The 56,758-nt window shown below is 71.9% G+C and carries 49 protein-coding genes, 1 tRNA gene and 1 pseudogene (1 of these 51 cut by a window edge); 21 read left to right on the top strand and 30 right to left on the bottom strand.

Annotated elements, in window-relative coordinates; genetic code table 11:
* Positions 1–255: the 3' end of a hypothetical protein gene (locus AC1DE0_RS20305; protein WP_478104956.1), read on the top strand. It extends 270 nt beyond the left edge of the window; 255 of the gene's 525 nt are visible here — the last part of the coding sequence; its start codon lies off the left edge, out of view; the stop codon is at positions 253–255.
* On the top strand, positions 242–718 hold the full coding sequence (locus tag AC1DE0_RS20300) for a MarR family winged helix-turn-helix transcriptional regulator (RefSeq protein ID WP_478104952.1): 477 nt from the start codon (positions 242–244) through the stop codon (positions 716–718). Before AC1DE0_RS20305 ends, AC1DE0_RS20300 begins: the two co-directional genes overlap by 14 nt.
* Here the strand turns inward: AC1DE0_RS20300 and AC1DE0_RS20295 are convergent.
* From AC1DE0_RS20295 to AC1DE0_RS20285, 3 genes are read right to left on the bottom strand one after another with little or no spacing between them, the layout of a single operon-like run.
* Positions 711–1,622 (bottom strand): ABC transporter permease subunit, encoded by a 912-nt coding sequence (locus AC1DE0_RS20295; protein ID WP_478104950.1) that lies wholly within the window; start codon positions 1,620–1,622, stop codon positions 711–713. The two genes, AC1DE0_RS20300 and AC1DE0_RS20295, sit on opposite strands and share 8 nt — an antisense overlap.
* Positions 1,619–4,489: an alpha/beta fold hydrolase gene (locus AC1DE0_RS20290; RefSeq protein WP_478104947.1), complete on the bottom strand. Its 2,871-nt coding sequence runs from the start codon at positions 4,487–4,489 to the stop codon at positions 1,619–1,621. Before AC1DE0_RS20290 ends, AC1DE0_RS20295 begins: the two co-directional genes overlap by 4 nt.
* A 53-nt stretch (positions 4,490–4,542) precedes the next feature.
* Positions 4,543–4,779: a hypothetical protein gene (locus AC1DE0_RS20285; RefSeq protein ID WP_478104945.1), complete on the bottom strand. Its 237-nt coding sequence runs from the start codon at positions 4,777–4,779 to the stop codon at positions 4,543–4,545.
* 31 nt (positions 4,780–4,810) lie between these two features.
* Between AC1DE0_RS20285 and tpx the strand changes: the two genes are divergently transcribed.
* On the top strand, positions 4,811–5,305 hold the full coding sequence (gene tpx / locus AC1DE0_RS20280) for a thiol peroxidase (RefSeq protein ID WP_478104943.1): 495 nt from the start codon (positions 4,811–4,813) through the stop codon (positions 5,303–5,305).
* Here the strand turns inward: tpx and AC1DE0_RS20275 are convergent.
* Complete coding sequence (locus AC1DE0_RS20275; protein WP_478104940.1) at positions 5,275–6,519, bottom strand: MFS transporter; 1,245 nt, start codon at positions 6,517–6,519, stop codon at positions 5,275–5,277. The genes tpx and AC1DE0_RS20275 overlap by 31 nt on opposite strands.
* A gap of 91 nt (positions 6,520–6,610) precedes the next feature.
* On the opposite strand from AC1DE0_RS20275, the gene AC1DE0_RS20270 reads away from it, so the two are divergent.
* The gene (locus tag AC1DE0_RS20270) at positions 6,611–7,123 is read left to right on the top strand and encodes a MarR family winged helix-turn-helix transcriptional regulator (RefSeq protein ID WP_478104937.1); all 513 of its coding nucleotides are present in this window, start codon (positions 6,611–6,613) and stop codon (positions 7,121–7,123) included.
* A gap of 28 nt (positions 7,124–7,151) precedes the next feature.
* Here AC1DE0_RS20270 and glpK read toward each other — a convergent pair whose 3' ends face one another.
* The gene (gene glpK / locus AC1DE0_RS20265; RefSeq protein WP_478104934.1) at positions 7,152–8,678 is read right to left on the bottom strand and encodes a glycerol kinase GlpK; all 1,527 of its coding nucleotides are present in this window, start codon (positions 8,676–8,678) and stop codon (positions 7,152–7,154) included.
* Between the two features lie 119 nt (positions 8,679–8,797).
* Between glpK and AC1DE0_RS20260 the strand changes: the two genes are divergently transcribed.
* Positions 8,798–10,165 carry an HNH endonuclease signature motif containing protein gene (locus AC1DE0_RS20260; protein WP_478104931.1) on the top strand — a complete coding sequence of 456 codons (1,368 nt, stop codon included), beginning with the start codon at positions 8,798–8,800 and terminating at the stop codon, positions 10,163–10,165.
* Positions 10,166–10,171: 6 nt separating this feature from the next.
* On the opposite strand, the gene AC1DE0_RS20255 is transcribed toward AC1DE0_RS20260, so the two are convergent.
* Both AC1DE0_RS20255 and AC1DE0_RS20250 read right to left on the bottom strand, forming a co-directional pair.
* Complete coding sequence (locus AC1DE0_RS20255; RefSeq protein ID WP_478104927.1) at positions 10,172–10,603, bottom strand: DUF309 domain-containing protein; 432 nt, start codon at positions 10,601–10,603, stop codon at positions 10,172–10,174.
* Positions 10,604–10,675: 72 nt separating this feature from the next.
* A pseudogene (locus AC1DE0_RS20250) lies at positions 10,676–10,831 on the bottom strand (DUF1877 family protein); the annotation flags it as partial.
* 245 nt (positions 10,832–11,076) lie between these two features.
* On the opposite strand from AC1DE0_RS20250, the gene AC1DE0_RS20245 reads away from it, so the two are divergent.
* The 3 genes from AC1DE0_RS20245 to AC1DE0_RS20235 are packed head-to-tail and all read left to right on the top strand — an operon-like array spanning position 11,077 to position 14,996.
* On the top strand, positions 11,077–12,801 hold the full coding sequence (locus AC1DE0_RS20245; RefSeq protein ID WP_478104924.1) for a glycerol-3-phosphate dehydrogenase/oxidase: 1,725 nt from the start codon (positions 11,077–11,079) through the stop codon (positions 12,799–12,801).
* A 57-nt stretch (positions 12,802–12,858) separates the two neighbouring features.
* A complete protein-coding gene (locus AC1DE0_RS20240) occupies positions 12,859–14,070 on the top strand; it encodes a hypothetical protein (RefSeq protein ID WP_478104921.1) in 1,212 nt (403 codons plus the stop codon).
* Entirely contained in the window at positions 14,067–14,996 is a 930-nt protein-coding gene (locus tag AC1DE0_RS20235) for a carbohydrate kinase family protein (RefSeq protein WP_478104919.1), read from the top strand. The genes AC1DE0_RS20240 and AC1DE0_RS20235 overlap by 4 nt, the downstream gene beginning before the upstream one ends.
* Positions 14,997–15,025: 29 nt before the next feature.
* Here AC1DE0_RS20235 and AC1DE0_RS20230 read toward each other — a convergent pair whose 3' ends face one another.
* Entirely contained in the window at positions 15,026–15,454 is a 429-nt protein-coding gene (locus tag AC1DE0_RS20230; protein ID WP_478104917.1) for a VOC family protein, read from the bottom strand.
* Between the two features lie 90 nt (positions 15,455–15,544).
* Entirely contained in the window at positions 15,545–16,417 is an 873-nt protein-coding gene (locus AC1DE0_RS20225) for a DNA-formamidopyrimidine glycosylase family protein (protein ID WP_478104915.1), read from the bottom strand.
* Positions 16,418–16,597: 180 nt separating this feature from the next.
* Between AC1DE0_RS20225 and AC1DE0_RS20220 the strand changes: the two genes are divergently transcribed.
* Positions 16,598–17,875, top strand: a complete 1,278-nt coding sequence (locus AC1DE0_RS20220) for an extracellular catalytic domain type 1 short-chain-length polyhydroxyalkanoate depolymerase (protein WP_478104913.1) — start codon at positions 16,598–16,600, stop codon at positions 17,873–17,875.
* 218 nt (positions 17,876–18,093) lie between these two features.
* Here AC1DE0_RS20220 and AC1DE0_RS20215 read toward each other — a convergent pair whose 3' ends face one another.
* From AC1DE0_RS20215 to AC1DE0_RS20190, 6 genes are all read right to left on the bottom strand, one after another.
* On the bottom strand, positions 18,094–23,019 hold the full coding sequence (locus AC1DE0_RS20215; protein WP_478104908.1) for an ATP-dependent helicase: 4,926 nt from the start codon (positions 23,017–23,019) through the stop codon (positions 18,094–18,096).
* A gap of 67 nt (positions 23,020–23,086) precedes the next feature.
* Positions 23,087–24,373, bottom strand: a complete 1,287-nt coding sequence (locus AC1DE0_RS20210; protein ID WP_478104904.1) for an FAD-dependent monooxygenase — start codon at positions 24,371–24,373, stop codon at positions 23,087–23,089.
* Between the two features lie 57 nt (positions 24,374–24,430).
* Positions 24,431–25,171: a maleylpyruvate isomerase family mycothiol-dependent enzyme gene (locus tag AC1DE0_RS20205; protein ID WP_478104900.1), complete on the bottom strand. Its 741-nt coding sequence runs from the start codon at positions 25,169–25,171 to the stop codon at positions 24,431–24,433.
* Positions 25,171–26,025 carry a fumarylacetoacetate hydrolase family protein gene (locus tag AC1DE0_RS20200; protein ID WP_478104897.1) on the bottom strand — a complete coding sequence of 285 codons (855 nt, stop codon included), beginning with the start codon at positions 26,023–26,025 and terminating at the stop codon, positions 25,171–25,173. The genes AC1DE0_RS20205 and AC1DE0_RS20200 overlap by 1 nt, the downstream gene beginning before the upstream one ends.
* Entirely contained in the window at positions 26,025–27,191 is a 1,167-nt protein-coding gene (locus AC1DE0_RS20195) for a cupin domain-containing protein (RefSeq protein ID WP_478104894.1), read from the bottom strand. Before AC1DE0_RS20195 ends, AC1DE0_RS20200 begins: the two co-directional genes overlap by 1 nt.
* 11 nt (positions 27,192–27,202) lie before the next feature.
* The gene (locus AC1DE0_RS20190) at positions 27,203–28,555 is read right to left on the bottom strand and encodes an MFS transporter (protein ID WP_478104889.1); all 1,353 of its coding nucleotides are present in this window, start codon (positions 28,553–28,555) and stop codon (positions 27,203–27,205) included.
* Positions 28,556–28,654: 99 nt separating this feature from the next.
* On the opposite strand from AC1DE0_RS20190, the gene AC1DE0_RS20185 reads away from it, so the two are divergent.
* Positions 28,655–29,467 (top strand): IclR family transcriptional regulator, encoded by an 813-nt coding sequence (locus tag AC1DE0_RS20185; protein WP_478104885.1) that lies wholly within the window; start codon positions 28,655–28,657, stop codon positions 29,465–29,467.
* A 5-nt stretch (positions 29,468–29,472) separates the two neighbouring features.
* On the opposite strand, the gene AC1DE0_RS20180 is transcribed toward AC1DE0_RS20185, so the two are convergent.
* From AC1DE0_RS20180 to AC1DE0_RS20165, 4 genes are all read right to left on the bottom strand, one after another.
* A complete protein-coding gene (locus AC1DE0_RS20180; protein ID WP_478104883.1) occupies positions 29,473–29,913 on the bottom strand; it encodes a nuclear transport factor 2 family protein in 441 nt (146 codons plus the stop codon).
* Between the two features lie 4 nt (positions 29,914–29,917).
* Positions 29,918–31,717 carry a selenocysteine-specific translation elongation factor gene (gene selB, locus AC1DE0_RS20175; RefSeq protein WP_478104880.1) on the bottom strand — a complete coding sequence of 600 codons (1,800 nt, stop codon included), beginning with the start codon at positions 31,715–31,717 and terminating at the stop codon, positions 29,918–29,920.
* A 1-nt stretch (position 31,718) separates the two neighbouring features.
* Positions 31,719–33,029 carry an L-seryl-tRNA(Sec) selenium transferase gene (selA, locus tag AC1DE0_RS20170; protein ID WP_478104878.1) on the bottom strand — a complete coding sequence of 437 codons (1,311 nt, stop codon included), beginning with the start codon at positions 33,027–33,029 and terminating at the stop codon, positions 31,719–31,721.
* Positions 33,030–33,049: 20 nt separating this feature from the next.
* A tRNA-Sec gene (locus AC1DE0_RS20165) sits at positions 33,050–33,145 on the bottom strand.
* A gap of 55 nt (positions 33,146–33,200) precedes the next feature.
* Between AC1DE0_RS20165 and selD the strand changes: the two genes are divergently transcribed.
* Positions 33,201–34,202, top strand: coding sequence for a selenide, water dikinase SelD (gene selD / locus AC1DE0_RS20160; RefSeq protein ID WP_478104875.1), 1,002 nt, complete (start codon positions 33,201–33,203; stop codon positions 34,200–34,202).
* 7 nt (positions 34,203–34,209) lie between these two features.
* Positions 34,210–34,608 carry a rhodanese-like domain-containing protein gene (locus AC1DE0_RS20155; protein WP_478104872.1) on the top strand — a complete coding sequence of 133 codons (399 nt, stop codon included), beginning with the start codon at positions 34,210–34,212 and terminating at the stop codon, positions 34,606–34,608.
* An 18-nt stretch (positions 34,609–34,626) separates the two neighbouring features.
* On the opposite strand, the gene AC1DE0_RS20150 is transcribed toward AC1DE0_RS20155, so the two are convergent.
* The 5 genes from AC1DE0_RS20150 to AC1DE0_RS20130 form a co-directional block, all read right to left on the bottom strand.
* Entirely contained in the window at positions 34,627–35,910 is a 1,284-nt protein-coding gene (locus tag AC1DE0_RS20150) for an L-lactate MFS transporter (RefSeq protein ID WP_478104871.1), read from the bottom strand.
* 135 nt (positions 35,911–36,045) lie between these two features.
* Positions 36,046–37,179: an NrfD/PsrC family molybdoenzyme membrane anchor subunit gene (gene nrfD / locus AC1DE0_RS20145; protein ID WP_478104869.1), complete on the bottom strand. Its 1,134-nt coding sequence runs from the start codon at positions 37,177–37,179 to the stop codon at positions 36,046–36,048.
* Entirely contained in the window at positions 37,176–38,246 is a 1,071-nt protein-coding gene (locus AC1DE0_RS20140) for a 4Fe-4S dicluster domain-containing protein (protein ID WP_478104867.1), read from the bottom strand. The genes nrfD and AC1DE0_RS20140 overlap by 4 nt, the downstream gene beginning before the upstream one ends.
* 3 nt (positions 38,247–38,249) lie before the next feature.
* Positions 38,250–41,615, bottom strand: coding sequence for a formate dehydrogenase (gene fdh / locus AC1DE0_RS20135; RefSeq protein WP_478104865.1), 3,366 nt, complete (start codon positions 41,613–41,615; stop codon positions 38,250–38,252).
* 174 nt (positions 41,616–41,789) lie between these two features.
* The gene (locus AC1DE0_RS20130) at positions 41,790–42,803 is read right to left on the bottom strand and encodes a family 43 glycosylhydrolase (RefSeq protein WP_478104864.1); all 1,014 of its coding nucleotides are present in this window, start codon (positions 42,801–42,803) and stop codon (positions 41,790–41,792) included.
* Positions 42,804–42,923: 120 nt separating this feature from the next.
* Here AC1DE0_RS20130 and AC1DE0_RS20125 point away from each other — a divergent pair, with 120 nt between their 5' ends.
* Both AC1DE0_RS20125 and AC1DE0_RS20120 read left to right on the top strand, forming a co-directional pair.
* Positions 42,924–43,988, top strand: a complete 1,065-nt coding sequence (locus tag AC1DE0_RS20125; protein ID WP_478104862.1) for an FUSC family protein — start codon at positions 42,924–42,926, stop codon at positions 43,986–43,988.
* A gap of 34 nt (positions 43,989–44,022) precedes the next feature.
* Positions 44,023–46,572 (top strand): DEAD/DEAH box helicase, encoded by a 2,550-nt coding sequence (locus AC1DE0_RS20120; protein WP_478104859.1) that lies wholly within the window; start codon positions 44,023–44,025, stop codon positions 46,570–46,572.
* 30 nt (positions 46,573–46,602) lie between these two features.
* Here AC1DE0_RS20120 and AC1DE0_RS20115 read toward each other — a convergent pair whose 3' ends face one another.
* Positions 46,603–47,046 carry an SRPBCC family protein gene (locus tag AC1DE0_RS20115; RefSeq protein WP_478104856.1) on the bottom strand — a complete coding sequence of 148 codons (444 nt, stop codon included), beginning with the start codon at positions 47,044–47,046 and terminating at the stop codon, positions 46,603–46,605.
* Between the two features lie 34 nt (positions 47,047–47,080).
* Here AC1DE0_RS20115 and AC1DE0_RS20110 point away from each other — a divergent pair, with 34 nt between their 5' ends.
* The 4 genes from AC1DE0_RS20110 to AC1DE0_RS20095 all read left to right on the top strand — a co-directional run bounded on the left by AC1DE0_RS20110 (position 47,081) and on the right by AC1DE0_RS20095 (position 49,449).
* Positions 47,081–47,935, top strand: a complete 855-nt coding sequence (locus AC1DE0_RS20110; RefSeq protein WP_478104851.1) for an acyl-CoA thioester hydrolase/BAAT C-terminal domain-containing protein — start codon at positions 47,081–47,083, stop codon at positions 47,933–47,935.
* A gap of 125 nt (positions 47,936–48,060) precedes the next feature.
* A complete protein-coding gene (locus AC1DE0_RS20105) occupies positions 48,061–48,255 on the top strand; it encodes a hypothetical protein (RefSeq protein WP_478104847.1) in 195 nt (64 codons plus the stop codon).
* 89 nt (positions 48,256–48,344) lie between these two features.
* Positions 48,345–49,130, top strand: coding sequence for a DUF1206 domain-containing protein (locus AC1DE0_RS20100; protein WP_478104845.1), 786 nt, complete (start codon positions 48,345–48,347; stop codon positions 49,128–49,130).
* Between the two features lie 139 nt (positions 49,131–49,269).
* Positions 49,270–49,449, top strand: coding sequence for a hypothetical protein (locus AC1DE0_RS20095; RefSeq protein ID WP_478104842.1), 180 nt, complete (start codon positions 49,270–49,272; stop codon positions 49,447–49,449).
* A gap of 77 nt (positions 49,450–49,526) precedes the next feature.
* On the opposite strand, the gene AC1DE0_RS20090 is transcribed toward AC1DE0_RS20095, so the two are convergent.
* The 3 genes from AC1DE0_RS20090 to AC1DE0_RS20080 are packed head-to-tail and all read right to left on the bottom strand — an operon-like array spanning position 49,527 to position 51,989.
* Entirely contained in the window at positions 49,527–50,258 is a 732-nt protein-coding gene (locus AC1DE0_RS20090) for a phosphatase PAP2 family protein (protein WP_478104839.1), read from the bottom strand.
* Positions 50,255–50,998 (bottom strand): phosphatase PAP2 family protein, encoded by a 744-nt coding sequence (locus AC1DE0_RS20085; RefSeq protein WP_478104836.1) that lies wholly within the window; start codon positions 50,996–50,998, stop codon positions 50,255–50,257. The genes AC1DE0_RS20090 and AC1DE0_RS20085 overlap by 4 nt, the downstream gene beginning before the upstream one ends.
* Positions 50,991–51,989: a diacylglycerol/lipid kinase family protein gene (locus AC1DE0_RS20080; RefSeq protein WP_478104832.1), complete on the bottom strand. Its 999-nt coding sequence runs from the start codon at positions 51,987–51,989 to the stop codon at positions 50,991–50,993. The genes AC1DE0_RS20085 and AC1DE0_RS20080 overlap by 8 nt, the downstream gene beginning before the upstream one ends.
* A gap of 138 nt (positions 51,990–52,127) precedes the next feature.
* Between AC1DE0_RS20080 and AC1DE0_RS20075 the strand changes: the two genes are divergently transcribed.
* Together AC1DE0_RS20075 and AC1DE0_RS20070 are read left to right on the top strand one after the other, a co-directional pair.
* On the top strand, positions 52,128–52,790 hold the full coding sequence (locus AC1DE0_RS20075) for a DUF1345 domain-containing protein (protein WP_478104828.1): 663 nt from the start codon (positions 52,128–52,130) through the stop codon (positions 52,788–52,790).
* A gap of 109 nt (positions 52,791–52,899) precedes the next feature.
* Entirely contained in the window at positions 52,900–53,292 is a 393-nt protein-coding gene (locus tag AC1DE0_RS20070) for a nuclear transport factor 2 family protein (RefSeq protein ID WP_478104824.1), read from the top strand.
* 16 nt (positions 53,293–53,308) lie between these two features.
* Here AC1DE0_RS20070 and AC1DE0_RS20065 read toward each other — a convergent pair whose 3' ends face one another.
* A complete protein-coding gene (locus AC1DE0_RS20065; protein ID WP_478104820.1) occupies positions 53,309–54,562 on the bottom strand; it encodes an ATP-grasp domain-containing protein in 1,254 nt (417 codons plus the stop codon).
* Positions 54,546–55,292 (bottom strand): alpha/beta hydrolase, encoded by a 747-nt coding sequence (locus AC1DE0_RS20060; RefSeq protein WP_478104816.1) that lies wholly within the window; start codon positions 55,290–55,292, stop codon positions 54,546–54,548. Before AC1DE0_RS20060 ends, AC1DE0_RS20065 begins: the two co-directional genes overlap by 17 nt.
* A 186-nt stretch (positions 55,293–55,478) precedes the next feature.
* Here AC1DE0_RS20060 and AC1DE0_RS20055 point away from each other — a divergent pair.
* On the top strand, positions 55,479–56,758 hold a 1,280-nt coding region (locus tag AC1DE0_RS20055; protein WP_478104812.1), incomplete at its 3' end, for a 13E12 repeat family protein.

Below are 56,758 nucleotides of genomic sequence, written 5' to 3'. Positions count from 1 at the left end.
CGGCTGCAGACGCGCAACCAGCGCCTCCTCGCGCTGGCGGCCCTGCCTCTCCTCGGAAGCGCCTTCGACTACCTCGAGAACCTCTGCGCCTGGCTGGCACTGGCCGCGTTCCCCGGCCAGCCCCCGACGAGCCACCTGCTCGGGCTGGCGTCGGCCGCAAAGAACCTCACCTTCTGGGTTTCGGGCGCCGTCCTCCTCGGCGCGATCGCCGTGCTCGCGGCCAAAAGGGTCAAGGCCACTCATGCCGCCGTCTGAGGGCTCGACCTCCCCCGACCTCCATGCCGGCCTGTCCAACGTCCTCTTCGACGTCTGGCTCGTCTCGCGGGCGGCGACCGCCCTGATCGACGAGGCGGTGAAGCCCGCAGGTCTCGATGCCGACGAGTTCGCCGTCTACTCGGTCCTGTCGTCCACGACGGGGATGACACCCACCGAGCTGGCCCACTGGATGGCCGCGCCGGCGACGACCGTCTCGAGCTACGTCAAGCGCTTCGAGCGTCGTGGCCACGTGCGCAAGGTCGCCCACCCGGATGACCGTCGCTCCTACCGCGTGGAGCTGACGGAGGCCGGTCGGCGCGCACACCAGGCCGCCGGCGAGCTGTTCCTGCCCACGCTGCAGGAGGTGACGCGCCGGGTGGGCGGTGGGGCGCCGGACACCCACCGTCGGCTGCGGGCCCTGCACGAGGTCCTCGCTGCCTTGAGCGACGAGTCGCTCAGCTGAGGATGTCGGTCCTCCGGAACCGGCGGTAGGCGAGCATCGTGAAAGCGACGGCCCACACCAGCGACCAGAGCACGCCGTGCGCCATGTCGTTCCAGTCGGGCGAGACCGCGAGCGCGTCCTGCCACTCGCGTGAGTAGTGGCCGGGGAAGGCGTTGCGGTAGGGGTCGAGGGCGTCGAGCTGGTCGAGGATGTTGAGCAGGATGCTGAAGAGCACCGCACCACCGACCGCGGCGAGGGGCGCGTCGGACCGCGTGCCCAGCCAGAAGGCGATCGCGCCGATGGGCAGCAGGGTCACGAAGATGTAGCCCATCGCCAGCGCGAGCCGCGGCAGGAACTGGCCCCAGTCGAGGTTCTCGCCGATGGGGTTGGTCAGCGGGTCCCAGCCGTAGGCGATACCGCCGACGAGCAGCCCCCACGCCGGCAGCAGGATCGTGGCGGCCAGCGTCGACGCGACGCCGATGACGAGCTTGCTCGTGAGCAGGCGGGCGCGCTGGACGGGCGCGATGAGCAGGTAGCGCAGGGACGACCACGACGCCTCGGACGGCACGGCGTCGCCGCAGAAGAGCGCGGCCAGCAGCACGAGCAGCAGCTCCGACGCGAGGAAGACGAGCACGAGGCTGAAGTTGGCGGCCCCACCCTGCGCGAGATCGAAGATGCGCGTCGTCGAGCTGCCGCGGTTGTTGCTGCTGCGCTGCCCGAAGGCGAACGACGCGACGAGCACGAGGGGCAGGGCCAGCAGGAGCCCGAACGCCCAGATCGTACGCCGGCGCCCCCACTGGCGGCGCAGCTCGGACCGCCACGAGAGCGGGTCGCGCACGAAGGTGGTCTGGGCGCTCGGTGCGGCGCCGGGCTCGATCGCGTCGAGCAGCGCCTCACCCGGGGTGTGGGGGTGGTCCTGGGTCATCGTGCCCTCACCTGCCTCAGTCGCTCGATGAGGGAGGCCCCCTCGTCGCCCGGTTCGCCGGTGGCGCCCGACCCGTTGGCGGAGGCCGAGGAGATGACCCCGAGGAAGACCTCCTCGAGGTGGCGCCGGCTGCTCACCCCGACCACGGGGAGCCCCGCCGCGACGGCCTCGGCGACGACCTCGGCGCGACCCCGGTCGGCGACGACCACGAGACGTGTCGGTGTGTCGACGCGCACCTCGGTGATGCCGCCGGAGGCCTCCAGCGCGTGCACGCCGGCGTTCACGACGTCGTGCGCGACGTGCTCGGGCAGGTCGAGGATCGTCGTGTCGTCGCTGTCGACGAGGTCGGCCACCGGGCCCTGGGTCACCACGCGCCCGGCGTGCATGACGACGACGTGGGTGCAGGTCATCTCGACCTCGGCGAGCAGGTGGCTGGAGACGACGACGGTGCGACCGGTCTCGGCGTAGCGGCGCAGGATCGGCCGCATCGCTGCGATCTGCGGCGGGTCGAGGCCGTTGGTCGGCTCGTCGAGGATGAGCAGCTCGGGCAGGCCAAGCATCGCCTGGGCGATGCCGAGGCGCTGCTTCATGCCGTGGCTGTAGGACTTCACCGGCCGGTCGACCGCGCCGCCGAGGGCGGCGACCTCGAGGGCCTCGTCGAAGTGCGCGTCGGCGCGGTCGCGGCCCGTGGCGGACCAGTACGCCTCGAGGTTCTGGCGCCCGGTGAGGTGCGGCAGGAAGCCGGGCCCCTCGATGAGCGCCCCGACCCGGCCGAGCACGGTCGAGCCGGCGGTGACCGGCTCGCCGAGCACGTGCACGCTGCCCGCGTCGGACGAGATGAGACCCATGACCATGCGCATCGTCGTCGTCTTGCCGGCGCCGTTCGGCCCGAGCAGGCCGACGACCTGGCCCTTCTCGGCGCGCCACGACACGTCGTCGACGGCTCGGTGCCCGTCGGAGTAGGTCTTGACGAGCCCTTCGACGACGAGCGGCACGTCGGCGAGGTCGGGACGCGACGGCAGCAGCCGGCGCCTGCGACGCCGCACGAGCCAGCCGACGAGAGCCGCCAGGAGCAGCAGCACGAGGAAGAGGCTCGCGAGGAACGTCTCCGTGTCGACCCCGACCGCGACGGTGCCGCCGACCTCGGCCCCGGACGCGACGGGCAGCGTGAGCGCGGAGGCGTCGCTGATGAGGAGGCGGCCCGGCGTGCGCGAGTTGGAGAACGTCGACTCGGTGCTCGTCAGGAGCACGCGCCAGCGGGTGCCCGCCGGCATCACGTACGTCGCCGCAGGCAGCGAGATCGTCACGGGCGTGGGCTTGCCCGGGATCACCCTCAGACGGACCGGGGCCACGAGCGGGTTGGTCAGCGTGACGGACCCCCCGGTGACACGCCAGACCGAGGCGAAGAGGGTCGCGTCGGTGCTGCCGGAGGTCACCGTGAAACGCATCGTCGGGGAGCCCACCACCGTGGCCGCCTCGGCGATCGGCTGGGAGTCGAGCGCCGTGGACTGCCCCGGCAGCGCGGCGATCTGGTAGGTCGAGACGGTGATGCCGAGGGCGGCGAGCCCCGGCACGGCGATGAGCGAGGCCGGCTGGCCCCCGGGCGGGTGGAGCAGTGCCCCGGACGTCGTCGTCAGCGGGAGCTGGCGGGTCTCGATCTTCGAGCCGGAGAGCCCCGGGTATGCAGGCAGCGTGTGCAGCGTCGTCGGCGCACCGGCGCGCGCCCCCCGGGTGCCGTAGGTGAACGCCGCCGTCGGTAGGGCCGAGCCGCGGGCCGCCTTGTCACGCACGTAGTGGTCGAGCCACGTGTAGGAGGCCTCGACCTCCTCCGCCTCGTGCGAGCTGGGACCGTCGTGTCCGCCGTCGCTCCACCGGACGGCATACGGCGTGCCCGTGGCCGCGAGGGCCGACGCGGTGGCGTCGGCCTGGTCGAGGCCGAAGAGGGAGTCGCCGATGCCCTGGACGAGGAAGGTGGGCGCAGTGACGGCGTTCATCGTCGGCTTGGGGCTGTGGGCGCGCAGCAGCGCGGTGAGCTGCGGCGGCGGCGTGCCGGTCTCGGACGTCTGGACGAAGAGCCGGCAGATCGTCGGGTCGAAGCGCCCGCAGTCCGCAGCTGAGGTCGCCAGTCCGGACCCGGCCGCAGACACCCCGCCACCCCGCAGCGCCGACAGGAAGAAGTTCGTGGCCCAGACCTGCTTGAACGGACCGGGCACGTCGACCGGGCTGCGGCCGGCGGCGGTCGTGGCCGGCGTGGTGACGGCCGACTGCGGGAAGAACGCGTCGGCGAGGTCGTTCCACGTGATCGCCGAGACGACGCCGTCGACGCGGCGGTCGGTGCCGGCGAGCATCAGCCCGAGCGCCCCGCCGTAGGAGGCGCCCATGACGCCGGCTCGCGGGTCGCCGGGCGCGTCGAGCTCGACGTCTGCGCGCTTCGCCGCGAGGTCGAGGAGCACCTTGGCGTCGGCGATCTCGTAGGCGGGGTCGTTGAGGTGGATGCGCCCGCCTGAGCGCCCGTGCCCTCGGGCGCTCCACGCGACGACGACGTAGCCGCGGGCGTTGAGCTCGTCGGCCTGGGCAGCCACGGAGTCCTTGGTGCCGCCGAAACCGTGGGCGAGCAGGACCACCGGGTGCCGTCCCGCAGCCTGGGGCCAGATCGAGACGTCGAGGCTGACGGCCGTGCCGTCCGGCTCGGCACCGACCGGGACGCGCGAGACCTCCGGCGTCACCGCGTCAGCGGTGACGGCGGCCGGCGCGGCCGGTGCGGAGGGGGCCGCCTGGGCGGGCGCCACGGCAACGCCCGACGCGAGGCTCGTCGCGAGGCTCGTCGCGAGGACGAGCGCGGCGAGGAGGGGTGCCCGGGGCGACATGCCCACATCACATCACGCGTACTTGTCGATGCAGCCAGGTCGTCGAAGGTTGGTCAGCCGTCCTGCGCCCGGCGCTCCAGCGCATAGGCCGCGATGATGCACACGACGAGCACCATGAGCGGCGGGACGAACCGCATGAAACCCCCGAGCCCCAGCCAGTCGTAGGGCGCGGTGGTGAAACCGAAGAACGGCACGTCGAGCAGGTAGCGCACGATCGGCAGCGCGCCGAAGAGCAGGCCGACCAGCCCGACCACGTTGATGACGAAGCGCGAGCCGGCACCGGATTCCATGCTCCCAACCTAAGGGTGTTAGAAACGACCCATGGCCACCACCTTGCTGGGAGACACCACCGTCCACACCGTCGGCGAGCTGCCGGAGGTGGGCACGACCGCCCCGAAGTTCACGCTCACGAGCGCGAAGCTGACCGACGACGTGACCCTCCCCTTCGACTCGCGGGTCGTGCTCAACATCTTCCCGAGCATCGACACCAAGACGTGCGCGACGAGCGTCCGCCGGTTCAACGAGCTGGCCGCGGGTCTCGAGAACACCACGGTGATCTGCGTGTCGGCCGACCTGCCCTTCGCCCTCAACCGGTTCTGCGGAGCCGAGGGCATCGAGAACGTCGTCACGGCGTCGTCGTTCCGGTCGAGCTTCGGCTACGACTACGGGGTGCGCATGGAGAACGGTGGCTTCGCCGGCCTGCTCGCCCGCTCCGTCGTCGTCATCGGCACCGACGGCACGGTGCTCCACTCGGAGCTGGTGCCCTCGATCGGCCAGGAGCCCGACTACGACGCCGCCATCGCCGCGCTGGGCTGAGCCACCTCGTCGGCACGGCCCGCCCGCGTGAAGTCGCGGACCCCGCGGGCCAGCATCGGCCAGCAGCCGGCCACCAGCATCCAGACCGAGATGCCGAGCATGACCGTGCCGGTGTCGAACCGCTCGCTGAGCGGGCCGGCGAGGACGTTGCCGAGCGGGATCGCGCTGAACGAGATCAGGATGTCCCACGAGGCGACCCGCGCCAGGCGGTCGTGCGGCACGCCGTCCTGCAGCGCGGTGTCCCACCCGACGGCGAAGAACATGAGGCCGGCGTTGGCGACGAGTCCGAGCACGAGGATGCCGGCCAGGTGGCCCGGCCAGAAGAAGGCCAGCGGGAAGAGCGGGAAGGCGCCGAGGGCGACGAAGGCCCACAGGAGCAGCCGCCTCGGCTGGACCCGCATCGCGAGCAGTCCACCGAGGATGCCGCCGACCCCCTGAGCCGCGATGACGAGGCCGAGGGAGCGGGCGCCGCCGAGGTCGCGCACCGCCGTGACCTCGACGAGCACGACGAGCACGCCGGTGGCGACGTGGAACATGCCGGCGGAGAGCAGTCCGGTCCACAGCCAGTCGCGCCGCCGGATCTCGCCGAGTCCCTCGACGATCTCGGCGCGCACCGACGACCGCTGGGTGCGACGCTCGGCGCGCGCTCGGACGAGCGTCACGCTGACGGCCGACCAGACGAACGTCACCGCGTTGACGGCGAAACCGGTGACCGAACCGAGGTGCGCGACGACGAGTCCGGCGAGCAGCGGGCCGGCGATCTGGGCCGCGGACTGGACGAAGCTGATGACGGCGTTGGCGCTCTGACGCTGCTCGGTGGGGACGACGAGCGGACGCAGCGACACGAAGGCCGGGAAGAAGAAGGCCCCGGCCCCCGAGGTGACTGCCGCGAGCGAGGTGAGCAGCAGCAGGGGCGGGTCACCGACGAGAAAGGCCACCGCGGTCGCCGCGGCGGTCGTGGCGCGCACCGCGTCGGCGACGACCATGAGGCGGTGGGGCGCGAGCCGGTCGGCCCAGACCCCGCCGAAGAGCGTGCAGACGAGGCGGGCGCCCATCGCCGCCGCCGCGATGGCGCCGAGCTCGGTGGCCCCGCCGCCCGCGAGGACGATCGCCACGGACAGCGCGATCGGGTGGAAGGCGTCGCCGACCCAGGACAGACCCTGGCCCGCGAGCAGCAGGCGGAAGTCGCGGAGCCGGAACACGTCCTGGGTCATGGTCACGACGGTAGTAAGATGTCTAACTATCAGTCAACGAACAGTTTGCCGCCTGACAGTCAGAAGCAAGCGCCTCTGCGAGGATGAGGCCATGACGCCGCCCGCCAAGCCCGACCAGGACTCCGTCGACCGCCACGTGGCGCGATGGGCCGGGCTGCTCGACGACATGGACCCCGAGGTCGAGGGCGCCATCACCCGGATGCAGGCGATCACGAAGCGGATCAAGGCCGACGACCACGCCGCGTATGCCGGCGGGGACGACACGATCGAGGACTACTGGACCCTCCACGCGCTGCTCATCCAGCCCTATCCGGAGGAGGCGACACCGGCTCAGCTCGCAGACGCGTGCGGGGTCACGCGTGCCGCGATGACCTCACGGGTCGACCGCCTGGTCCAGCGCGGCCACGTCACGCGAGAGGTCGACCCGGTCGACCGACGGCGAGTCATCGTCCGACCCACCCGCAGCGGACGAGCTCTGTGGCAGAAGGGAATCGGCGAAGGCATGGCGCGCGAGCAGGCCGCCTTCTCGGCCCTGACCGCGAAGGAGCTGGTCTCACTCAACGCCCTGCTGCGCAAGGTCGTGCTCCACCTCGAGGAGGGCTGACGGCATACGCCTTCCGGGCCCGCAGGGCTCAGGCCGTGTCCTCGTCGACCCAGTCGAGGGTGCGCTCGACGGCCTTCTTCCACTGGCGGAAGAGTCGCTCGCGCTCGCCCTCGTCGAGCTGCGGCGACCAGCGACGGTCCTCGCCCCAGTTGTCGCGGATCTCGTCGGTGCTTTGCCAGTAGCCGACGGCAAGTCCGGCCGCATACGCGGCGCCGAGCGCGGTCGTCTCGGCCACGACGGGGCGCACGACGTCGACGCCGAGCAGGTCGGCCTGGAACTGCATCAGGGTCTCGTTGACGACCATGCCGCCGTCGACCTTGAGCTCGGTGAGCGGCACGCCGGAGTCGGCATTCATCGCCTCGAGGACCTCGCGCGTCTGGAAAGCCGTGGCCTCCAAGGCTGCTCGCGCGATGTGGCCCTTGTTGACGAACCGCGTGAGGCCGACGAGAGCGCCGCGGGCGTCGGGGCGCCAGTGCGGGGCGAAGAGGCCCGAGAAGGCCGGCACGAAGTAGGCGCCGCCGTTGTCGTCGACCGTCGCCGCGAGGGTCTCGACCTCGTTGGCGTCCTTGATGAGCCCGAGATTGTCGCGCAGCCACTGGATCAGGGAACCGGTGACGGCGATCGAGCCCTCGAGGGCGTAGACCGGCTTCGCGTCGCCGAGCCGGTAGCAGACGGTCGTGAGCAGGCCGTTCTGAGAGGCGACGATCTCCTCGCCGGTGTTGAGCAGCATGAAGTTGCCGGTGCCGTAGGTGTTCTTGGCGGTGCCGACCTCGAGGCAGGCCTGGCCGAACGTCGCCGCCTGCTGGTCGCCGAGGATGCCGGCGACGGGCACGTCGATGAGGATGCCGGGCTTGCACGTGCCGTAGACCTCGGACGACGACCGGATCTCGGGGAGCATCGCGAGCGGGATGCCGATCTCGGCCGCGATGGACTCGTCCCACGCAAGCGTGCGCAGGTCCATGAGGAGGGTGCGCGACGCGTTGGTGACGTCAGTGACGTGCACGCCGCCATCGGCCGCGCCGCCGGTGAGATTCCACAGCAGCCACGTGTCGACGGTGCCGAAGAGCAGCTCGCCGGCCTCGGCCCTCTCGCGGGCTCCCTCGACGTGGTCGAGGATCCAGCGCGCCTTGGGCCCGCCGAAGTACGTCGCGAGTGGCAGGCCAGTGACGTCCTTGAACCGCTCGATGCCGCCGTCCTTCGCCAGCTCGTCGCAGATCGACTGGGTGCGGGTGTCCTGCCAGACGATCGCGTTGTGGACCGGCTCGCCGGTCGCCTTGTCCCACACGACCGTCGTCTCGCGCTGGTTGGTGATGCCTACCGCGGCCACGTGGGTGGCGTTGAGGTTCGCCTTGCCGAGGGCACCGCCGACGACGGCGCGGGTGTTCTGCCAGATCTCCATGGGGTCGTGCTCGACCCAGCCGGCGCGCGGCAGGATCTGCCGGTGCTCCTGCTGGTCGACGGCGACGACGCGACCGTTCCGGTCGAAGACCATGGCCCGCGTGCTGGTGGTCCCCTGGTCGATCGCCACGACATGGCTGCGCTGCTCCGTCGACATGTCGGCACCGTACCGTCGAGGGCCTGCGACGTCACGCAAGGCGCGGATTAGTCTGTCCTGCAATCGAATTGCTTGTGGACAACCGTTGCCTTGCGTTCGTACACATGTTCTAATGAGGTATGCCGTTCACCTCCGTTCCGTCGCCCCTCGAGCTCGCGCTCGGTGCCGCGCTGGAGCACGCCGGCGTGGAGCTGCCGGAGGCCGACCCGCTGCCGTCGCTGTTCACCGCCGGCGAGTCCGCTCTGCGCGAGATCGAGCAACTCGAGGCCGAGAAGGCTCGCCTGGAGGGGCGACTCGTCGACGCATACGCGGCCCTGCACACCATCCTCGAGCAGCAGCACGACGTGCTCGGACTCTCTCGGGGGCGTGTTCCGCTGCGCGCCGACACGGTCGTCACGCAGGAGATCGCCTGCGCGACAGGCGTGGGCGCCGCCGAGGTCTCGCGTCGTCTCGAGCTCGCAACGTCGCCACGCCGTCACCGCGTGCTGCGTGAGGCCCTGCGCACGGGAACAGTCAGCCTCCACCGCGCCCTGCGCGTGGTCACCGAGACCCGCCTACTGCCCGACGAGGTGCTTCCCGACCTCGAGACCACGGTGCTCGCACCGGCGCCCGACGGCTCGATCTCGTCGCAGCGGCTTTTCGCGACCCCGCTGAGCCGCTGCGTCCGCTCGGCCGACGACCGGTCGGGTCACGAGCGCCGGCGGTCCGCGGAGGCGTCGCGCACGGCGCACGGGCGGCTCACTGACGACGGCATCGGCACCTTCACCGTGATGGCGCCGGCTGAAACCGTCGTGGCCGTGCTCGACCGCGCCGACGCGATCGCGCGGGCAGCGCGCGCGGGGGGCGACCCACGCACCCTCGACCAACTGCGTAGCGACGCCATCTGCTCGCTGGCACTTTTCGGCTCCCTTGCGCCTGAGCACAACTCGTTCGGCGGACCCGTGCCCGCGGCGTCGGTGCGCATCGTCGTGCCGTTCGAGGTGGCAGTCGGCGTCTCCGACGCCGCTTGCGAGCTGCCGGGGCATGGTTGGGCCAGTGCTGCCCACGCGCGGCGCATCATGACCGCCGCGGGCTCTACGTGGCAGCGACTCGCCGTCGACGTGAAGTCCGGTCGGGCGCTCGAGCTCTCCACCGACCACTACCGGCCCACCCGCGCCATGGTCGAACACGTCCAGGCGGTCGACGGAGTGTGCCGTGCCCCCGGCTGCCAGGTGCCGGCAGACCGCTGCGACCTCGACCACGTGGTGCCGTGGCCGATGGGACCGACCACCGCAGGCAACGCCCAGTCGCTGAGCCGCGGGTGCCACCACCCGAAGACCGCCGGTTTGTGGTCCGCCGCGCGAGCTCCGGACGACGGCATCCGGTGGACGACCCTCACCGGTCGCGAATACGTCACCTACCCCCGCGACTGGCGCGAGGCTCTCGACGATGCGGGTGCTTCAGCGTCAACCACCGCTCCCCCACCCTGCGATCCGCCGCCCTTCTGAGGTCGGTCAGAACGTCCCGTCGTGACGGCGCGCTCCCGCCGCCACGGCGTCGAGGTCGACGCCGTATGCGGGTCCTCCGGTGGCGGCGTAGTCGGCCAGCCTCCCGGCAGCCCGTTCGAAGAGGCGGCCGGCACCGGTCCCGTTGCCCCGAGCCTCGTGCGTCATCGCGACGCAGAGCTGCGCCAGTCCCTGCCACAGGTCCCGCTCCTCGGCAGGGCCGGCCTTCCAGCGTGCTTCAAGGACCTCGTGCGCCGAGAAGGGCCGGCCGGCCTCCACCAGGCCGCGGGCCACCCGGAGCGTCTCGTCGGGCGGCAGCGCCTCCTCCGACACCGGCTCGACGCCCTCGGCGCCGTACGGCAGCGGGCGCCCGAGCGCATCCCGAGGCCGCGCCTGTCGGGCCCGGCCCTGGGTGTCGCGGTCACGGTCCGAGGTGCTCACGGGCACCAGCCTGTCACTGGACGGAGACGAGCACACCTTCGCCGCGAGAGGCGGCCCCCACACGGCTTCGGGCTCGAGCAGGCGTGCGGGCCCGTAGCCGTTGTCCTCACCGACCGGCCGTCCGCCCAGGATCGCGCCTCCGGCCGCACCGGCATCGCCCGCGCACGAGTCGGTTCCGGTCAGCAGGAAGTGGATGCCGTGCCACGACTTGTCGAGGTCGAGCCAGATCGTGCCGCGCCCATCCTGGAGGGAGCCAGCGGCATCCTCCTACGCGGCTGCGGCGAGCGTGAGCGGCTCGGACGGCATACGTTGTCGCGCATAAACGCAGGGGACACGACCACCACGCACGGCACGACGTAGGGCACGACGCAGGGCACGACGCAGGGCACGACGCAGGGGGGCCGGACAGGCAGCGGCGCAGGCCGCGCGCCTCGTTAGAGTGGCGGTCTCGACACCGACGTGAAGGGGTACCGATGACGAGCCCAGTCCGGCTGGACCTCGACTACCGCGCTCGGGCGTGGAAGCGCCTCGCCACCAAGCAGTTCGACGTGCTCGTCGTCGGCGGCGGTGTGACCGGCGGAGGGGTCGCGCTGGACGCCGCGACGCGCGGCCTGTCGACCGCCCTCGTCGAGCAGCGCGACTTCGGCTCCGGCACCTCGTCTCGCTCGTCGAAGCTCTTCCACGGCGGCCTGCGCTACCTCGAGCAGATGAACTTCGACCTGGTGCGCGAGGCGCTCAAGGAGCGCGAGCTGATGCTGAGCCGCATCGCCCCACACCTCGTGAAGCCGGTCTCCTTCCTCTACCCGCTGACCAGCCGCGGCTGGGAGCGGCCCTACGTCACGGCCGGGCTCACCCTCTACGACTCCATGGGCGGCGCGCGTTCGGTGCCGCGGCACAAGCAGCTGACGCGCACCGGCGCCCTCAAGCTCGCACCGGCCCTCAAGCGCGAGGCCCTCACGGGCGGGCTGCTCTACTTCGACGCCCAGGCGGACGACGCCCGGCACACCCTGACGACGGTCCGCACCGCGGCGGCATACGGCGCCACGGTGCTGTCGAGTGCGCGCGTCGTCGACCTGCTCCGCGCCGGCGAGCGCGTCGTCGGCGCCGTGGTCGAGGACGTCGAGACGGGCGAGACCGTGCAGGTCAAGGCATCCGTCGTGATCAACTGCACCGGCGTGTGGACCGACGACATCCAGACCATGGCCGGCGGCCGCGGCCGGTTCCACGTGCGGGCCAGCAAGGGCGTGCACATCGTCGTCGCGCGCGACCGCATCAACTCCGAGACCGGCCTGATCCTGCGCACCGAGAAGTCCGTCCTCTTCGTCATCCCGTGGGGCACGCACTGGATCATCGGCACCACCGACACCGACTGGGAGCTCGACCGCAGCCACCCGGCGGCCACCCGCGCTGACATCGACTACATCCTCGAGCACATCAACACCGTGCTGAAGGTGCCGCTGTCGCACGGCGACATCCAGGGCGTGTACGCCGGACTGCGCCCGCTGCTGTCCGGCGAGAACGAGGACACCAGCCAGCTCTCGCGCGAGCACGCCGTGGCGCGCCCACAGCCCGGCCTCATCTCGATCGCCGGGGGCAAGTACACGACCTACCGCGTCATGGCTGCCGACGCCGTCGACGCCGCCCGCGAGGACATCGGCGGCGACGTCTCCGACAGCGTCACCGAGTTCATCCCCCTCTCGGGCGCGGAGGGCTACGTCGCGCTCGTCAACCAGATCGACCGGCTCGCCCGTCACCAGGACCTCCCGGTCTGGCGCATCACGCACCTGCTCGAGCGCTACGGATCGCTCGTCCACGAGCTCTTCGCGCTGGCCGAGGACGACCGCTCCCTCTACGAGCCGCTGCCCGGCGCCGAGGAGTACCTCAAGGTCGAGGCTCTGTATGCCGCCACGCACGAGGGCGCCCTGCACCTCGACGACCTGCTGGCCCGGCGCACCCGGATCTCCATCGAGACACCCAGCCGCGGCATCGACAGCGCCCGCGCCGTCGCCGAGATCGTCGCGCCCGTGCTCGGCTGGGACGCCGAGCGCCTCGAGGCCGAGGTCGACGCGTACGTCGCCCGTGTCGAGGCCGAGCTCGAGTCGCAGAAGGAGCTCGCCGACTCCGAGGCGAACGCCGAGCGGCTCAGCGCCCCGGACGTACGCCGTATCCCCGTCAGCCGGGCGGCCGAGCCCTCCTGAGCGGCCACAGGCTCGACAACCCCTGTCCCGGCCGGTCCCGGTTCCTACACTGGCCTCATGAGGACTCGACGCGGGTTGGCTGCTGCAGCCATGGCGGCCGCCGCCCTGCTCGCAGCTGCCTGCGGCGGTCCGGTCCCGGCATCGACCCCGCCTGCCGTCACCGCCTCGAGCGGGGCCGCCGGCGCTGCGACATCGCCGCCTCCGAGCGCCGCTGCGGGTCATTCCGACCACTCGAGCCCGGCGACGCCTAGCGCCCTGCGGGCGGGTGAGACCGTGCGCACGGTTGCGGCGCCGGTCTCCTACACCCCCAAGGCACCGACCGTAGGCACCGACGACTACCGCTGCTTCGTCCTCGACCCGAAGCTCACGAAGGACCAGTTCGTCACCGGCTTCGACATCAACCCCGGGCAGCCGGCCGAGGTCCACCACGTCATCCTCTTCCGCGTCCCGCGCTCTGCCGTCGCCGCGGCCCGGGCTCGCGACGCAGAGAGCGGCGGCAACGGCTGGACCTGCTTCGGTGGCGCCGGGCTCGGATCGCGCGGCGCCACCCTCGACGACGCACCGTGGGTGGGCGCCTGGGCCCCGGGCGGCCGCGAGAACGTGCTTCCTGCCGATGTCGGCATCCCCATGGAGCGCGGCTCGCTGCTGATCATGCAGGTGCACTACAACCTGCGCCACGGCGTCACGCCGGACCGCACCTCGGTGTCGCTGCGGCTCTCGTCATCGCCGGGGCTCAAGCCGCTCGAGACGATGCTCTACCCGGCTCCTGTCGAGCTTCCTTGTCGCCCAGGCAAGTCCGGCCCGCTCTGTGACCGCTCCAAGGCCATCGAAGACGTGACGGCACGCTTCGGCGCCATGTCGCCGCGCATCGTCAACGGGCTGCTGCTCGTCTGCGACGGCACCCTGCTGCCGTCGCCCGGGCCGACCCAGTCGTGCACGCGCACCGTCGAGCAGGCGGCGACCGTGCGCGCAGTGGCCGGGCACATGCACCCGCTCGGATCGTCCCTGCGCATCGAGCTGAACCCCGACACCGCCTCGGCCAGGACCCTGCTCGACATCAAGGTCTGGGACTTCGACAACCAGGGCGCCGTCCCCGTCCCCGCGACGAAGATCAAGCCCGGCGACTCGATCCGTGTCAGCTGCACCCACGACCAGTCGTGGCGCGACAAGCTGCCCGACCTGCAGGGCCTGCCAGAGCGCTACGTCGTCTGGGGCGAGGGCACCACCGACGAGATGTGCCTCGGACTGCTGAGCGTGACCCGCCCGTGATTGGGGGCGACCGGACCGACGTGCTCGTCGTCGGCGGTGCCGGGGTCGACACCATCGTGCGCGTCGACATCCTCCCGGTGCCCTTCGCCGACTCCCACCCCGTGCCACCCATCGACACCGTCGTCGGCCACACCGGCAGCGGCGTCGCGCTCGGCTGTCACCGGCTCGGCCTGACGACCTGCTTCGTCGACGTCATCGGCGACGACCACGAAGGGGCGATGCTCCGCGACCGGTTCGAGGCCGAGGGCCTGCGCTTCGAGCACGTCGTGCACCCGAGCGGCACGCGTCGAGCCGTCAACCTCGTGGACGCGACCGGGCGCCGCATGTCGTTCTACGACCCCCGTCACCCGTACGACCTCGCCCCGGACCCGGCCCTGTGGCGCGGGCCCCTCGAGGGGACCCGCCATGTGCACGCGTCGATCATGCCGTGGACCGTCGCGGCCCTCGCGGACGCCACCGCCGCGGGCGCCACGACATCGACCGACCTGCACGACTGGGACGGGCGCAACCCGCACCACCGGCCGTTCGCGTATGCCGCCGACCTCGTCTTCGTGTCGGGCTCACGGCTCGGGCTGGTCGAGGACGACGTCGTCGCCGACATCCTCGATCGTGGCCGCGCCCGGCTGGTGGTCGTGATGGACGGCGCAGCCGGGAGCCGGGTGACGGTGCGCGAGGGCGGGTCGTTCGCCGTGCCCGCACTGGACATCCCGGGCAGGCCGGTCGTCGACTCGAACGGCGCGGGAGACGCGTACGTGTCGGCGTTCCTGCACCGCTGGCTCGGCGGCGGTGACGCGCGGGCGGCCGCCCGCGCCGGTGCGGTCGCCGGAGCCTGGGCGTGCGGCACCGCCGGCACACACTCGAGCCTCATCGACGAGGGCGAGCTGCGCCGCCAGCTGGCCGCGCTCGGCGGTGCGGGCCGACCCTGAGGTCGACTCGCACACACCTTGCGAAGACCTCAGGCGGAGGGTGCGTCGCCGGACTGCTCGCCCGCGATGTTGACGAGCCAGCCGATGCCGAACTTGTCGACCAGCTGCCCGAACTCGTCGCCCCACATCTGCTTCTCGAGGGGCATCGACACGTCGCCGCCCTCGGAGAGCTTCGCGAAGTAGCCGCGCAGCTCGTCGGAGTCGTCGCCGCTGAGGCTGACGGTGATGTTGTTGCCCGGCTCGTAGGGCCTGCCGTCAGGGGTGTCGGAGGCCATGATCGTGTAGCCGCTGGGCGTCTCGAGCTGGGCGTGCATGACGTTGTTCGCGCCGGGGCCCGTATCGCCGTACTCGCCGAACGTGCTGACGTTGAGCTCGCCGCCGAAGACCGACTTGTAGAAGTCCATCGCGTCGCGGGCGGTGTCCTTGAAGCTGATGTAGGGGTTGAGACGGGAAGACATGTGGCCGTGCTCCTCTCGGGGAATGGGTGTCTCTCACCCTAGGACGGGCATCCGACAACGGGGTGTCGTTCGGCGGAGGAACAAGGGGCGTCAGTACGAACGCCGTGAGCGACCGGCTCCCCGGCTCGACCCGAGCGGCGCTTGGCGCCGCCCGTCGTCGGTGGGGCCGAGGCCGCCCTGGCAGCCCGGACAGTAGAACATCGTGCGCTCGCGGGTCGGCTCACCGATCGGCGCGACCCGCACCGTGGTGCCGCAGCGGCGGCACGGCCGACCGCTTCGCGCATGGACGTAGTGCGCCTCACCGAGCTGGTAGCTGCCCGTGCTCGACTGCACTGCGTGCCGCCGGCCGTTGTCGATCAGCCGGTGCGCGCGGGCCACGACGCGTTCGACGACGTCGCGGCCCAGCTCACCCGCCGGCGTCCATGGCGGCACGCGCTCGAGGAAGAGCGTCTCGGCGCACCACATGGTGCCCACACCGGCGAGGTTGCGCTGGTCGAGCAGGGCCTGGCCCACCGGCACACCCGAGCCGAGCACGTTGTCGACGGCGCGGGCGAGGTCCCAGTCGGGGCCCAGCACGTCGGGCCCGAGGTGGCCGACGAGGTCCCCCTCGCGAGCCGTCGGCAGGAGGTCGAGCATGCCGAGCCGCAGGCCGAGGGCGGTCCAGTCCTCTGCTGCCACCAGGGCCCGCAGCTGGGGGTTTCGCCGCCAGCGCGCTTCGAGTCCCGGTGTCGCCTCGACCCGCCACTGACCCTCCATCCGCAGGTGGGAGTGCAGCGTGAAGCCGCCCTCGACGCGGTGCAGGATGTGCTTGCCACGGCTGACCACCTCGAGGGTCGAGCGTCCCGAGAGGTCGGCGGTCGCGATCTCGCCCGGCCAGCGCAGGTCCGACTCGACGATCAGCCGACCTGCGAGCGCCTCGTTGAGCCGCGACGCCGTGCGCCACACCGTGTCTCCCTCGGGCACCGCACCTCCTCCGTCGCTGGTCCCGGCCAGCCTAGGGACGCCGGGCCGGTCGCTGCGCAATGGGCCGCTGGCACACGGCGTCGCGCCCGGGCTGGAGCGACGACCCATGCCATGCCCTCATGCCCGGTGCCAAGGTGACAAAACGGGCACCGACGACGATGCCCCGGACCGGAGGCGACGATGACTTCGACACGAACGCTCACCCTGCCCGTACCCGCCCGTGCGGTCCGAGCCGTCGGCGTGCTGCTCGCCTTGGCGGTCACCGTCGCGACGACGCTCGTCGTGGCGGCGGCGCCCCCGGCGCAGGCGGCGACGCTCCAGCAGGTCGCGGGCTTCGGCAGCAACCCCGGCGCTCTGACGATGTTCAGCTACCGTCCTGACGGACTGCCCACGAACGCCCCGGTCGTCGTCGAGCTGCACGGCTGCACCCAGGACGCGACGACGTACTTCACGAGCTCCGGCTGGCGCACCTTCGCCGACCGCCACGGCTTCGCGCTCGTGCTCGCCCAGCAGAGCAGCGCCAACAACTCCAACACATGCTTCAACTGGTTCGAGCCCGGCGACATCGCCCGGGGTCAGGGCGAGGCGGCAAGCATCGCGCAGATGGTCGACTACGCCGTGGCCAACTACGGCATCGACTCGCGCCGCGTCTACGTCACAGGGCTCTCCGCCGGCGCCGCCATGACCGCAGTCATGCTCGCCACCTATCCCGACAAGTTCGCCGGAGGATCGATCAACGCCGGCCTCCCCTACGCGTGTGCGACCTCGATGACGGCGGCGTTCTCGTGCATGAACCCGGGTGTCGACAAGGCGCCGGCCGCCTGGGGTGACCTCGTGAGGCGTGCGTATGCCGGCTACTCGGGTCCGAGGCCCAAGGTGGCCATCTGGCACGGCCAGTCCGACACCACGGTCGCCCCGATGAACGGCGTCGAGCTGCGTGACCAGTTCACGAACGTCAACGGGGTCTCGCAGACGCCGACCTCGACGGGCACGATCGCCTCCGGAGTCACCTGGGAGGACTACGGCGGCCAGGTGCGGCTGACGAAGGTGGCCGGCATGAACCACGGCACGGCCGTCGACCCCGGGAGCGCGGACAACCAGTGCGGCACGGCCGGCGCGTACTTCATCGACACGGTGTGCGCGGCCTACTACGACGTCGCCTTCTTCGGCCTCGACAGCGGCACGCCACCGTCGTCCACCAGCACCGCCACGACGACAGCGACCACCACCACTCTTCCGACGAGCACACCCCCCACGACCACTCCACCGACGACGACGACGGCCACTGCTCCGACCTGCGTCACGTCGAGCAACTACGCCCACGTGCAGGCTGGGCGGGCCTACCAGTCGGGCGGATACGCGTACGCCCTCGGCTCGAACCAGAACCTCGGCCTCTACAACACCTTCTACACGGCGACGCTCACGCAGAGCTCGCCCGGCTACTGGGAGAAGTGCTGACTGCGACAGGGGCTTGCCGAGCGACCGTGAGCCCGGGGGGATCCGTGGTGACCGTCGGCGACTGGCCGCACCCCGCAAGCACGGCAGTTGCCAGGGCCGCCGGCCCCACCCAACGAAGGATCCCCATCCGCACAACTCTCCCCTGTCGGCCGCCCGGGCCCGCGTCAGTGTTGCACGGGGCGCAGCAGTGACGCAGCCACCACGACCAACGCAGGTGATCAGCGACGGAGGCGCAGCCCGCGCGGGGTCATGTGGAAGCCGGCCTGCGACAACGCTTGCACGAGCGGGTGGCCCGACCCGAGCACCGAGGCGCCGTCGGCCTTCTCGACCGTGAGCCGCCCGAGAGCACCTTCGCGCACGGCGAGGGCCAGGGCGTCGGCGGCGGCCTGGAGCCGGTCGGGGTCGTCGGACCAGCAGAGCATGGTCTTACCACCTCGCTCGACGTAGAGCACGAGGTCGCCGTCGACGAGCACGACCAGGGCCCCGGCCTTGCGACCGGGCTGGTGGCCCTTGCGACGGGCCCCCTTGCCGGCCCCGCCGGTGGTCGCACCGCTGGTCGCGCCGTCGGGTGGCGAGTCCTCGGTGGCGTCGGTGACGCCGCGCTCGGGCCAGCCGATGGCAGCGCCGTAGGGGTTGGCGGGGTCGCTCGCGGCGAGCACCAGCGCGGGAGGCCCGGAGCGCTCGGGTGCTGAGCGTCCGCGCCCCTGTCCGCCGCGCTGGCCGGCTGCCGGGCTGGGCGTGAGCCACTCGTCACCCTCGGCCGGTTCGACCCGGTGGCCACCACTGCTCTCGGCACCGGGTAGGCGGGACATCGAACGGAGCCGGTCGACGGTGCCGGTCGAGGCGAACTGCGACGCGCCGAGGCCCTCGACGAAGTAGCCGCGGCGCACCTTGCCGGCCTCCTCGGCGGCGGCGAGCACGCGGTAGACGGCGGCGAAACCCCCGGGCACGTCCTCGGTGGCGACCGACCCGCGGGTCAGCACGCCGTAGCGGTCGAGGAGCAGCTCGGCGTTGGTCACCGCGCGCACCGTCGGGTCGGTCTCGGCCGGGGGCAGCGCCGTCCAGCGACCGACGCCGGTCGAGGGACCCGACCCCACAGCGCGCCCGGCGGCCAGGGCCTTCGACGTGGCGGCGTCCTCGGCCGCCTCGACCTGGGCGGAGCCGGTGCCGGCGAGCGGGCCACGCAGCGAGCCGAACCGGCCGAGCGAACCGCGCCGACCGGCATACCTGGTGGACCGCGGGCCGGAGCTGGTGCGCTTGTGGGCCGTGCGACCACCGGCGAGGAGGGCGCGCAGCGGCGCGATGGTGTCGTTGGTGACGCGTCCCGACCAGAGCAGCGACCACAGGGCGTCGTTGAGCTCGGTGTCGCCGAGGCCAACTCGTGTCGACAGGGCCCGGAAGAAGTACGCGCCGCCGCCCTCGAGCGCCTCGAGCACGGCCTGCTCGTCGTCGGTCAGGTCGATCACCTCGGGCGGGGTGAGCGTCAGGTGAGCGGCGTCGGCGAGGTGCAGGCTGACCCAGCCGTCGTCGCCGGGCAGCGACCCGTGGCCGCGCCACACGACCTCGCCCGAGCTCATCACCTCGTCGAGCAGCGCCGGGGTGTAGCCGGCGACCCGGGCAGGCAGCACGAGAGACTCGAGCGCGCTCGCGGGCACCTCTGCGCCCGTGAGCTGCTCGACGGCGCGGAGCAGGCCCTCACGCCCGCGCAGACCTCCGCCGATGCCCTGCCACTGCGGCAGGAACCGCGCGAGGTCGGCCTGGGCCACGGGCTCGACCTCGTGCCGCAGCGCGGCCAGCGAACGGCGCCGGAGCAGGCGCAGCACCTCGGCGTCGCAGAACTCGGGTCCGTGCCCGCCGCCGTTCTCGGTCGGCAGCAGCTCGCCCTCGACGACGCGGCCGGCGGAGACGAGCCGTCGAAGCGCGTCGTGGACCACGGCGGGACCGACGCCCCACCACGCCGCGACGGTCTGCACCGCGAACGGCCCGTGCGTTCGGGCGAACCGGGCGACGAGGTCGGCGAGCGGGTCGGGCACCGACTCGAGGAAGGCCTGCGGCACCCCGACGGGCAGGGCCGTGCCGAGGGCGTCGCGCAAGCGGGCGGCGTCCTCGATCGCGGCCCACCGGTCGTCGCCGCCGACGCGCACCGCGATGACCCGGCGCGCGGCCTCCAGTTCGGTGAGGGCCGACTCGACGGCCACCGGCTCGAAGCCCTCGGCCGCCCGGGCGACGATGTCGCGCAAGGACAGCGGCCCGAGCACGCGCAGCAGGTCGGCGACGTCCTCGGCGTCGCGGGCCCCGCGCTCGGGGGTGAGCCGCTGCAGCTCTGCCTCGGTGCGGGCGACCGCCTCGGGGTCGAGCAGGTCGCGCAGCGCGAGCGCCTCGCCCTGGCCGAGCAGCTCGGACAGCAGGGACGGGTCGAGGGCCAGGGCCGCGGCGCGACGCTCGGCGAGCGGCGAGTCGCCCTCGTAGAGGTACTGCGCGACGTAGCCGAAGACGAGCGACTTCGCGAACGGGCTCGGCTGGCTCGACTCGACGTCGACCACCTTGACGCTGCGCGAACGGATGTCGGACATGAGCTCGACGAGGCCCGGCACGTCGAAGACGTCCTGGACGCACTCGCGCACCGCCTCGAGGACGATCGGGAACGAAGGGTACTGGCTCGCCACCTCGAGCAGTTGCGCCGCCCGTTGGCGCTGCTGCCAGAGCGGCTGACGCCGGTCGGGCCGGCGTCTCGGGAGGAGCAGGGCCCGCGCGGCGCACTCCCTGAACCGCGCTGCGAACAGGGCGGATCCGCCGATCTCCTGGGTGACGAGCTCGCTGACCTCCTCGGGCTCTAGGGTGACGATCTCGACGAGCTGCTGCCCCACCGCGGCGCCGTCGTCGAACTCGAGGTCGGGCAGCCGGAAGACGATGCCGTCGTCGCCGTGCATGGCCTGGACGTCGATGCCGAACCGCTCGCGCATGCGCGCCGCGACGCAGAGCGCCCACGGCGCGTGCACCTGACCGCCGAACGGCGAGAGCACCGCCACCCGCCAGTCGCCGATCTCGTCGCGGAAGCGCTCGACGACGATGGTGCGGTCGTCGGGGACGTGCCGTGTGGCCTCCCTCTGCTCGGTGAGGTAGCCGATGAGGTTGTCGGCGGCCCACTCGTCGAGGCCGGCTGCCGTGACGCGGGCCCTGGCCCGCTCGGGCGTCAGGCCGACGATCTCGCGGACGAAGCCGCCGAGGGCGCGGCCCAGCTCGGCCGGGCGCCCCTGCTGGTCGCCCTTCCAGAACGGCAGCCGCCCGGCCTGCCCGGGAGCGGGCGTGACGAGGACGCGGTCGTGGGTGATGTCCTCGATGCGCCACGTCGACGTGCCGAGGGTGAAGACGTCACCGACGCGGGACTCGTAGACCATCTCCTCGTCGAGCTCGCCGACCCGTCGACCGGGCCCCTCACCGGAGGCGAGGAAGACGGCATACAACCCCCGGTCGGGGATGGTGCCGCCGCTCGTGACGGCGAGGCGTTGGGCACCGCGCCGGCCGGTCAGCGTGTCGGTGACGCGGTCCCAGACGATGCGGGGGCGCAGCTCGGCGAACTCGTCGGAGGGGTATCGGCCGGCGAGCATGTCGAGCGTCGCCTCGAGGACCGAGCGCGGCAGCGAGGCGAAGCTGGCGGCTCGGTGCACGAGGGCCTCGACGTCGGCGACCGACCAGTCGTCGAGGGCACACATCGCGACGACCTGCTGGGCGAGCACGTCGACGGGGTTGGCGGGGATGCGGAGCGACTCGATGGCCCCGGCGCGCATGCGCTCGACGACGACGGCGGTCTGCACGAGGTCACCGCGGAACTTCGGGAACATCACGCCCTGGCTGACGGCACCGACCTGGTGGCCGGCGCGGCCCACGCGCTGCAGGCCGCTCGCGACGGACGGCGGGCTCTCGACCTGGATGACGAGGTCGACGGCGCCCATGTCGATGCCGAGCTCGAGGCTGCTCGTCGCGACCACCGCGGGCAGGCGCCCGGCCTTGAGGTCCTCCTCGATGGTGGCGCGGTGCTCCTTGCTCACCGAACCGTGGTGGGCCCGGGCGAGGACGGCCGGGGCGCCGCGTGAAGCGCCGGACTGGGCCATGACCTGGGCCGGGGGCTGCGTCGAGAGGGCGGCGAGGCTCGGCGACGGCAGGCCCTCCTGCTCGGCGAGGCGCTCCTCCCAGATCTCGTTGAGGCGCGAGGTGAGGCGCTCGGCCAGGCGGCGCGAGTTGGCGAAGACGAGGGTCGAGCGGTGGTCGGCGATGAGGTCGACGATGCGCTCCTCGACGTGCGGCCAGATGCTGGCCTGCGGCGCGTTGCCCGCGGCCGGTCCGGAGAGGTCGGGGACGCCGGGTGAGATCTCGGCGGCCGACCCCGAGAGCTCGCCCATGTCGGGCACGGGCACGACGACGTCGAGTTCCCACTTCTTGGTCGACTCGGGCTGCACGATCTCGACCGGGCGACCGCCGGCGAGGTAGCGGGCGACCTCCTCGACGGGGCGCACCGTGGCCGAGAGTCCGACCCGCTGGGCCGGCTTGGCCAGCAGCGCGTCGAGGCGCTCGAGGCTGAGGGCCAGGTGGGCGCCGCGCTTGGTGCCGGCGACGGCGTGGACCTCGTCGACGATGACGGTCTCGATGCCCTTGAGCGCCTCGCGCACCGACGAGGTGAGCATCAGGAAGAGCGACTCGGGCGTCGTGATGAGGATGTCGGTGGGCGTGCGGGCGAACGCTCGCCGCTCGTTGGCCGGCGTGTCTCCCGAGCGCACGCTGACGCCGATGTCGGGAGGCGGCAGCTCGAGCCTCGTGGCCGCGTGCCCGATGCCGACGAGCGGCGCGCGCAGGTTGCGTTCGACGTCGACGGCGAGCGCCTTCATCGGCGAGACGTAGAGCACGCGGCAGCGCTCGAGGCGCTCCTCGGGCACCGGCTCGCTCGCCATCCGGTCGATGGCCCACAGGAACGCCGACAGCGTCTTGCCCGAGCCGGTCGGCGCGACGACGACGCAGTGGTGACCGGAGCTGATGGCGTCCCAGGCGCCCTCCTGCGCGGCCGTGGGCGCGCTGAAGCTGCTCCGGAACCACTCTGCGGTCGCCGGAGAGAACCGTTCGAGCACGTCGGCCCGCTTGCCCTTCGTCATCGGGGCCAGCCTGCCATCCCGCACCGACACTCGCCGACGCCCGCACACCACCTCCGCGATACCCGGCTCAGACGGCAGCTGCGATCTGCCGCTGCAGCGGCTCGAACATCGCCGCCTCGTCCTCGGGACGCAGCGCGGTCGGCCCGTAGAGCCAGTCGACGAACGAGTAGTCACGCACCGCGCGGTCGCGCATGACGTCGTTGCGCCACAGCCGCTCCTCGCCGGTGAGGTGCCACAGCTTGCCCCAGGCCCGGGCAGTCGTGAGCACGCGCCGGCAGTGCTCGGGACGCACGGCCTGGTACGCCGCCAGCGCCGCGTCCCAGTCGAGCGAGCTGCCGTCGGCCCCCTCGTCCAGCTGGGCGCCGACGTGCTCGGACAGCACCCAGGCGTCCTCGATGGCCATGACCGCACCCTGGGCGAGGTACTGCAGCGGCGGGTGGGCCGAGTCGCCGGTGAGGGCGACGCGGCCGACGACCCACTGGTCGATCGGGTCACGGTCGTACATCCGCCACCACTTGTCGCGCCACATGAGCGGCAGGCCGGCGCGCACGTTGTCACACGTCTGGTCGAAGGCGGCGTCGAGCTCGTCGGGTGTCCCCCAGTCCTCGTCTCCGGCCACGGCCTTCGGCGACTCGAACACGGCGACCTGGTTGAACATCTCGCCGCCGCGCAGCGGGTACTGCACGAAGTGGCACTTCGGCCCGACGTAGACGACGACGTCGTCGAGGGCGATGTCGAGCTGCTCGACCTGGCCCATGGGCACGGCGCCGCGGTAGGCGACGTAGGCCGACGACACGGGCTGGTCGTCGGAGATGAGCTTCCTTGCGACGGAGTGCAGCCCGTCGGCGGCGATGACGACACGTGCCGTCTCGCGTCCGCCCTCGTGCACGACGGTCGCGGCATCCGCCCCCTGCTCGTATGCCGTGACGGCCACGTTCGTGACGAGGTCGACCCCGGCGCGGGCGCAGGCGCGGAGCAGCGTCCCGTGCAGGTCGCTGCGGTGGATGACGACGTACGGGAAGCCGTAGCGTTCCCGCGCGTCGCCGAGGTCGAGCCGGGTGAGCTCGGAGCCGTCGACCGCGTCACGCATGACGAGGTTCTCGGGCACGACACCGAGCGCGACGACCTCGTCGAGCAGCCCCCACTGGTCGAGGATCCGGGTGCAGTTCGGGGCGATCTGCAGCCCGGCGCCGACCTCACCGAACTCGGCAGCCCGCTCGAGCACCCGCACGCGAAGTCCCTTGCGGGTCAAGGCGAGTGCGTTGGCAAGTCCGCCGATGCCGCCTCCGACGACGATCGCGTCGATGCCGTCGCGCCCATCGAGGGGCTGGGTTGGGTTGGTGTGGGTGGTCATCTCGACTCCTTCGTCGTCACGCGTTTTCAGGGGGCCTGGTGTTCAGGGGTTCCGGTGTCAGAGCCAGTGCGGCAGGACGGGCAGCGCCCCGCCGTCTGTCGTGAGGCCGGTGTGGTCACGGCCCGTGATGTAGGCGGCGAGCTGGGCGAGCGATCCACGCACCTGGACCGTCTCGCCCACGCCGACGACGGGCCAGGCCGTGCTGCGGGGCGTGCCGTCGACGGTGTCGGTCGGGTCGGTGGACACGAGGACCACCGCGGGACCGTCCGCCCCGCGCGAGCGCTTGGCGGCCGCGTCGTGCAGGACCTCGACGAGGAAGCCGGTCGGCAGGTCGTCGAACCCGACGCCGCCGTCGAGGTCGACGGCGTGGACCATCACCTCGCGGGTGCGCATCCACGGAACCTCGGTCGCCGGGACGGTGCGGCCCTGCGCGGTGCGCACGAGCCGGGTCCAGCTCTCGCCGTCGAGGGCGCCCAGGGCCGTGTCCAGCCCGACTGCACTGTCGGAGAACCACTCTCGCAGCTCTGCCGCCGGCTTGAGGGCCCCCTTCTCGATGTCGGACCCACGCTGCTCCGGCGACGCGTACATCGGGGTCTCGACGCCGGTGCGCGCCCACGTCGCAAGGTTGACCAGCGCCTCGGCGTTGGCCGCGACGTGCGCGACGACGTGCGCCCGGGTCCAGCCGGCCAGTGGGGTCGGCTGCGCGAGGGCGGCGTCGTCGAGGCTGTCGAGGGCCCGCTGGAACAGGACCGTTCCAGCCGTCACGAGGTCACGCGACCAGAGCAGCGTGGACGACATCAGCTGCGACCGTCCGCGACGACGACGTTCTCGCAGCGGCCGAGGCCCTCGATCTCGGTGACGACCTTCTGGCCGACCTGGAGGTAGCGGGCGGGCTTGCGCGCGTGGCCGACCCCACCGGGGGTGCCGGTGGCGATGACGTCGCCGGGGCGCAGCGTGATCATCGTCGAGAGGTACTCGACGAGGGCGACCGGGTCGAAGAGCAGGTCACCGGTGGTGTCCTCCTGCACGACCTCGCCGTCGACCTCCGCACGGATCGGGAGGGTGGGGCGCACGCCACCGGGCGGCTCGTCCGGGGTGACGAGCCACGGGCCGAGGGGCGTCGTGGACTCCCAGTTCTTGCCCTGCAGCCATTCCTTCGTGCGGAACTGCCAGTCGCGCGCCGTGATGTCGTTGAGCACCGCGAACCCGGCGATGGCCGCCTCGGCCTCGGCGGTCGTGGCACGGCGCACCGTCGAGCCGATGACGATGGCCAGCTCTGCCTCCCAGTCGAACTGGTCGGTCTCGTCGGGACGCAGGATGTCGTCCTCGGCACCGACGAGGGTGTCGGCGTACTTGCTGAAGATCGTCGGGAACTCCGGCAGGTCACGCCCCATCTCGAGGATGTGGTTGCGGTAGTTGAGGCCGACGCAGAAGATCTTGCCGGGGCGCGGCACGACGGGGGCGTATGCCGGCTGCCCGGCCCCCAGCGCAGGCGCACCCGCGTCGACGGTGGCGTTGGCCGCGGTCTTGCGCCAGTCGGGCTGTGCCAGAAGGGTGCCGACGTCGGCGACGCCGAGCGGGACGAGGTCGGAGCCCTCGACGCGTACGGCCTGGGTGGAGCCGTCGGCGGTGCGGACGGTTGCGAGCTTCATCAGTTGTGTCCTTCGATCTGGGTGCGGGCGAGGTTGAGGCGCTCGAAGATCGGCGCGTCGCTGAAACGGAAGAGGTCGAGGGCGCCGGAGTCGGAGTCCGACGCGGAGGCCTCGGAGCGGACGGAGAGCGGCTGCCACGACGGCACGACGAAGAGGTCGCCGCGCGTCACGGACCAGCTGAAGTCGCCGACGGTGACCGTGCCGGCGCCGTCGAACACCTGGTAGACCGACGAGCCGGTCTCGCGGACCGGCGCCGTCTCACGGCCGGACGCGATGCGGTGGAACTCGGTGCGGATCGTGGGCAGCACGTCGCCGGCGTTGGTCGGGTTGGTGAAGCGGATCGCCGCGTGGCCGTGCTCGACCGTGCCGCCGAAACCCTCGGCCTCGAGCTCGAGCTGGTCGGTGAGGGCACGGTCGGTGTCCTCCCAGCGGTAGCAGAGCAGCGGCGAGCCGGGAACCTCGCCGAGCTGCGACACCGGCGCGATGCCGGGGTGCCCCCACAGGCGCTGCGAGCGGGAGCGCTCGGGCGTCGTGCGCTCCTCGTCGGAGATTCGGTCGCGGCCGAACTCGAAGAACTGCGCCTCGACCTCGTACTGGAACGGGATGTCGAGGCCGTCGATCCAGGCCATCGGCCGGTCCGCCGCGTTGTGGTGGGCGTGCAGGTTCCAGCCGGCCTGCGGCAGGAAGTCGCCGCGGCGCATCGGCACCGGGTCGCGACCGACGACGGTCCAGACCCCCTCGCCCTCGACGACGAAGCGGAACGCGTTCTGGGTGTGCCGGTGCTCGGGGGCGTCCTCGCCCGGCATCAGGTACTGGATCGCCGCCCAGAGGGTGGGCGTCGCGTACGGCTTGCCGCCGAGGGACGGGTTGGCCAGGGCGATCGCGCGACGCTCGCCCCCGCGGCCGACGGGCACCAGGTCTCCGGCCCGGCCAGCCAGGTCGAGCAGCGTGGCCCACTCCCAGCGGTGCGGCTGGGCCGCGGAGCGCGGGTGCGGCGGCATGAGGTCGCCGATCTCTGTCCAGAGCGGCACGAGCAGCTCCTTCTCGAAACCGCGGTAGAGGTCCTCGAGCTCGGGCGTCACGGTCGGCTGGTCGGGAGCATCGACGGCGGCGAGGCTCACCGGGGAGACGCCTGAGGCAGCGTCGGGGTCGGTCGTGAGTGACATGACGGTTCCTATCAGTGGACGAGCTCGGCCGGCGCGGTCGCGGAGGCGGGGCGGACGGCCGGACGGGTGGCGACGAGCGTGACCAGGAGCAGCACGGCAGCGACCCCGGCGGCGACGGAGAAGGCGAGGAAGTTGCTGCCGACGCCGAGGTTCGCGGCTAGCAGCCAGCCACCGACCTGGGGTGCGAGGACGGCGCCGATGCGGCCGACGCCGAGGGCGAAGCCGAGCGAGGTGCCGCGCAGCGACGACGGGTAGTGGTTGGCGACGGCGGCGATGATGAGGCACTGGGTGCCGTGTGTGCCGACCCCGGCGAGGATGAGCGCGCCGTAGACGGGCAGCAGGTCGCTCGGGTAGGTCAGCAGGAAGGCGAGGCCCACGGCCGCGGCCGCGGCGGCCCAGATCGCGCTCTTGAGCGGACCGAACCGCATGCCGGCCCAGGCGGTGACGACCGAGCCGAGCACGGCGCCGAGGTTGAGGGCCAGCAGGAAGTGCAGGGGCTGGCCCATGTCGAACCGGGCGTCGGAGGCCATCAGCTTGGGCAGCCAGGTGCCGAGGCCGTACCACGCGAAGAGGGTGGCGACGGTGGCGAGGGCGAAGAGCACGGTGGGCCTGCGCCACTCGCCGGTGAGGATCGAGCGGAAGCCCGGGCGGTGCGCGCCAGGGGCAGCCGTCTCCGACGCGTCGTGGACGAGCCCGAATCGGCCTTCGACGGCGGCCGCCTCCTCGACCCGGCCTCGTGTGCGCAGCCACGTCGGCGACTCCGGCAGGAAGGCCGCACACAGCGGCAGCAGGATGACGACCGCGACGACGGCGACGGCATACATCGACCGCCAGCCGTGCTGGGGCAGCAGCCACAGGCCGACGAGCGCGGCGGCGGAGCCCCCGATCGGCACGCCCGACATCATGATCGTCGAGACGGCCGAGCGGCGCCGGCGGGAGACGAACTCAGCAGTGAGGGCGTTGGCGGACGGCACGAGGCCACCGAGCCCGAGGCCGGCGACGAAGCGGAACGCGCCGAACGCCTCGGGGCCCGGCGCGACGGCGCAGAGGGCAGTGAGGACCGAGAACCACAGCGTGCACCAGAGGATGGTGCGGCGGCGTCCGAGCCGGTCGGCGAGGTAGCCGGCGCCGAGCGCTCCGACGAGCATGCCGGCGAAGGCGAGGCTGCCGATGAAGCCGGCCGAGGCGGGGCTGAGGTCCCAGCCGCGCTCCTTGAGCAGGGACGGGATGGTCGTGCCGTAGACGATGAGGTCGTAGCCGTCGAAGACGACGATGAGCCAGCAGAGGAGCGTGACCAGCCAGGCGGGGCGGTTCGAGAGCCGCCGCACGGGGGCCGGAGTCTGGGTTGAGGGCGTCGTTGCCATGCCGACCATGGTGGGATGGTTCGACATGGCAGAACGAGACTATTCTGGACAGCAGAATGCATGAGTCCCACATCATGGAGTCGAGCGAGGATCACGGCCATGAACACCGGCATCAGCACAGGCATTGACACCGGCCTGAAGACGAAGCCGCAGTACGCGCTTCGCAGCGTCGACCACGCCCTGCAGCTCGCCGTGATCCTGCAGGTCGAGGGCCCGCAGACGGTCTCCGACGTCGCCGAGCGGCTCGGCGTGGCCCGCTCCACCGCGCACCGGCTGCTCTCGATGCTCGTCTATCGCGACTTCGCCCGGCAGGGCTCTGACCGTCGCTACCACGCCGGCCCGGTCATCTCGCTCGAAGCCGACTCGCGCAGCCACACGGCACTCCTGCGAGCGGTCGCCCTCCCCCACCTCCAGGTGCTCGTCGACCGGGTCGAGGAGTCGGCCAACCTCATGGTGCTCGCCGGCGACCACGCCCGGTTCGTCGCCTCCGTCGAGTGCCGGCAGTCCCTGCGCGTCGGCGACCGCGAGGGCATGGTCTTCCCGGCCCACCTCGCCTCCGGCGGCAAGGTCATGCTCGCCGACCTGCCCCCCGAGGAGCTCACGGCGCTCTTCACCGAGGACCGCTGGGAGGGGCGGGAGGCCCAGCGACCCGACGTCGCTGCCGTCCAGAAAGACCTCGCGAGCGTGCGACGGCGCGGTTTCGCGATCAACAAGGACCGCACCGAGACGGGGGTCACCGCCATCGGTCGCGGCATCCGCGTCGGCGACCGCACCGACGCGGCGGTCACGGTGTCGATGCCGACGGTCCGCTTCCGCGAGGACCGCCTCGTCGACATCGTCAGCGCGCTCGCCCTGACAGCCCGCGACATCGAGCGCGACATGGAACAGAGCCTGCGGGTCGAGCCCGCCTGAGGGCCTCAGTACGCCGGCAGCTCGCCCTCGCCCGGCGTCACCCGCAGCTCGGACTCGTCGACGCGTACGTCGTTGATGCTCGCCTCGCGACGGCGCATGTAGCCGAGGTCGTCGAACTCCCACTGCTCGTTGCCGTAGGAGCGCCACCACTGCCCGTCGGCGTCCTGCGACTCGTACTGGAAGCGCACCGCGATGCGGTTGCCCTCGAACGCCCAGAGGTTCTTGCGCAGCCGGTAGTCCTGCTCGCGGTCCCACTTGCGGCGCAGGAACTCCACGACGGCCTCCCGACCCACGAGGTGCTCGTCACGGTTCCGCCAGACGGTGTCCTCGGTGTAGGCGCCGGCGACGCGCTCGGGGTCACGGGTGTTCCACGCGTCCTCGGCCGCCTGCACCTTCTGGCGGGCGGACTCCTCGGTGAACGGCGGGAGCGGGGGTCGGGGATCCATTCGTTCAGCGTCGCACCTCGCGGTGCGAGCCGTCGAGACGGCGCGTCCACCCTTGGCCGTCGAGGTGCTCGAGGAGCGGGATCACGGTGCGTCGGGTCGACTCGAGGGCGACCCGCGCCTCGCTCGTCGTGAACGGCTGCTGCAGGCCCGCCAACACCCGCATCGCCCGGGCCGGACCGGTCGGGAGCAGCACGACGTCGTCGTCGAGGCGCAGGAGCCGCCCTGCCCGCACGGCCGCCGCCACCTCACGAGGGCCGAGGCCGTACGCCTGCAGCTCCCGCTGCTCGGGCGCGGCGAAGGGCTGGTCGGCGAGGCGCGCCTCGAGGACCGTCAGCCCCGCCTCGACCTGCTCGGGCAGGGCCTCCCGGTGGCCCGGCGTGCCCACGCGCCCGTCGCGCACCTCGAGGCCGGCGTATGCCGTGAGGTCGGCCAGGAGCGACCGGTCGGGCACGTCGGCCGCCGCGCGCGCAGCCTCGAGCGTCAACGTCGGTTCAAGTGGCTCTCGGGAAGCCTTCTGCTGCAACGCACTTCGCAGCCGGTTGGCCCACTGCTGCCAAGCCGCGTCGGAGACGAGCCACTGCCCGTGCCGGGCGACCGTCGTAGCGGGGTGCGCCCCCTCCGGCACGGTCACACCGAGGGCGAGCGCGGCGTCGACCGTCATGGCGCCGCGCCGACCGACCTCCTGCTCCAGGCTCGGGCGGTCGCCCTGTCGCGTCACCACCTCGGCGCGGGCGACCGCTGCTCCACGTCGGGTCAGCGGAGGCGGGTCGGCGTCGACGACCACCGCGCCGTCGATGCGGCGCGAGCCGGGGTCGCGCAGGATGAGACGGTCGCCGGCGACGAGGGGCAGCGGCTGGGGCAGGGTGAGCCGGACCGCGGCCGCACCCAGGGGACGCACGCGGGCTTCGACCGCGTGGGTGCCGACGTGGAGCATGAGGTGCAGCGGGGGCCGCTCGTTCGCCCCGCCGTCACCGCTACCACCGAGACGGACGTCGAGCTGGTCCGTCGTCGGCCACGTGTCCGGCGTCAGCAGCAGGTCGCCGCGGTGCACCTCGTCGGCGGAGACCCCGCGCAGGTTGACGGCGACCCGCGCGACGGCGGCAACGGCGCCGCGCGGCTGCTCGAGCGACTGCAGTCCGCGCACGGTCACGTGCCGCGTGCGGCCTGTCGCGTCGTGCAGGACGAGGTCGTCGCCCCTGCGGATCGTGCCCTCGCCGAGGGTTCCTGTGGCGACGGTCCCCGCGCCGCGGATCGTGAACGATCGGTCGACCCAGAGTCGCGTGCGACCGTCCACGGCGGGCGCCGGCAGCTCGGCGACCAGCGCGGCGAGCGCCGCCCGCAGCTCCTCCAGGCCCTCACCCGTGCGCGCCGAGACCGCCACCGCCTGGCACCCGGCGAGCGACGAATGCCCCACGCGTGCAACGGCTTCCGCGAGCGACGGCGCGGGGTCGGCCAGATCGCTGCGGGTCACGACGACCAGGCCGTGCCCGAGACCGAGCGCGTCGATGGCTGCGAGGTGCTCGGCGGTCTGCGCCCGCCAGCCCTCGTCGGCGGCCACGACGAGCAGCACGGCGGGGGCCGGACCCAGCCCGGCGAGCATGTTGCCGATGAAGCGTTCATGGCCCGGGACGTCGACGAACGCGACCGGTTCACCCGACGGCAACGTCGTCCACGCGTACCCGAGGTCGATGGTGAGGCCGCGGCGATGCTCCTCGGCCCAGCGGTCGGGCTCGATGCCGGTGAGTGCCCGCACGAGGGTGGACTTGCCGTGGTCGACGTGGCCGGCCGTCGCGATGACCCGCACGTCAGACTCCGGGCGCCGACGCCGAGCGCACAGCCCGTTCGAGCTCGGCGTCGGACTCCGCTGGGACACAACGCAGGTCGACGAGGCAGCGCCCTCGTTCGACGCGCGCGACGACTCCCGGATCGCCCGTCCGCAGGCGCTCCGCGCAGTCCTCCGGCAGGGCGAGCGCCCAGCCCGCCAGCGGCACACCGGGGGCTCCCCCACCGCCGACGCGTCCTTCGACGGGGACGACCTCGCCACCCACGGCCGCGGCGAGGCGTTCGGTGCGGTCGCGGAGCACGTCGGCGTCGGCACGGAGGTAGGCGGTGACGGGCGGCACCGGGCCGCGGAGCGTCGCCTCGAGGGCGGCGAGGGTGAGCTTGTCGACCCGGAGGGCCCGGGCGAGGGGATGCCGGCGCAGGCGTTCGACGGTGGCGGCCTCACCGAGCACGATCCCGGCCTGCGGCCCCCCGAGCAGCTTGTCGCCGCTCGCCGTGACCACGGTGGCGCCGGCCGCCAGGGTCGAGGCGGCGTCGGGCTCGTCGGGCAGCAGCGGGTCGCGGCGCAGCAGCCCGCTGCCGATGTCGACGACGAGCGGCACCCCCGTGCCGTCGGGCGTCGTGAGACCGGCCAGCTGCTCGACCGTTGCTGCGCTGGTGAAGCCCTCGACGCGGAAGTTGCTCGGGTGCACCTTGAGGACGCAGCCGGTGTCAGGACCCAGCGCCACCGCATAGTCGTCGACGGTGGTGCGGTTGGTCGTGCCGACCTCGCGCAGCCGGGCTCCGGTCGAGGCGATGAGGTCGGGCAGCCTGAAGCCGTCGCCGATCTCGACCATCTCGCCGCGGCTCACGAGCACCTCGCGGCCGGCGGCGAGCGCCGTCGTGGCGAGCACGAGGGCGGCGGCGCCGTTGTTGACGACGAGGGCGTCTCCCGCTGCGGGCACGGCGTCGCGCAGCGCTGCCAGAGTGCCGCGCCCACGGCGGGCCCGAGCACCGGTGGCCACGTCGAACTCCACGTCGACGTAGCCGGCGGCGGCGACCACGGCCTCGAGAGCGGCGGCCGACAGCGGCGCCCGCCCGACGTTGGTGTGCACGACGACGCCAGTCGCGTTGAGCAGGGGCCGCAGCGACGTCGTGCGCGACGGAAGGGCCACGCGGGCGGCCTCGGCGACCTGGCCCGGCTCGATCTCACCGGTGCGCGCCCGCTCCTGCGCCACGCGTACGGCCGCCTTGACCGCGTCGACGCCGTGCCGGGCGACCGCTGACACGAGCGCAGGGTCGGCGAGCAGCGCGTCGGTGCGCGGGATGCGCCGCCGCGGGTCGGTCTGCGTCACTCCGCCTCCTGAGAAGTGTGTGGCGGAGGTGGACGGGAATCGAACCCGCCAGACCGAGATGCTCGGTCTCACCGGTTTTGAAGACCGTGGGGACCACCAGGTGCCCAGACACCTCCACGGTCACCGTACCCAGCGCACCCCCTCGACGCTGCGCCGACCTACGGTGTGGGTATGAGCGCAGGTGTGGAGCACGCGAGAACGGTGAGGCTGACCCAGTTCGCCCACGGCGGCGGTTGCGCCTGCAAGATCCCGCCGGGTGAGCTCGAGGCGATGGTGCGCGACCTGACGGGCGTCAGCCACCCCGACCTGCTCGTGGGCCTCGACAGCGGTGACGACGCGGCCGCCGTCCGCATCGAGGGCGGGCTCGCCGTCCTCGCGACGGCCGACTTCTTCACGCCCGTGGTCGACGACCCCTACGACTTCGGGCGCATCGCCGCGGCCAACGCCCTGTCCGACATCTACGCCATGGGCGGCCGGCCGGTGCTCGCCGTCAACCTGCTCGGCTGGCCCCGCGACGTCCTCCCGCCCGAGCTGGCCGCGGAGGTGCTCCGGGGCGGTCTCGACGTAGGGCGCCTCGCCGGTTGTCCTGTCGCGGGCGGCCACAGCATCGACGACCCCGAGCCGAAGTACGGCATGGCCGTTACGGGCATCGCCGACCCGGACCGCCTACTGCGCAACGACGCCGCCACCGCCGGGCTGCCCCTCAGCCTCACCAAGCCGCTCGGGGTCGGCGTGCTCAACAACCGCCACAAGGCGACCGGCGAGGTCTTCGCCCACGCCGTCGAGTCGATGGTGGCGCTCAACGACGTCGCGAGCGCCGCGGCGGTCGCCGCCGGCATCCGGGCCGCCACCGACGTCACCGGGTTCGGGCTGCTGGGCCACCTCTACAAGATGGCCCGCGCCTCCGGGGTGTCGGCAGTCGTCGACGCCGCCGCCGTCCCCTACCTCGAGGGGGCCCGTGAGTCCCTCGCCGCCGGCTACGTGCCGGGCGGCAGCCGCCGCAACCTCGACTGGGTGCGCCCGCACCTCGACGCTGCGGTGGGCGATGACGAGCTCGTCCTGCTCGCCGACGCCCAGACGAGCGGCGGCCTGCTCGTCGCCGGCGAGGTGCCCGGCGGGACCGTCGTGGGCGAGCTCGTCCCCCGGCGCGAGCACGTGCTGACGGTGCGGTGACTGTCGGATGAGCGGGGTGGACGAGGCACTGGACGACGCCCGTCGCGGAGTCGACCGGCTCTCACCCGAGCAGGCGTGGGCGCAGGTGCGCGCGGGAGCCCTTCTCGTCGACACGCGTACGTCGGCTCAGCGCGATCGTCAGGGGGACCTGCCGGGGGCGATCGTCATCGACCGCACGGTGCTCGAGTGGCGGCTCGACCCCACGAGTCCAGCGCGCATCCCCGAAGCGCGCGACCCCGACGTCCGGGTCGTCGTGATCTGCCGGCAGGGCTACAGCAGTTCGTTCGCGGCCGAGTCGCTGAGGCGCATAGGGCTGTCCCGGGCGACCGACGTCATCGGCGGGGTGGAGGCGTGGCTCGCGGCAGGGTTGCCGCTGTCAGCCCACGCTGCCGACGTACGCGAGTAGCCGGGCCGGGCGGCCGGGTCAGCGACGCGCGGCGTCGGGGCGTCCGCGGGCGCCGCGGCCCCCACGGACGCCTCGGGCGCCATCGGCGTCGACGGCGCCGCCGTCGTGGCGGGGTTTCTTCGTGATGAGCGGCAGCACCAGCGCGACGAGCGTGATGATGCCGATGACGGTGAAGCCGAGGTTGTAGGCCTTGTCGCTGCCGATGAGTGACGCGATGAGCAGCGGGCCGACCACGCCGCCGATGCTCCAGCCGATGAGCATCAGGCCGTAGATCGCCCCGACGTTCTTCACGCCGAAGAAGGTACCCGCCGTCGACGGCATGGTGCCGAAGGCCCCGCCATAGCAGAGGTAGATGAGCGCAGCGAGCACGGCGAAGAGGGCCGCGCTGGACGCGTGCGGGATGAGCAGGAGGCAGATGCCCTGGATGCCGAGGATCCCGAGGAAGGCCGGCATCTTGCCCACGAGGTCGGAGAGCCAGCCCCAGAAGATGCGGCCGGCGCCGTTGAAGAGACCGAGCACGCCGACGAGCGCTGCAGCGCTCGTCGCGGAGTAGCCGGCGACGTCGCTGGCCGTGCCGGCGGCGACGGCGATGAGCGAGATGCCCGCGGTGACACTCATCGTCAGGATCGCGGTGAGCAGGTACCACTGCTTCGTGTGCATGGCTTCCCTCGGCGTGAAGTCGCGCGCCGAGGTGCCCGGTGCTGCGGCCGCTGCCTTGGTGCGTGCACCGGCGTCGGCGCGGACCGCCGGGTTGCGGAAGACCGAGGTGCACACGAGCAGGATGACGAGGTAGGCGATGCCGAGCCAGAGGAACGCCTTGGTGGGCACGCTCGGTGACCGGTCGATGAGGGCCTGGCCCACCGGAGCCGTGACGACGGCACCGAAGCCGAAGCCGGCGACGGCGAGCCCGGTGATGAGGCCGGGCTTGTCGGGGAACCACTTCTGCAGCATGGCGATCGGCACGATGTAGACCATGCCGAGACCGAAGCCGCCGATGACGCCGTAACCGAGGACGAGCAGCCAGAACGCGTCAGGCGACTGGGCGAACGACGCGAGGATGACGCCGACGGCGTAGATGACGCCGCCGGTCATGGCCACGACGCGGGGACCGCGGGCGTCCTGGAGACGACCGCCGACGTAGCTGCCGACGAAGATCATGCCGATGACGACGCTGAACGGCACGGCCGCCTTGGACTTCGACCACCCGAACGCCGCGTCACTCTGCAGCGCCTTGGCGAAGACGCTCCACGCGTAGACGGAGCCGATGGACAGCTGCACGAGCACGGCGCAGACGAGGATCACCCACCGGTTCGCGCCCCGCCCTGACCTGTCGGACTCTGTCTCCGGCGCTCTGTTCGCCCCTGTGTCGGTCCTGCTCACGGCACTTCCCCTTCCGGTTGTCCGGCGGCGCGTCGTTGCGCCGTCGGGGGCGGCGCGTCAGCGCGCCGTAGTGATGGAGTCGTTCACGATGCCCTTCGCCCGGCGCGCCTCGAGGCGTTCGCGCTGTGGCTCGACGGTGTACTTGGGGTCGATCGCCGAGGTCATACCCGCCTCGAACACGCCGAAGCGCGTGCAGGCCGACCCCGCCATGAGGGCCAGTCCGCTGAGCGCGGCGCCGACACGCGTACGCCCCACGGTGACGGCCCCGACCGCGCCGGCGATGGTCAGCACCTTGCTGGCCCTCAGCAGGCGCGCGGCCTTGCCGGTGCGCAGCGGCTCCGACAACGTCGGGCCGAGCTTCTCCTGCATCCGCTCGAACGCGACGGTCTCGACGAGGGCGCTGACCGCGGCCAGCCGTCGTGCCGGGCCGTTCTGCGACGCCGGCACGGTGAGCAGCGCGAGGCCGGACGCCGCGGCGTTGGCCGAGCTGACGAAGACGAACGGCAGCTCGCGGTAGGACTCGTGCCAGGTGGGCGTGGCGGTATCGGCCAGCAGCACCGCCGTGTACGCGGCGAGCGGGGGCGCGAAGAAGGCCGACCCCGCCGTGGCGGGCCCGTCGGCCAGCTCGAGGAGGCGGCTGACGCGCGCGAGGGCCGTGCCGGGCCTGCTTGTGCTGGGACGACTTTCGATGAGTGCCTGACCCAGCTCCGAGGCGAGCGCGAGCCCCGAGAAGCCGCCGAACGCGGTGAGGATCCACGAGCCGACCGACATCGGCGAGGTGAGCTTGACGGTGCGCATCATGTTGAGGGCCCGGCTCGGCTTGCCGAGGTCCTTGGCGAGCGCCGCCCCACCCAGGGCTGCCGCTCCCACGGCGCCGATGCGTCCGGCGCGGCGCAGCGCCGGGTAGCCGAGCACCTTGCCGCCGGCGGCGAGCAGCGCGGAGCCGCCCGCGACGCCCCCGAGGAAGAGGTATGCCGCAACCTCCTTCTCCCATGGCGCCGGCTTGACGATGTGGCGGCCGTAGTAGCTGTCGAACCTCGCGTCGGGGACCATGAGCGACTCGTCGCGCCTGCGGCGCCCACCGTTGCTGCCGGCCCTGGTGGCGGCGTCGCGGGCATTGCCGTGGCTGGCGTCGTCTCGTCGGCGTTCCTTCTCCGGGGGGCGGTCGGCGTCGAACGGGTTGGTCGTCATCGCTTCCTCCCGACGAACGCGGCCGCAGCCATCCCGAGCATCGCGACCGCCGCCAGCCCCGCCTTGCGGAACATGTCGGGCAGGTCGGCCGTCGTGACCCGCGGGTCGGGCGGCAGACCGTAGACCTCCGGCTCGTCGAGCAGCAGGAAGACCGAGCCGGTGCCGCCGACCCCGTCGTTCTCGTCGGTGCCGTAGAGGCGGGCCTCGGTGTAGCCCTGCTCGTGCAGCTCGGCCACGCGGGCCTGCGCGGTGGCCCGCATGTCGGCGAGGTCGCCGAACTTGATCGAGGTCGTCGGGCAGGCCTTGGCGCACGCGGGCGTCTCACCCTCGCCAATGCGGTCGTAGCAGAGCGTGCACTTCTGGGCGATGCCGACGTTCTTGACCTCGCCATTGTGCGCCGGGTCGGCTCCACCCGAGTTGATGCTGATGCCGTGCGACTGGCGGCCGCCCTCGTGACCCTCGTCGCCGCGGCGCCGCTCGATGACACCGAAGGGGCACGCCGCGACGCAGTAGCCGCAGCCGTTGCACACGTCGTCCTGCACCACGACGGTGCCGAACTCGGTGCGGAAGAGCGATCCCGTGGGACACACGTCGAGGCAGGCGGCGTGGGTGCAGTGCTTGCACACGTCGGAGGCCATCAGCCATCGGACGTCCGGCACCGCGGTGTCGGTCGGCCCGGGCCCGGCGGCCGCGCCCGGTCGCACGTCACCTGGCGCCTCGAGCGTGGCGGTGGTGCTCGACGCGTCGCGCACCGTCGGCATGCCGAGCTGGACGAGCCGGCGCCCCGACTCCCTTGCCTGCGTGATGCGCTCGCTGTTCTGCTCGACGAAGGCGACGTGGCGCCACGTGCTGGCGCCGAGGGCACCGGTGTTGTCGTAGGACTGGTTGAGCAGGTCGAGGCCGTCCTCGGGGATGCCGTTCCACTCCTTGCAGGCCACCTCGCACGCCTTGCAGCCGATGCAGATCGAGGTGTCGGTGAAGAACCCCTTGCGCGGTTCGACCCGGTCCCACGCCGCGTCCGTCGCCGGGTCGGTCGGCCCGGACAGCTGGTTGCGCCAGAAGGCCACGCGTCAGCCCTCCTTCTTGGTCTCGGGAGCGGTGCCGGGGACGGACTCGGGATGCCCGGTGCGCAGCTCGTTGCTCGTCATGACGGTCGAGCCGGCCCGTGACTGGTACTCGGCGACGAACCGCAGGAGCGCCTCGCCGGTCGGGCGGCGGCCCGGCACGATGTCGCACGACCCGGCCTTGCTCTCCTGGATCTGCACGTTCGGGTCGAGGGCCACGCCGAGCAGGTCGTTGGCGGCGTCACCGCTGACGACGGCGGCGCTGCCGACGCCCCAGTGGTAGGGCAGGCCGATCTGGTGGACAGTGCGGCCCCGGATGACGAGCGGTTTCATTCGCTCGGTGACGAGCACGCGCGCCTCGACAGCCGCGCGGGCCGAGACGATCGTCGCCCAGCCGCCGGGCTCGAGACCCCGCTCCTGCGCGAGCTCCGGAGAGACCTCGCAGAAGAACTCGGGCTGCAGCTCGGACAGGTAGGGCAGGAAGCGGCTCATGCCGCCCGCGGTGTGGTGCTCGGTGAGCCGGTAGGTGGTGAAGACGAACGGGTAGACGTCGGCCCCCGGCTCGTCGCCCGACGGGCTCCACAGGTTGTCCTTGCGCGGGAAGACCTTGCGGGCCGGGTTGGACTGCTGGTGGTAGAGCGGGTTGCGGACCGGGCTCTCCTGCGGCTCGTAGTGCGTGGGCAGCGGCCCGTCGAGCATGCCCTTCGGCGTGAAGAGCCAGCCCTTGCCGTCGGCCTGCATGATGAACGGGTCGTCGCCGGCGAGGCCGTCGGGCCCGCCCGTGCCGGGCTCGGGCCGGAACGTCGGCGCCTTCGTCGGCGGGAAGTCGGGCACGTCGTGTCCCGTCCACTTTCCGGCGTCGGCGTCCCACCACACGTACTTCTTGCGCTCGCTCCACGGGTTGCCCTCGGGGTCGGCCGAGGCACGGTTGTAGAGGATGCGGCGGTTGGCCGGCCACGCCCAGCCCCAGTCGAGGGCAGTGAGGTCCTGCTCCTGCCCGGGCCGGCGGTTGGCCGCCTGGTTCGTGCCGTCGGCGTAGACACCGGTGTAGATCCAGCAGCCGCCGTCGGTCGAGCCGTCCGCCTTCATCTCCGTGTACGACGACAGAGGCTGTCCGGCCTTGTCGCCCGTCAGGTGGCGGCCGTTGACCTCGGCGAGCACGGCCTCGGCGTCGATCTCGCCGTCGGCGTCGAGCGGGTAGTCCCACGTGAGGTCGAGCAGTGGCCGGTCGCGGGGGTCGGTCGAGTCGGCGAGGATCTCGCGCACGCGCTTGCCCAGCTCGTAGAAGAACTCCAGCTCGCTCTGGGCCTCACCGGGCGGGGCGACCGCCTTGTGGTGCCACTGGAGCATCCGCTGGGTCTGCGTGAACGAGCCGGACTTCTCGGTGTGCGCCGCGGCCGGCATGAAGAAGACCTCGGTCTGGATGTCCTCGGCCCGCATCTCGCCGGTGGCGATCTCGGGGCCGTCCTTCCAGAACGTCGCCGACTCGATCATCGCGAAGTCGCGCACGACGAGCCACTTGAGGTGCGACATCGCCTGACGCTGCAGGCGCCCGTGCGCCGACCCGACGGCCGGGTTCTGGCCGAGCAGGAAGTAGCCCTCCACCTCGTCGTCGAGCATGGCCATCGTGGTCTGGTAGGTGCCGTGGGCGCCCGAGAGCCGGGGCAGGTAGTCGAAGCACCAGTCGTTCTCGGCCGTCGCCGCCTTGCCCCACCAGGCCTTGAGCAGGCTCACGGCATACGTGTCGGCGTTGGCCCAGAAGCCCTTCTGCTCCTTGCTCCCGATCGCACTGACGTAGTCGTCCCACGTGTCGTGCAGCCCGGCCACCGGCATCGCGAGGTAGCCGGGGAGGATGTTGTAGAGCGTCGGGATGTCGGTCGAGCCCTGGATGCTCGCGTGCCCGCGCAGCGCCATGATGCCGCCGCCCGGACGACCCATGTTGCCGAGCAGCAGCTGCACGATCGCGGAGGTGCGGATGAACTGCGCACCGAGCGTGTGCTGGGTCCAGCCGACGGCGTAGACGAACGCCGTCGTGCGGTCACGGCCGCTGTTCTCGGTGACCGCCTTCGCGAGGTAGGCGAAGTCGTCGACGCTGACACCGCACGCGTCGGCGACCATCTCGGGCGTGTAGCGCGAGTAGTGCCGCTTGAGGATCTGGAAGACGCACCGGGGGTCCTGCAGCGACTCGTCGCGCAGCACGCGCGCGTGCTCGAGCGCGGGCCCACCGGACCCGTGCTCGTCACCGGCAGCGCGCGCTGACTTGCTCTGGCCGTGCTCGTGGCCGCCGCTCTCATGGCCGGCGGCCGGGCCCCCGATCGTGCCGGGCGAGGCGCCGGCCTCTCCCTCGCCGTCCTCGGACGTCGCGTACGCCCAGGTGTCGGGTGCGTAGCTCCCCTTGTCGTCGTCGTAGCCGGAGAAGAGGCCGTCGAGGTCCTCGGTGTCCTGGAACTTCTCGCTGACGAGGGTCGCGGCGTTGGTGTAGGCGACGACGTACTCCTTGAAGTACAGCTCGTTGCTGAGGATGTGGTTGATGAGGGCACCGAGCAGCACGACGTCGCTGCCGGCCCGGATCGGGATGTGCTTGTCGGAGGTCGCCGACGTACGCGTGAAGCGCGGGTCGACGTGGATCACCTTGGCGCCCTTGAGGCGTGCCTCCGTCACCCACTGGTACGCCACCGGGTGGCACTCGGCCATGTTGGAACCCTGGATGACGATGCAGTCAGCGTTGGAGAGGTCCTGCACGTACTGTGTCGCGCCGCCGCGCCCGAACGAGGACCCCAGACTGGGGACCGTGGAGGAGTGTCAAATACGCGCCTGGTTCTCGATCTGGATCGCGCCCGCTGCGGTGAACAGCTTCTTGATGAGGTAGTTCTCCTCGTTGTCGAGCGTCGCGCCGCCGAGCGAGGCGATGCCCATCGTCCGCCGCAGCGGACGGCCCTTCTCGTCGTGGTCCTGCCAGCCGGCCCGACGGCTCGCGACGAAGCGCTGCGCGATCATCTCGACGGCCGTGGCACGCGGCATGGGCTCCCAGTCGGTGCCGCCGGGACGCCGGTAGAGGACGTGGCGCACGCGGCTCGGGTTGTTCACGAGCTGCTCGCTCGCGGAACCCTTGGGGCACAGGCGCCCCCGCGACACGGGCGAGTCGGGGTCGCCCTCGATCTGCACGACCTTCTCGTCCTTGACGTAGACCTTCTGGCCGCAGCCGACGGCGCAGTAGGGGCAGACGCTCTGCACGACGCGGTCGGCGGTCGAGGTGCGCGGCTGCAGGCCGCGGGTGCGCTCTGACGTGACGGCGGGGCCACGGCCGAGGAAGTCACCGGATCGGACCTGCCGGAGCACGGGCCATGACAGGAACGTCTTCTTCGCCTCCATGGCGCCCACCTTTCGCGGCGTGCAGGCACGCCGGCCGAGTGTCACGACCTCTCGTACCTCTTCTTTCCCACAAGGCACGCCGTCGTAACCCACCCTAGGCACGCAGGCGCACGAAAAGGCGGTAGGCGACGACCCGGATGTCGTCGCGCACCGCCGGACCTGTGGCGCGGCGCCTCAGGACAGGTAGGGCGTGCCGTTGCTCCACTTCAGCACGCCAGTCCACGCGGGGCGGACGAGCGGGCTCGCGCTCTTCCGCGCGTGGAAGGCGACCCGGAGCACGCCGCCGTCGCTGATCACCTCGGCTCCACCCGGACCGCAGAAGCGGTCGGTCGTGGAGATGCCCATGCCACCGACCCAGCGCGGGTTGCCCAGCGCGAAAAGGTCGTTGCCCGACCAGACCTGCGTCGCGTAGTTGCAGTCCTTGTAGCCGTTGCGCGACACGAACAGGTGCACCCTGCCGCTGCCGTCGCGGTAGACGTCGGGGGCCTCGGCGACGGCCGAGCCGATGCGCGCGGCGCTCAGCACGACCTTCGGCGAGCCGGCGAGCGTCGTGCCCGCCGAGTTGTCCACGCGCACCGCCATGATCTGGAAGCGCCGCGGGCTGTAGTTGCCGATCTTGTAGACGAGGTAGCGGTTGCCGAAGCGGGTGCGGTACTCGACCGGGTCGATGGCCTCGGTGTAGCCCGCGGGCGGGCAGATGAGCGGTGTCGACGACGGTGCGAAGCCGCCTGTCGGGGAGGAGGACCGGGCCGCCCCGATGCAGTGCTTGTTGTGGTTGGCGGTGCCGGGAGCCTCGCGCCGGGCGGCGAAGTACATCGTGAAGCGCTCGGCGCCCGGTGTCGTCGCGGTCTGGAAGACGTGCGGCGCCCAGAGCTCCGCGGGTGAGCTGTCCGTCGTCTCGAACGTCCACGCGGGGCGGGCGTTCATCGAGTTGCCGAGGACGGCGTAGCCCGACCCCGGCGAGGCCGAGCGGGCGACGCGGAAGCCGGCGCCCGTCGCGTACAGGTAGTACCTGCTGCCCTGCGCCCGGGTCGTGAACTTCGCGAAGCCCGGGTCAGGAAAGTCGCGCGCGACGACGTTGCGGGCGCTCGCGCCGGTCGTGACGGCCTGTGCCGGTGCGCTCGCGAGCGCCCCCGTCAGCGCCACGGCGGCCGCCCCGAGGGCAGCGAAGAGTGCGGTCTTCTTCATCGTGTGACCCCTGTTTCCCCTGGTTGGTCGGCCGGGCGTCGCGCCCGGCTGCCGCCGAGTCTCGCGCGAGACGCCTCCGCCTGTCGATGGGTAGCGGTACCCGGCCTAGGATCGGGGTCGATGGACGCGCCGCCCGCAGCACCCGAGCCGGCACCCGCGCGACGGGTGGCCACGGGGTTGCTGCACTGGGGGCCGCACCGCGGGGCTCACCGGGTCGCCTTGCGTGCCGGGCTGTCGGTGCTGGTGCCACTGCTCGTGCTCGTGCTCCTCGGACGCGTCGAGTGGACGCCGTATGCCGCCTTCGGTGCCTTCACCTCGCTCTACGGCCGCAACGACGCCCGGGCGCAACGGGCCGGCATGCAGGTCGTCGCCGGTGTGACCCTGACGGTCGCCGTCACCCTCGGTGCCCTCGTCTCCCTCGCGCCCGACTGGCGCTGGCTCGTCGTGCCGCTGGGCGCCCTGCTGGCCGCGGCGGGGTCGCTCACCTCCGACGCGTACCGCTGGCACCCGCCCGGCCCGCTCTTCCTCGTCTTCGCCTTCACGGTCTGCGCCATGGTGCCGGCCAGTCCGACGACCGTCCTCGTGGCCGCGGCCGTCTCCAGCGCCAGCGCCCTCTTCTCCCTGGCCGTGTCGCACGCCGACGTCCTGCGCGGTCGCGGCGAGTGGAAGCGGCCGGACCTCCCGGCGCCGACCTTCCGCGAGGCCCTGGTGGTGCCGGGTGCGCGCACGCAGCTGCTGCGCCACGTCGTGGCGCTCGGCATCTCCGGTGCGATCGCGACGGCGCTCGGCTGGGAGCACCCGTACTGGGCGATGGTCGCCGCCGTCGTCGTGCTGTCCGGGCCCGACCTCGCCTCGCGGCTCACGCGTGGCCTGCACCGCGTGGTCGGCACCGCCCTCGGGGTCGCCGTCGCCGCACCGATCCTGGTGTGGTCACCGCAGGGTGCGTGGGCGGTGCTCGTCATCGTCGTGCTCCAGGTGCTGACCGAGCTCGTCGTCGGGCGCAACTACGCCGTCGCCCTGCTCTTCATCACCCCGCTGGCGCTGATGATGGGCCAGCTCGCGCACGCGGCACCGGTCGGACCCCTGCTGCGCGACCGGCTGTTCGAGACGGTCCTCGGCGCGCTCATCGGAGCCGCGGTGCTGCTCCTCACCCCCGACCGCACGCGGCAGCGCGCAGACGGGTGATTCGGCCGACTCGCGGCAGCGGCGGCATACTCGCGTGGTGACGAAGAACCTCAGCGAGCGCATCCCACGGGACCCCGACCCCGACGGGCTCTACGAGATCTTCACCGCCTGGACGACTGAGCGGGGGCTCACGCTCTATCCGCACCAGGAGGAGGCGTTCCTCGAGGTCCTGAGCGGCAGCAACCTCATCCTCTCGACGCCCACCGGCTCGGGGAAGTCGCTCGTCGCGACGACGGCCCACTTCACGGCGCTCGCCGAGGACCGCGTGTCCTTCTACACGGCGCCGATCAAGGCCTTGGTGTCGGAGAAGTTCTTCGCACTGTGCGAGCAGTTCGGCGCCGACAACGTCGGCATGATCACCGGAGACGCCTCGGTGAACGCCGACGCACCGATCATCTGCTGCACGGCCGAGATCCTCGCCAACCTCGCCCTGCGAGAAGGCAGCTCGGCCGACATCGGTCTCGTCGTGATGGACGAGTTCCACTTCTACTCCGAGCCCGACCGCGGCTGGGCCTGGCAGGTGCCCATCCTCGAGCTGCCCCAGGCGCAGTTCGTGCTCATGTCGGCGACGCTCGGTGACGTCACGATGTTCCGCGACGACCTGACCCGGCGCACCGGTCGCTCGACCGGTGTCATCACCGGCACCGAGCGGCCCGTCCCCCTCGAGTTCTCGTATGCCGTCACGCCCCTCCACGAGACCATCGAGGAGCTGCTCGAGAAGGACCGCGCCCCCGTCTACGTCGTGCACTTCACGCAGGCGGCCGCGCTCGAGCGCGCCCAGAGCCTGATGGCCGTGAAGATCACGACGCGCGAGGAGCGCGAGGCGATCGCCCAGCGCATCGGCGCCTTCCGGTTCGGCTCGGGCTTCGGCCGCACCCTCTCGCGGCTCGTGCGCCACGGCATCGGTGTGCACCACGCCGGCATGCTGCCGAAGTACCGTCGCCTCGTCGAGCAGCTCGCGCAGGACGGCCTGCTCAAGGTCATCTGCGGCACCGACACCCTGGGCGTCGGCATCAACGTGCCCATCCGCACCGTCCTGCTCACCGGGCTGACGAAGTTCGACGGCACGAAGCAGCGCACCCTCAAGGCGCGCGAGTTCCACCAGATCGTCGGACGGGCCGGACGGGCCGGCTTCGACGCCCGCGGCTGGGTCGTGGCCCAGGCGCCCGAGCACGTGGTCGAGAACCTCCGAGCGCTCGAGAAGGCCGGTGACGACCCGAAGAAGCAGCGCAAGGTCCAGCGCAAGAAGGCGCCCGACGGCTTCGTCAACTGGTCCGAGGAGACCTTCGAGCGGCTCATCGCCGCCGAGCCGGAGCCGCTGCAGCCGCGGCTTCGCGTCTCTCACTCGATGCTCGTCAACCTCCTTGCCCGAGATGGCAACCCGGTGGCCCATGCGGTCCGGCTGCTCTCCGACAACCACCACGAGGTCAAGGACCAGCGCCGACTCCAGCGGCATGCGCTCGTGCTCGCCAAGGAGCTGCTCACCTCGGGCGTCGTCGAGCGGCTCGCCACCGCCGAGTCGTCCGGTCGTCGCCACACCCTGACCGTCGACCTCCAGCGCGACTTCGCCCTCAACCAACCGCTCGCACCGTTCGCCCTCGCGGTGATGGACACCCTCGACCCCGAGTCGGAGACCTACGCCCGCGACCTGGTCTCCGTCATCGAGGCGATCCTGGAGGACCCCCGGCAGGTGCTCTGGGCCCAGGAGTTCAAGGCACGCGGCGAGGCGGTCGCGGCGATGAAGCTCGACGGTGTCGAGTACGAGGAGCGGATGGAGCGGCTCGAGGAGGTCTCGTGGCCCAAGCCGCTCGCCGAGCTGCTCGAGGTGACCCTCTCGGCCTACCGGCAGACGCACCCGTGGATCTCGGCGGACGCCCTCTCCCCCAAGTCGGTGGTCCGCGAGATGTACGAGCGTGGCATGACCTTCAACGAGTTCGTCTCGTACTACGGCCTGTCCCGTTCGGAGGGCCTCGTCCTGCGCTACCTCACCGATGCCTACCGCGCGTTGCGTCGCACGGTGCCGGAGTCGCACCGCACCGAGGAGCTCGAGGACGTCATCGAGTGGCTGGGCGAGCTGGTGCGCCAGACCGACTCGAGCCTGCTCGACGAGTGGGAGGACCTCGTCAACCCGTCCGACGCCGTGGCGTCCCAGGTCGACGTCGCGCCCCCCGCGCGCCCGGTCACGGCCAACGAGCGGGCCTTCACGGTGATGATCCGCAACGCCATGTTCCACCGGGTCGAGCTCGCGGCCCGCGACGAGTGGGAGGCGCTCGGCGACCTCGAGGCACGGGTGGCCGAGCTCACCGACCCGCCGCAGAAGGTCGTCATGACCGCCGACGCCTGGAACGAGGCCCTCGGCGCCTACTACGACGACCACGACGCCATCGCGGCCGACCAGGCCGCCCGGTCGCCCGCCCTGCTCCAGGTCGAGAAGGTGCCCGGCGAGTGGCGGTTGCGTCAGGTCGTCGTCGACCCCGACGACGACCGCGATTGGGGGATCACGGCTGTCGTCGACCTCGCGGCGAGCGACGAGGCGGGGGCGGCCGTGCTCACGGTGACCGCCTTCGAGCGCCTCGGCGGCTGAGGTCAGACGGCTGACGTCAGGCGGCTGAGGTCAGGCTCCGGACTCGGCGAGGCGCTTGAGCTCAGCCATCGCGCCCGTCGTCTGGCCGGGCAGCTGTCGCTTGATCATCGGCGTGAACACCTTGCCGAATCCCTTGGTGTCGATGGTGATGGTGTGCGTGAGCGTGGTCTGCTCGGCCGTCGGTCCGGGGGCGACGTCGAAGTCGACGGTGACGTCCATCATCTTGTCGGTGAACCGGTTGGTCAGCTTGCGGTCCTGCTCTCGCGCGACGACGGAACCGTCCATGACACCCGTCCGCCTGCCGTCCTTGTAGTGGTACTTCAGCCTCGTCCCCACTGCCGTGGGACCCCCGGAGAGGTTGTCGAGCTGCGTGCAGCGCTTGAGCCACTCGGGCGCGCGGGTGACGTCGTCGAGGATGGCGAAGACCGCTGCGGGAGAAGCGTTCACGGTTTCGGTGTGCGAGTAGTCGGGCATGGGCTCATGCTTCCACCATCGGTAGGTTGGGGTGGTGGATCTGCGAACCCGGCCCTTCGACCACGACGGCGTGCTCGTCGCCCCCGCGCACGGTGGCAACGGCACGGGAGTGCTCGTGCTCTCCGGCTCGAGCGGTCGGGTCGAGACCGACCGAGCGCGCCTGCTCGCCTCTGCCGGGGTGTCGGCCGCCCTCACGCACGGCTGGTTCGGCGGCGCGGGCCAGCCATCGGCCATCTGGGAGTACCCCCTCGAGGCCTTCGGCGCCTCGGTGGGGACACTGGCCGCCGAGTGCGACCGGGTGGTCCTGCTCGGGTCGTCGAAGACCGCCGAGGGGTTCCTGCTGTATGCCGCCGACGACCCTCGCGTCGATGCCGTGGTCGCCCTGGCGCCGAGTCACGTCGCCTGGGCCAACGTCGGGCCCGGGCCCGACGGCGAGCTGCGGCCACAGCACTCGTCCTGGAGCCGGGACGGCCGGCCCGTCCCGTTCGTGCCGTACGACGACGACGCCCACCCGGTCGGCGACCCACCCGCGTTCGCGCCCGTCTACGCCCAGAGCCTGCTGACGGCCGCCGCGCTCGTGCCCTCCGCGACGATTCCCGTCGAGCGGTTCTTCGGTGACGTGCTGGTCGTCGCCGGTGGGGACGACCAGGTGTGGCCGGCCGTCGAGTCGGCGCGGGCCGTCGAGGCCCGCCGGACGGCATACGCCCTGCCGACCACCGTCGTCACGCACGCCGGCGCAGGGCACCGGGTCGTCCTGCCCGGCGAGCAGGTGGCGGCCGGCGGCCAGCGCATGGCACGCGGCGGCACCGACGACGCGGACCGCGAGCTGGGCCGCCTCGCTTGGCCGGAGATCCTGCGGGTGCTCGGGCTGCGGGAGCGCGACAGCTAGGACTACCTCAGACCGGTGGGGGCGCCCCGGCGGCTCCACGGTTACGCCGTTGTCCCGATGTGGCCGGGCACGCCTCAGAACGACGCTGGACAGGTCAGCACACCGACCTCGAAGGACTCGGACCCATGCTCTCTCCACACATCATCAGTGCCCTCCTCGTCGAGCGCGAGGCCGACCTGCGTCGCCGCTCCGAGCAGGCCCGGCTACGCCGCCCCGAGCAGTGGGTCGACCCGACGCAGGCACCGTCCGCCCCCGCCGTCCCCGAGGCCGAGCCCCGCTCACGGTGGCACCGCCGGCGCCGTCACCTCCGGCCCGCGTGAGCCCGTGCGACCGAACGTGCCGCTGAAAGGTCCTGCGTGGGTATGTTCTTCAATGCTCACGGGGACCCCTCGACCGACAGGACACGTGCATGGACTCCACAGACGTCAAGGCCGCCTCACGGCGTGCCGGCGACCACCCGGCGCTCGAGACGACCGCGCGGATCGGCTACGCCGTGAACGGCGTGCTCCACATCGTCATCGGCGCCATCGCGCTGAGGCTCGCCTTCGGGTCGAAGGGCTCCAGCGCCGACCAGTCCGGCGCGCTGGGCTCGATGGCACAGAACGGCTTCGGCGTCTTCGTCCTCTGGGTGGCCGTGGTGGCCTGGCTGGGCCTCGCGATCTGGCAGGTCACCGAGGCCATCTCGGGCGGCTTGGAGACGAGCGACCGGCTCAAGGCCGCGGCCAAGGCCGTCGTCTATCTCGCGCTGTCGTGGACCGCCTTCAGGTTCGCGAGCGGCAGCGGCACGTCGAGCAAGAGCCAGTCGGCCGACTTCACGGCCACCCTGATGAAGCAGCCCGCCGGTACGTGGCTCGTCGGCGCGGTCGGCCTGGCCATCATCGGTGTCGGCGTCTACCACGTCGTCAAGGGCTGGAAGAGGAAGTTCCTCGAGGACCTCGAGACGCACCCGAGCCCGTGGACCGTCAAGGCCGGCCGCTTCGGCTACATCGCCAAGGGCATCGCGCTGGCGATCGTCGGCGGCCTGTTCATCCTCGCCGCCGTGCGGCACAAGCCGAGCGAGGCCCGCGGCCTGGACGGCGCCCTGCGCAACCTGCTCGGCGCGCCCGGCGGACCGGTGCTGCTCGCTCTCGTGGCCCTTGGCCTCATTGCCTTCGGCGTCTACAGCTTCGGCCGGGCCCGCCACGCCAGGGTCTGACCACCTGGCAGAAGCACCCGACAAACAGCCCGAAACCGGCCCGGATGGGGCCGGTTTCGGGCTGTTGTCGTCGGTCGTGCATCAGGACGGCCTCCACCTGCTCTGTGTCCATACGCATCACGAGTGCAGGAGGGGCACCATGAACACGACATACCTGAACGAGGCCATCGCCCGTCAGCGCACCGCCGACCTCGGTCGTCGGACGCGACGCGCGCAGCGACCCGTCGTCGACTCGCGGACGACTCCGCGCCGCGGGATCGTCCTCGCTCTCGGGCGGCTCACGCGCCCGTGGCAGGTGCTCCCGGCATCACCGGCCTGACGGACCAGACGCCGATGGCCGGGAACCGCGAAGGTTCCCGGCCATCGATCTGTCCTGACGGCATACGCGTCGGTCGGTCAGCGCGAGACCGCCTCACGGGCCTTGGCGCCGACGCGGCCGCTGTCGGTGCGGCGCCGCAGGTAGTGCCAGGCGAGGAGCGCGCAGACGATGCCGTTGATCGCGCCGACGAGGATGTCGACGAGGTGGTGCATGCCGCGGTAGAGGCGGGCGTACGCCACGAGGAACGGGATGACGGCGCAGACGATGGTGACGAGGCGGCGCAGCCACACGGTCTCGATGCGCTGGGCCATGAGCGCGAAGGTCAGGTAGAGCGCCGCGGACGCCCCGACGTGGCCGCTGGGATAGCTCGACGTGGGCGGCGCGGGGTCGAGGTGCGCGACCTTCGGGCGCGGCCGGTCGGCGATCGTCGTGGCCGCCACGAACACGCTGGCCTGCATGGCGATCGCGATCGCGGGGATGACGGCATACCACCACTGCTTCGTGCGCCACCAGATGAGCGCCACGGCGATGACGCAGACGCCGATGATGATCTCGGTGTTGCCGATGTGCGACCAGACCATGGTGATGGAGTTCCAGAGCTCGGTGCGGCCGCTGGCGACGGAGCGGCTGATGTCCTCCTCCCACGGCATCCCACCGAACGGCCCCGTGATGAGGAAGCCGAAGCCGGTGATCAGGGCGAAGAGGACGATCGCCGGGGCGAGCACCCGCAGCGCGAAGTCGCGCAGGGCCGAGCCGACGGTCGGTCGTGACGAGTCGATCTCGTAGCGGTGGACGAAGGTGTTGTTCACGGATTGCCTTTCGCTTGCTCGGGCCCGGACCTGCCCTCTGGGGGAGGAGCATCGTCCGGGCTCTGGGGGTTCCACCCGAGGTAACCGACGTAGGACGCCGTGCCCAGGCCGACGCCGAAGAGCACCCCGGCCAGGACGTCTGAGGGGTAGTGCACGCCGAGGAAGACCCGGTCGAGCGCAGTGATGACGACGTACGCCGTCAGGCCGGCCACCAGCCAGCGCCGTGCCGTCGCCGACAGCACCGGCCACAGCAGCAGCGTCAGCACCGTCGCGATGGCCGCGGCGTTGGCGACGTGGCCCGACGGGAAGCTGAAACCCGGGGCGTGCGAGACGGGGTCGCTGACGACGGGGCGGGCACGCCGGACGACCTCCTTGAGCACGAGCTGGAGGTTCCAGGCCACCATCATCGTGATGAACGCCCACAGGCACCTCGTCGCGAGCTCACGGTGCCGGCGCCACAGCACGAGGCACACGGCGGAGGCGATGATGTAGACCCACATCGGCTGGGTTGCCTCCTGCCAGACGAGCAGCGCGGTGCGGAACCAGGGGTTGTCACGGGTGACGTCGGTCGCGGCGACGATGAGGCGCTCGTCTAGCTCAATGACGGGCAGGAACTTCTCCCGCACCACGAACGCCAGCGCCGTCACGGGCACGGCGAAAGCGAGCCCGAAGCCGACGGCCTTGAGCAGGCGTCGACCACGGCCCGGGGGCCGCGGAGAGAGTCGACGCCGGTCAGCCAACGCGTACCACCAGGGACCCCGGCAGCACACGCGCCGCCAGCGCGCGATGCGCACCGACCGGGTCGCCGTCGATCTCCGCCTCGACGGGACGCCGGGCCACGACGGTCAGCTCGGCGGCGACGAGGCGGTCGAGACGCGCATGGCCGGCGCGGTGGCGGATGGCCACGTCTGCCAGGACCGACGCCCAACCGAACGGCCCGCGGGGCGCGAGCACCACCGAGTCGAGCAGGCCGTCGTCCATCTTCGCGTCGGGCATCAGCTCGACGCCCCCCTGCAGCGTGCCGCAGTTGCCGACGATGACGGCGCGGGCGTGCTTGGTGACGTCCGAACGCTTGGCGCCGACGACGCCCTCGCCCCCCTTGGCCTTGACGTCTACGGTGAAGCCACGGCCCGACACCTTCTTGAACGCGGCCAGCACGTAGGCGACCCAGCCCACGGCCTCCTTCACCTTCTCGTCGGTGTCGGCCATGATCTCGCCGTCGAGGCCGAGGCCGGCCATCACCAGGAAGATCTCCTCGTCCTCGGCCACGCCGGCCGGGCTGTCCTTGGTCGCGCGGCTCGCCTCGGGCTCGGGCAGGTCGTCGGCCAGACGGACGGCACCCACGTCGATGCGGCGGTCACGGCCCTCGACGAGTGCCTTGGCGGCCTCGTCGAGCGCGCCGACCGGGAGCCCGAGGTTGCGCGCGAGCAGGTTGCCCGTGCCGCCCGGCAGCAGGCCGAGTGCGACATCGGTGCCCACGAGGGCCGAAGCCACGGCGCGCACGGTCCCGTCGCCGCCCAGCGAGGCGACGACCTCGGCGCCGTCACGCACCGCCTCACGCGCTTGCTTCTCGCCCGTCTCCTCGGCCGTGGTCTCCAGCCAGCGGGGCTCGGACCAGCCGTTGTCGGCGCAGACCTTGGCCACGGTCGACTGTGCGTCATCGAGGTCGGCGACCCGGAGCGGGTTGTAGACGACGGTGAGGCGGCGCCGGGCGGTGGGGGCGTCTGACATGTTCGGATCCTAGGGCTCGGGGTCGGAGGGGCGACGGCCGTGAGCTCGACCGCTGGATGACATACCCGCGCCGCGCACCCAGCGCACCACCAGCCTGCTTCCAGCCTCCGGGGCCCGGACGGCGGTAGCCTCCCGAACGTGCCCACCATCCGGCGCCGCCTCGCCATCGCCGCCGTCGTCGGCGTGCTCGCCGGCATCCTGGTCCCGCTCGGAACCACCCCGAGGGTCGGGAGCGGGCCGGGGCGAGGCTTCCTCGTGCACGGCCTCGCCGGCTTCGTCGTCGGGGGCCTCACGTTCGCACTGCCCCTGCTGCTGCACGTGCTCGGCCACGACGCGCCCGCGACCCGCGAGAAGGTGCAGGGCCGCGACGGCGACGCCGCCTGGTACGACGTCGTGGTCATCCTCGTGGGACTGGCCAGCCTGGCGGGCGTCGGCATCCTGCTCGTCGGTGGACGTGATCGCGGCAGCGGGGCGCTCGTCGACGCCCTCGTGGGTGTCGGTGCCGTCGCCGTCGGCTGGCTCTGCGTGCACACCGTCTACGTGCTGCGCTACGCGCGGGTCTACTACGCCGCACCGCGCCCGCCGATCGACTTCAACCAGGACGACGACCCGACGTTCTCGGACTTCGCCTACTTCTCGTTCAACCTCGGCATGGCCTACCAGGTCTCCGACACGGACCTGAAGAGCTCCGACATCCGCCGAGTCGTCCTGGGTCACACGATGCTCGCCTACCTCTACGGCACCATCGTCATCGCGTCGACGATCAACCTCGTCGTGGGCCTCGGCGGGGCACTCGGCTAGGACATTCCGGCAGGAGTCGACCCAGCTCGTGGACACACTCAGGGCGCAGGAATAGCGTTGGTTGGTTCACGAGACACGCGGACGCCGGGGGGTCAGAGAGGAGCTGGACATGGGCGCAACGGAAGACATGGAGGTCGTCCGCCGGGGGTTCGCGGCCTTCAGCGCGGGTGACATGGCGACGCTGAACGACCTCTTCACCGAGGACGCGGTCTGGTACGCGCCCGGCACGGGCACACTGGCCGGCGCGAAGCAGGGCCGGGACAGCATCCTCTCCTTCTTCGGCGATCTGATGACCCGTTCGGGCGGCACCCTGAAGGTCACCCTCGACGACGTGGTCGGCGGCGAAGACCACACCGTGGCGATCGGCCACAACCAGGCGTCGCGCGACTCGCGCACCCTCGAACAGCAGGCCCTGATCGTGTTCGTGCTTCGCGACGGACGTGTCACCGAGGCCAGGCAGTTCTTCGAGGACACGGCCGTCAACGACGCGTTCTGGGACTAGGCCACCCGGAAAGCCTCTAGCCCACTCCGAGGCGGGCCTTCTCGTCCTTGACCCAGAGGCCGAGGAGCCCGCCGAAATGGGCCATGAACTTGTCGCGCTCGTGCGCCGGGTAGGTCGTGACGACCGTGGCGCGCAGGAGGTTCTCGAACGCGTCGGACTGGACCCACTCGAGCACCGCCGCGTCGAGGTGCGGCAGGTAGCGCTCGCACCAGGCCCAGTACTTGTCGGTCTCGAAATACTCGTCGGCGATGGCGATGTAGGCGTCGAGCTTCTGCTCGTCGCTCAGGTCGTCGCGGTCGGCGACGTCGAAGTAGCGGCGCATCTCGAGGTCCATCGGGCCGCGGCGACCTGTGATGACGCAGTAGGCCGACCAGCGCACCAGGGCCTTGATGGCCCACGGGAAGTAGTAGTGCAGGGAGGTCACCGCGACGTCGGGGCACGCGTTGGCGTAGTCGATGGGATAGACGTCGTCGCCCTTGACGAGCATCTCGCACGAGTTGAACTCCCAGCCGAACATGGCGTTGACGATGCGGCTGATGGCGGCTGCCTGGCGCCCGGCGGAGGGCTGGAGGAAGTCGTAGCTCACGGCATACCTGTTGTGCATCGGCTGCTCGGGACGGAAGTCCATGACCATCGTCTCGGGGCCGATCGACAGGGCCCGGGCGAAGTGGTCGTACTCGATCGTCGACTGGAGGTGCATGAGCATCTCTCCGGAGTCGTCGTAGGCCTTGATGAGGTCCTTCTCGTTGTCGATGCGCGAGACCCCGCGCCACCCGCCACCGTCGAACGGCTTCATGTACATCGGGTAGCCGAGGTTGTCGGCGATCCGCTTGAGGTCGAAGGGCCGGTTGTACTTGGCGCTGGTGTAGGCCCAGCGCACGTTGTCGACCGGGTTCTTGTAGGGGACGAGCCAGGTCTCGGGGACCTTGAGCCCCAGGCGCATCAGGGCCACGTAGGCGCTGTGCTTCTCCATCGACTGGAACGTGAAGGGGCTGTTGAGCAGGTAGGTGTCGTTCATCAGCGCGGCCTTCTTGAGCCACTCGCGCGGGTGGTAGTACCAGTAGGCGAGGCGGTCGATGACGAGCTCGGTGCGGACGGGCTGGCGCAGGTCGAACGGCTCGATGGTGAGCCGCTCACTCGTCAGCTCGTGCGTGACGCCGTCGTCGGTCGTGATCGGGCCGACGAGCTTCATCAGCTCCTCGAAAGCGGTCGGCCAGTCCTCCTCGGCTCCCAGCAGCAGTCCGATCAGGTGGTTACGCGTCTGCGGCATGTGCCTCTCCTGCTCGACGGTTCAGGTGCCCCGATCCTTGCAGCAGTGTCAACAGGAAGGGATCGAAGGCGGCCTCCCAGTCGCGCCAGTCGTGCCGTCCCGGCAGCTCGTGCAGCACGACGTCGTGGCCGGTCGCGGCGAGGGTCTGGGCCATCTGGCGGTTGTTGGCCAGGTTGCCCTCGTCGAGGTTGCACGTCATGACGATGCGTGCGTCGGTGCGGCGCTTGCGCGCCCGGCGCACGCTAGCGACGAACGCCGTGACACGGTCCCAGAACTCGAAGTCCTCCTCGTCGTCGAGACGCTTGCGGAAGAAGGACCCCGACTGGAGGAACAGGGCGCCGAACGTGCCCGGGTGGCACCACTCGGTCTGCAGCGAAGCGAGTGCGCCGAGGCTCGCGCCCATCAGGGTGGGTTTGCCTGCGGGGGCGTATGCCGTGTCGACCGCGGGCAGCGCGTGCTGGGCGAGCGCCTCGGCCCAGCTGGGGTTGGCGGCGTAGCGCTCGTTGCGCGCCCCGGGCTCGAGGAGGGCGACGCGGCTGGGCGGGATGCGGCCTTCCTGCATGGCTTGGTGCAAGCGGGAGACGAGGTGGGATCGGCGGGAGTACTCCGGTCCGTCGTGCGCGACGAGCAGCGGTAGGAGCTGGTGCCGGCGGGTCCCGCGAGGCGTCACGACGACGAGCTCGATGTCACCCACGGGGGTGCCCGTCACGGTCAGCCTGTTCCTCGCCATGGCCAGACCCTAGGTCGCACGACTGACAGTGGGCGACACGAGCGGGCGTTCGATGTGGCACGGCCGTGACGAGACACGTTGTGGCGCAAACGAATTCGTTGTCCACAGATTCGCTAGGCCCCTTGAGATCGAGTCGAACACCTGTTCTACTAGAGGTAGTCCAAAAGCCGTGAGGGGAGGCGCCCGATGCCATTCATCGCAGCGGCGAGCCAGTCCCTGCGCCCCGAGCTGCTCGGGTCGTTCCGCGTGCTGCGGGTGGGCGCATCCGATGAGCCGGCCGAGCTCGCGCGGGCCCTCGAGTCCGCGCTGGCGGCGCGTGCCAGGGTCGGGCTGGTCGAGGACGCTGACGTTCCGGGCAGCCACCGAGCCGCATCGGCGAGCCGGGTCTCGGCGGCTGATTCAGCGGACCGGGCGGGGTCGGTGGAGGTGACTGAGAGCCTGCTGCGGGCGAGCGAGCGGGTGATGGCCGACATCGAGGCGCTCGAGGCCGTGAAGGCGCGCGTCGAGGCCGACCTGCTGGCCGCCTATGGCTCGTTGCACACGATCCAGACCCAGCAGATCGCGGCGCTGCCTGCCGGATCGTCTCGACGGGCCGCCGCATTGGTGCCTCCGGAGCGGGTGGTCGCGGAGGAGATCGCGCTCGCGACGGGCGTGGCGGTCGGTGAGGTCGGGCGGCGCCTGACGTTGGCGACGGCGCCTCGTCGTCACCGGCGCGTCCTGGCCGCGCTCCGCGCGGGCGGCACCTCGTTGCACCGGGCGGTGCAGGTCGCGTGCGAGACGGCGCTGCTGTCGGATGCGGATGTCGCGGTGGTGGAGGAGTCGGTGCTGGCTCCGTCCAGGGACGGGCGGGTGGTGGGTCAGCGGAGCTTCACGGCCCGGTTGACTCGCGCCATCGCGTCGGTCGACATGAGGGGTGCGGAGGAGCGGCGGGCGCACGCGAAGGCCCGGCGTGGGGTGTTCGGGCGGATGGTCGGTGACGGGATGGGCTGCCTGAGCGTGACGGCCGATGCGGGCACGGTCGCGGCGATCATGGACCGGCTCGACACCCGTGCTCGCGCCGCGCGAGGCGGAGGGGACTCGCGGACCCTGGACCAGCTGCGCTGCGACCTGGCCACCGAGGCCCTGCTGCGTGACGCCCTCGCCGATGCGTGTGACGGGCCTGCGCCTGCGCCGGCCACCGGTGACGCGGCGGCGCGGGTGTGGCTCGTCGTGCCGTTCGAGGTCGCCATCGGGGACTCGGACGCGGCGTGCGAGCTGCCCGGGCACGGCTGGGTCACCGCCGCCCATGCGCGCGAGATGATGACCCGCCCCGGCTCGGTCTGGCAGACCCTGCCCGTCGACATCCGCGACGGCCACGCGATCAGCCGCCCCACCAAGAGCTACCGGCCCACACCCGCGATGGTCGAGCACGTCCGAGCGGTCGACGGAACCTGCCGCGGCCCCGACTGCCACGTCCCCGCGACCCG

This window comes from Terrabacter sp. 05T424, from assembly GCF_056396225.1.
This window is presented reverse-complemented; position numbering and strand designations above follow the sequence as displayed.

Coding starts and splice junctions, on each gene's coding strand:
- tpx (WP_478104943.1), top strand. CDS start 4,811: ATGGCCACCACCTTGCTGGGAGACACCACCGTCCACACCGTCGGCGAG.
- AC1DE0_RS20215 (WP_478104908.1), bottom strand. CDS start 23,019: ATGACGAAGGGCAAGCGGGCCGACGTGCTCGAACGGTTCTCTCCGGCG.
- AC1DE0_RS20275 (WP_478104940.1), bottom strand. CDS start 6,519: ATGACCCAGGACGTGTTCCGGCTCCGCGACTTCCGCCTGCTGCTCGCG.
- AC1DE0_RS20195 (WP_478104894.1), bottom strand. CDS start 27,191: ATGTCACTCACGACCGACCCCGACGCTGCCTCAGGCGTCTCCCCGGTG.
- AC1DE0_RS20205 (WP_478104900.1), bottom strand. CDS start 25,171: ATGTCGTCCACGCTGCTCTGGTCGCGTGACCTCGTGACGGCTGGAACG.
- AC1DE0_RS20240 (WP_478104921.1), top strand. CDS start 12,859: ATGAGGACTCGACGCGGGTTGGCTGCTGCAGCCATGGCGGCCGCCGCC.
- AC1DE0_RS20300 (WP_478104952.1), top strand. CDS start 242: ATGCCGCCGTCTGAGGGCTCGACCTCCCCCGACCTCCATGCCGGCCTG.
- AC1DE0_RS20115 (WP_478104856.1), bottom strand. CDS start 47,046: ATGCCCGACTACTCGCACACCGAAACCGTGAACGCTTCTCCCGCAGCG.
- AC1DE0_RS20155 (WP_478104872.1), top strand. CDS start 34,210: ATGAGCGGGGTGGACGAGGCACTGGACGACGCCCGTCGCGGAGTCGAC.
- AC1DE0_RS20200 (WP_478104897.1), bottom strand. CDS start 26,025: ATGAAGCTCGCAACCGTCCGCACCGCCGACGGCTCCACCCAGGCCGTA.
- AC1DE0_RS20190 (WP_478104889.1), bottom strand. CDS start 28,555: ATGGCAACGACGCCCTCAACCCAGACTCCGGCCCCCGTGCGGCGGCTC.
- AC1DE0_RS20065 (WP_478104820.1), bottom strand. CDS start 54,562: ATGCCGCAGACGCGTAACCACCTGATCGGACTGCTGCTGGGAGCCGAG.
- AC1DE0_RS20245 (WP_478104924.1), top strand. CDS start 11,077: ATGACGAGCCCAGTCCGGCTGGACCTCGACTACCGCGCTCGGGCGTGG.
- AC1DE0_RS20100 (WP_478104845.1), top strand. CDS start 48,345: ATGGACTCCACAGACGTCAAGGCCGCCTCACGGCGTGCCGGCGACCAC.
- glpK (WP_478104934.1), bottom strand. CDS start 8,678: ATGTCGACGGAGCAGCGCAGCCATGTCGTGGCGATCGACCAGGGGACC.
- AC1DE0_RS20285 (WP_478104945.1), bottom strand. CDS start 4,779: ATGGAATCCGGTGCCGGCTCGCGCTTCGTCATCAACGTGGTCGGGCTG.
- nrfD (WP_478104869.1), bottom strand. CDS start 37,179: ATGACGACCAACCCGTTCGACGCCGACCGCCCCCCGGAGAAGGAACGC.
- selD (WP_478104875.1), top strand. CDS start 33,201: ATGAGCGCAGGTGTGGAGCACGCGAGAACGGTGAGGCTGACCCAGTTC.
- AC1DE0_RS20125 (WP_478104862.1), top strand. CDS start 42,924: ATGGACGCGCCGCCCGCAGCACCCGAGCCGGCACCCGCGCGACGGGTG.
- AC1DE0_RS20295 (WP_478104950.1), bottom strand. CDS start 1,622: ATGACCCAGGACCACCCCCACACCCCGGGTGAGGCGCTGCTCGACGCG.
- AC1DE0_RS20070 (WP_478104824.1), top strand. CDS start 52,900: ATGGGCGCAACGGAAGACATGGAGGTCGTCCGCCGGGGGTTCGCGGCC.
- AC1DE0_RS20260 (WP_478104931.1), top strand. CDS start 8,798: ATGCCGTTCACCTCCGTTCCGTCGCCCCTCGAGCTCGCGCTCGGTGCC.
- AC1DE0_RS20210 (WP_478104904.1), bottom strand. CDS start 24,373: ATGACCACCCACACCAACCCAACCCAGCCCCTCGATGGGCGCGACGGC.
- AC1DE0_RS20130 (WP_478104864.1), bottom strand. CDS start 42,803: ATGAAGAAGACCGCACTCTTCGCTGCCCTCGGGGCGGCCGCCGTGGCG.
- AC1DE0_RS20230 (WP_478104917.1), bottom strand. CDS start 15,454: ATGTCTTCCCGTCTCAACCCCTACATCAGCTTCAAGGACACCGCCCGC.
- AC1DE0_RS20060 (WP_478104816.1), bottom strand. CDS start 55,292: ATGGCGAGGAACAGGCTGACCGTGACGGGCACCCCCGTGGGTGACATC.
- AC1DE0_RS20220 (WP_478104913.1), top strand. CDS start 16,598: ATGACTTCGACACGAACGCTCACCCTGCCCGTACCCGCCCGTGCGGTC.
- AC1DE0_RS20080 (WP_478104832.1), bottom strand. CDS start 51,989: ATGTCAGACGCCCCCACCGCCCGGCGCCGCCTCACCGTCGTCTACAAC.
- AC1DE0_RS20290 (WP_478104947.1), bottom strand. CDS start 4,489: ATGTCGCCCCGGGCACCCCTCCTCGCCGCGCTCGTCCTCGCGACGAGC.
- AC1DE0_RS20270 (WP_478104937.1), top strand. CDS start 6,611: ATGACGCCGCCCGCCAAGCCCGACCAGGACTCCGTCGACCGCCACGTG.
- AC1DE0_RS20185 (WP_478104885.1), top strand. CDS start 28,655: ATGAACACCGGCATCAGCACAGGCATTGACACCGGCCTGAAGACGAAG.
- AC1DE0_RS20095 (WP_478104842.1), top strand. CDS start 49,270: ATGAACACGACATACCTGAACGAGGCCATCGCCCGTCAGCGCACCGCC.
- AC1DE0_RS20105 (WP_478104847.1), top strand. CDS start 48,061: ATGCTCTCTCCACACATCATCAGTGCCCTCCTCGTCGAGCGCGAGGCC.
- AC1DE0_RS20180 (WP_478104883.1), bottom strand. CDS start 29,913: ATGGATCCCCGACCCCCGCTCCCGCCGTTCACCGAGGAGTCCGCCCGC.